The 54,578-nt window shown below is 70.8% G+C and carries 50 protein-coding genes; 23 read left to right on the top strand and 27 right to left on the bottom strand.

Features of this window, described 5'->3' with window-relative positions:
• Nucleotides 1-206, top strand: a 206-nt coding sequence (locus ACTH43_RS07290; protein ID WP_441444260.1) for a hypothetical protein, incomplete at its 5' end; no start/stop codon positions are given.
• Here the strand turns inward: ACTH43_RS07290 and ACTH43_RS07285 are convergent.
• From ACTH43_RS07285 to mgtE, 4 genes are all read right to left on the bottom strand, one after another.
• A complete protein-coding gene (locus ACTH43_RS07285; protein WP_441444259.1) occupies nt 189-1,154 on the bottom strand; it encodes a carbohydrate ABC transporter permease in 966 nt (321 codons plus the stop codon). The genes ACTH43_RS07290 and ACTH43_RS07285 overlap by 18 nt on opposite strands.
• A gap of 60 nt (nt 1,155-1,214) precedes the next feature.
• Nucleotides 1,215-2,522, bottom strand: coding sequence for an ABC transporter substrate-binding protein (locus ACTH43_RS07280; RefSeq protein WP_441444258.1), 1,308 nt, complete (start codon nt 2,520-2,522; stop codon nt 1,215-1,217).
• A 112-nt stretch (nt 2,523-2,634) separates the two neighbouring features.
• Complete coding sequence (locus tag ACTH43_RS07275; RefSeq protein WP_441444257.1) at nt 2,635-3,657, bottom strand: LacI family DNA-binding transcriptional regulator; 1,023 nt, start codon at nt 3,655-3,657, stop codon at nt 2,635-2,637.
• Between the two features lie 191 nt (nt 3,658-3,848).
• Entirely contained in the window at nt 3,849-5,207 is a 1,359-nt protein-coding gene (mgtE, locus tag ACTH43_RS07270; RefSeq protein WP_441444256.1) for a magnesium transporter, read from the bottom strand.
• A 156-nt stretch (nt 5,208-5,363) separates the two neighbouring features.
• Between mgtE and ACTH43_RS07265 the strand changes: the two genes are divergently transcribed.
• Together ACTH43_RS07265 and ACTH43_RS07260 are read left to right on the top strand one after the other, a co-directional pair.
• Nucleotides 5,364-6,014 carry a bifunctional 4-hydroxy-2-oxoglutarate aldolase/2-dehydro-3-deoxy-phosphogluconate aldolase gene (locus ACTH43_RS07265; RefSeq protein WP_441444255.1) on the top strand — a complete coding sequence of 217 codons (651 nt, stop codon included), beginning with the start codon at nt 5,364-5,366 and terminating at the stop codon, nt 6,012-6,014.
• Entirely contained in the window at nt 6,011-7,003 is a 993-nt protein-coding gene (locus ACTH43_RS07260; protein ID WP_441444254.1) for a sugar kinase, read from the top strand. Before ACTH43_RS07265 ends, ACTH43_RS07260 begins: the two co-directional genes overlap by 4 nt.
• Nucleotides 7,004-7,085: 82 nt before the next feature.
• On the opposite strand, the gene ACTH43_RS07255 is transcribed toward ACTH43_RS07260, so the two are convergent.
• The gene (locus ACTH43_RS07255) at nt 7,086-8,168 is read right to left on the bottom strand and encodes an alkene reductase (protein ID WP_441444253.1); all 1,083 of its coding nucleotides are present in this window, start codon (nt 8,166-8,168) and stop codon (nt 7,086-7,088) included.
• 247 nt (nt 8,169-8,415) lie between these two features.
• On the opposite strand from ACTH43_RS07255, the gene ACTH43_RS07250 reads away from it, so the two are divergent.
• Complete coding sequence (locus ACTH43_RS07250; protein WP_441444252.1) at nt 8,416-8,862, top strand: MarR family winged helix-turn-helix transcriptional regulator; 447 nt, start codon at nt 8,416-8,418, stop codon at nt 8,860-8,862.
• A gap of 121 nt (nt 8,863-8,983) precedes the next feature.
• Nucleotides 8,984-10,366 (top strand): MFS transporter, encoded by a 1,383-nt coding sequence (locus ACTH43_RS07245; protein WP_441444251.1) that lies wholly within the window; start codon nt 8,984-8,986, stop codon nt 10,364-10,366.
• A 423-nt stretch (nt 10,367-10,789) separates the two neighbouring features.
• On the opposite strand, the gene manD is transcribed toward ACTH43_RS07245, so the two are convergent.
• Nucleotides 10,790-12,037, bottom strand: a complete 1,248-nt coding sequence (gene manD, locus ACTH43_RS07240) for a D-mannonate dehydratase ManD (RefSeq protein ID WP_441444250.1) — start codon at nt 12,035-12,037, stop codon at nt 10,790-10,792.
• Nucleotides 12,038-12,182: 145 nt separating this feature from the next.
• On the opposite strand from manD, the gene ACTH43_RS07235 reads away from it, so the two are divergent.
• Nucleotides 12,183-12,995, top strand: a complete 813-nt coding sequence (locus tag ACTH43_RS07235; protein WP_441444249.1) for an IclR family transcriptional regulator — start codon at nt 12,183-12,185, stop codon at nt 12,993-12,995.
• 14 nt (nt 12,996-13,009) lie between these two features.
• Here ACTH43_RS07235 and ACTH43_RS07230 read toward each other — a convergent pair whose 3' ends face one another.
• The 10 genes from ACTH43_RS07230 to ACTH43_RS07185 all read right to left on the bottom strand — a co-directional run bounded on the left by ACTH43_RS07230 (nt 13,010) and on the right by ACTH43_RS07185 (nt 24,891).
• Nucleotides 13,010-13,546, bottom strand: coding sequence for a hypothetical protein (locus ACTH43_RS07230; protein ID WP_441444248.1), 537 nt, complete (start codon nt 13,544-13,546; stop codon nt 13,010-13,012).
• Between the two features lie 33 nt (nt 13,547-13,579).
• A complete protein-coding gene (locus ACTH43_RS07225) occupies nt 13,580-14,293 on the bottom strand; it encodes a hypothetical protein (RefSeq protein WP_441444247.1) in 714 nt (237 codons plus the stop codon).
• A 120-nt stretch (nt 14,294-14,413) separates the two neighbouring features.
• Nucleotides 14,414-15,688, bottom strand: coding sequence for an MFS transporter (locus ACTH43_RS07220; RefSeq protein WP_441444246.1), 1,275 nt, complete (start codon nt 15,686-15,688; stop codon nt 14,414-14,416).
• Nucleotides 15,689-15,801: 113 nt separating this feature from the next.
• Complete coding sequence (locus ACTH43_RS07215; RefSeq protein ID WP_441444245.1) at nt 15,802-16,644, bottom strand: LacI family DNA-binding transcriptional regulator; 843 nt, start codon at nt 16,642-16,644, stop codon at nt 15,802-15,804.
• A 20-nt stretch (nt 16,645-16,664) separates the two neighbouring features.
• Nucleotides 16,665-19,295 carry a glycosyl hydrolase 2 galactose-binding domain-containing protein gene (locus ACTH43_RS07210; protein WP_441444244.1) on the bottom strand — a complete coding sequence of 877 codons (2,631 nt, stop codon included), beginning with the start codon at nt 19,293-19,295 and terminating at the stop codon, nt 16,665-16,667.
• Nucleotides 19,292-20,152, bottom strand: coding sequence for an ABC transporter ATP-binding protein (locus tag ACTH43_RS07205; RefSeq protein ID WP_441444243.1), 861 nt, complete (start codon nt 20,150-20,152; stop codon nt 19,292-19,294). Before ACTH43_RS07205 ends, ACTH43_RS07210 begins: the two co-directional genes overlap by 4 nt.
• Nucleotides 20,149-21,183 carry an ABC transporter ATP-binding protein gene (locus ACTH43_RS07200; protein ID WP_441444242.1) on the bottom strand — a complete coding sequence of 345 codons (1,035 nt, stop codon included), beginning with the start codon at nt 21,181-21,183 and terminating at the stop codon, nt 20,149-20,151. The genes ACTH43_RS07205 and ACTH43_RS07200 overlap by 4 nt, the downstream gene beginning before the upstream one ends.
• The gene (locus ACTH43_RS07195) at nt 21,180-22,121 is read right to left on the bottom strand and encodes an ABC transporter permease (protein WP_441444241.1); all 942 of its coding nucleotides are present in this window, start codon (nt 22,119-22,121) and stop codon (nt 21,180-21,182) included. The genes ACTH43_RS07200 and ACTH43_RS07195 overlap by 4 nt, the downstream gene beginning before the upstream one ends.
• A 9-nt stretch (nt 22,122-22,130) precedes the next feature.
• Nucleotides 22,131-23,117: an ABC transporter permease gene (locus tag ACTH43_RS07190; protein ID WP_441444240.1), complete on the bottom strand. Its 987-nt coding sequence runs from the start codon at nt 23,115-23,117 to the stop codon at nt 22,131-22,133.
• Between the two features lie 82 nt (nt 23,118-23,199).
• A complete protein-coding gene (locus ACTH43_RS07185; RefSeq protein ID WP_441444239.1) occupies nt 23,200-24,891 on the bottom strand; it encodes an ABC transporter substrate-binding protein in 1,692 nt (563 codons plus the stop codon).
• Between the two features lie 308 nt (nt 24,892-25,199).
• On the opposite strand from ACTH43_RS07185, the gene ACTH43_RS07180 reads away from it, so the two are divergent.
• Nucleotides 25,200-26,402: an ROK family protein gene (locus tag ACTH43_RS07180; protein WP_441444238.1), complete on the top strand. Its 1,203-nt coding sequence runs from the start codon at nt 25,200-25,202 to the stop codon at nt 26,400-26,402.
• Nucleotides 26,403-26,562: 160 nt separating this feature from the next.
• Here ACTH43_RS07180 and ACTH43_RS07175 read toward each other — a convergent pair whose 3' ends face one another.
• Nucleotides 26,563-27,180 carry a DinB family protein gene (locus tag ACTH43_RS07175; RefSeq protein ID WP_441444237.1) on the bottom strand — a complete coding sequence of 206 codons (618 nt, stop codon included), beginning with the start codon at nt 27,178-27,180 and terminating at the stop codon, nt 26,563-26,565.
• A gap of 68 nt (nt 27,181-27,248) precedes the next feature.
• Nucleotides 27,249-27,824 (bottom strand): mycothiol transferase, encoded by a 576-nt coding sequence (locus ACTH43_RS07170; protein WP_441444236.1) that lies wholly within the window; start codon nt 27,822-27,824, stop codon nt 27,249-27,251.
• A gap of 148 nt (nt 27,825-27,972) precedes the next feature.
• On the opposite strand from ACTH43_RS07170, the gene ACTH43_RS07165 reads away from it, so the two are divergent.
• The 3 genes from ACTH43_RS07165 (at nt 27,973) to ACTH43_RS07155 (ending at nt 31,602) form a co-directional block, all read left to right on the top strand.
• Entirely contained in the window at nt 27,973-29,655 is a 1,683-nt protein-coding gene (locus ACTH43_RS07165) for an ABC1 kinase family protein (RefSeq protein ID WP_441444235.1), read from the top strand.
• Between the two features lie 73 nt (nt 29,656-29,728).
• Nucleotides 29,729-30,715, top strand: coding sequence for a helix-turn-helix transcriptional regulator (locus ACTH43_RS07160; protein ID WP_441444234.1), 987 nt, complete (start codon nt 29,729-29,731; stop codon nt 30,713-30,715).
• 101 nt (nt 30,716-30,816) lie between these two features.
• Complete coding sequence (locus tag ACTH43_RS07155; protein WP_441444233.1) at nt 30,817-31,602, top strand: hypothetical protein; 786 nt, start codon at nt 30,817-30,819, stop codon at nt 31,600-31,602.
• A gap of 22 nt (nt 31,603-31,624) precedes the next feature.
• On the opposite strand, the gene ACTH43_RS07150 is transcribed toward ACTH43_RS07155, so the two are convergent.
• Nucleotides 31,625-32,452: a sulfite exporter TauE/SafE family protein gene (locus tag ACTH43_RS07150; protein WP_345076054.1), complete on the bottom strand. Its 828-nt coding sequence runs from the start codon at nt 32,450-32,452 to the stop codon at nt 31,625-31,627.
• Nucleotides 32,453-32,757: 305 nt separating this feature from the next.
• Between ACTH43_RS07150 and ACTH43_RS07145 the strand changes: the two genes are divergently transcribed.
• Together ACTH43_RS07145 and ACTH43_RS07140 are read left to right on the top strand one after the other, a co-directional pair.
• On the top strand, nt 32,758-33,807 hold the full coding sequence (locus tag ACTH43_RS07145; protein WP_441444232.1) for a Gfo/Idh/MocA family protein: 1,050 nt from the start codon (nt 32,758-32,760) through the stop codon (nt 33,805-33,807).
• 85 nt (nt 33,808-33,892) lie between these two features.
• A complete protein-coding gene (locus ACTH43_RS07140; protein ID WP_441444231.1) occupies nt 33,893-34,906 on the top strand; it encodes a Gfo/Idh/MocA family protein in 1,014 nt (337 codons plus the stop codon).
• A 272-nt stretch (nt 34,907-35,178) separates the two neighbouring features.
• Here ACTH43_RS07140 and dhaL read toward each other — a convergent pair whose 3' ends face one another.
• Nucleotides 35,179-35,871: a dihydroxyacetone kinase subunit DhaL gene (dhaL, locus tag ACTH43_RS07135; protein ID WP_441444230.1), complete on the bottom strand. Its 693-nt coding sequence runs from the start codon at nt 35,869-35,871 to the stop codon at nt 35,179-35,181.
• Between the two features lie 11 nt (nt 35,872-35,882).
• On the bottom strand, nt 35,883-36,881 hold the full coding sequence (locus tag ACTH43_RS07130) for a dihydroxyacetone kinase subunit DhaK (protein WP_441444229.1): 999 nt from the start codon (nt 36,879-36,881) through the stop codon (nt 35,883-35,885).
• Between the two features lie 56 nt (nt 36,882-36,937).
• On the opposite strand from ACTH43_RS07130, the gene ACTH43_RS07125 reads away from it, so the two are divergent.
• The 3 genes from ACTH43_RS07125 (at nt 36,938) to ACTH43_RS07115 (ending at nt 38,924) form a co-directional block, all read left to right on the top strand.
• Nucleotides 36,938-37,540 carry a hypothetical protein gene (locus ACTH43_RS07125; protein ID WP_441444228.1) on the top strand — a complete coding sequence of 201 codons (603 nt, stop codon included), beginning with the start codon at nt 36,938-36,940 and terminating at the stop codon, nt 37,538-37,540.
• A 147-nt stretch (nt 37,541-37,687) separates the two neighbouring features.
• A complete protein-coding gene (locus tag ACTH43_RS07120) occupies nt 37,688-38,362 on the top strand; it encodes a histidine phosphatase family protein (RefSeq protein WP_441444227.1) in 675 nt (224 codons plus the stop codon).
• Nucleotides 38,363-38,453: 91 nt separating this feature from the next.
• On the top strand, nt 38,454-38,924 hold the full coding sequence (locus ACTH43_RS07115; RefSeq protein WP_441444226.1) for a DUF3592 domain-containing protein: 471 nt from the start codon (nt 38,454-38,456) through the stop codon (nt 38,922-38,924).
• 118 nt (nt 38,925-39,042) lie between these two features.
• Here the strand turns inward: ACTH43_RS07115 and ACTH43_RS07110 are convergent, their stop codons facing one another.
• Nucleotides 39,043-39,339, bottom strand: coding sequence for a hypothetical protein (locus ACTH43_RS07110; protein WP_441444225.1), 297 nt, complete (start codon nt 39,337-39,339; stop codon nt 39,043-39,045).
• Between ACTH43_RS07110 and ACTH43_RS07105 the strand changes: the two genes are divergently transcribed.
• Entirely contained in the window at nt 39,334-39,759 is a 426-nt protein-coding gene (locus ACTH43_RS07105) for an FCD domain-containing protein (protein WP_441444224.1), read from the top strand. The two genes, ACTH43_RS07110 and ACTH43_RS07105, sit on opposite strands and share 6 nt — an antisense overlap.
• Here ACTH43_RS07105 and ACTH43_RS07100 read toward each other — a convergent pair.
• Complete coding sequence (locus tag ACTH43_RS07100) at nt 39,741-41,258, bottom strand: MFS transporter (protein WP_441444223.1); 1,518 nt, start codon at nt 41,256-41,258, stop codon at nt 39,741-39,743. The genes ACTH43_RS07105 and ACTH43_RS07100 overlap by 19 nt on opposite strands.
• A 69-nt stretch (nt 41,259-41,327) precedes the next feature.
• Between ACTH43_RS07100 and ACTH43_RS07095 the strand changes: the two genes are divergently transcribed.
• Entirely contained in the window at nt 41,328-42,257 is a 930-nt protein-coding gene (locus ACTH43_RS07095) for a LysR family transcriptional regulator (RefSeq protein ID WP_441444222.1), read from the top strand.
• 10 nt (nt 42,258-42,267) lie between these two features.
• On the opposite strand, the gene ACTH43_RS07090 is transcribed toward ACTH43_RS07095, so the two are convergent.
• Nucleotides 42,268-43,278 carry an aldo/keto reductase gene (locus tag ACTH43_RS07090; RefSeq protein ID WP_441444281.1) on the bottom strand — a complete coding sequence of 337 codons (1,011 nt, stop codon included), beginning with the start codon at nt 43,276-43,278 and terminating at the stop codon, nt 42,268-42,270.
• A gap of 370 nt (nt 43,279-43,648) precedes the next feature.
• Here ACTH43_RS07090 and ACTH43_RS07085 point away from each other — a divergent pair, with 370 nt between their 5' ends.
• The 6 genes from ACTH43_RS07085 to ACTH43_RS07060 all read left to right on the top strand — a co-directional run bounded on the left by ACTH43_RS07085 (nt 43,649) and on the right by ACTH43_RS07060 (nt 51,491).
• Nucleotides 43,649-44,671, top strand: a complete 1,023-nt coding sequence (locus ACTH43_RS07085; protein ID WP_441444221.1) for a LacI family DNA-binding transcriptional regulator — start codon at nt 43,649-43,651, stop codon at nt 44,669-44,671.
• 110 nt (nt 44,672-44,781) lie between these two features.
• Nucleotides 44,782-46,332 carry a sugar ABC transporter ATP-binding protein gene (locus tag ACTH43_RS07080; protein ID WP_441444220.1) on the top strand — a complete coding sequence of 517 codons (1,551 nt, stop codon included), beginning with the start codon at nt 44,782-44,784 and terminating at the stop codon, nt 46,330-46,332.
• 289 nt (nt 46,333-46,621) lie between these two features.
• Nucleotides 46,622-47,638: an ABC transporter substrate-binding protein gene (locus ACTH43_RS07075; protein WP_441444219.1), complete on the top strand. Its 1,017-nt coding sequence runs from the start codon at nt 46,622-46,624 to the stop codon at nt 47,636-47,638.
• A 171-nt stretch (nt 47,639-47,809) separates the two neighbouring features.
• A complete protein-coding gene (locus ACTH43_RS07070) occupies nt 47,810-49,378 on the top strand; it encodes a sugar ABC transporter ATP-binding protein (protein ID WP_441444218.1) in 1,569 nt (522 codons plus the stop codon).
• Complete coding sequence (locus ACTH43_RS07065; protein WP_441444217.1) at nt 49,375-50,451, top strand: ABC transporter permease; 1,077 nt, start codon at nt 49,375-49,377, stop codon at nt 50,449-50,451. The genes ACTH43_RS07070 and ACTH43_RS07065 overlap by 4 nt, the downstream gene beginning before the upstream one ends.
• Entirely contained in the window at nt 50,448-51,491 is a 1,044-nt protein-coding gene (locus tag ACTH43_RS07060) for an ABC transporter permease (RefSeq protein WP_441444216.1), read from the top strand. The genes ACTH43_RS07065 and ACTH43_RS07060 overlap by 4 nt, the downstream gene beginning before the upstream one ends.
• Nucleotides 51,492-51,614: 123 nt before the next feature.
• On the opposite strand, the gene ACTH43_RS07055 is transcribed toward ACTH43_RS07060, so the two are convergent.
• From ACTH43_RS07055 to ACTH43_RS07045, 3 genes are all read right to left on the bottom strand, one after another.
• Complete coding sequence (locus tag ACTH43_RS07055) at nt 51,615-52,769, bottom strand: intradiol ring-cleavage dioxygenase (protein ID WP_441444215.1); 1,155 nt, start codon at nt 52,767-52,769, stop codon at nt 51,615-51,617.
• Between the two features lie 110 nt (nt 52,770-52,879).
• A complete protein-coding gene (locus tag ACTH43_RS07050) occupies nt 52,880-53,590 on the bottom strand; it encodes a sirohydrochlorin chelatase (protein WP_345076034.1) in 711 nt (236 codons plus the stop codon).
• Nucleotides 53,587-54,444 (bottom strand): uroporphyrinogen-III synthase, encoded by an 858-nt coding sequence (locus ACTH43_RS07045; RefSeq protein ID WP_441444214.1) that lies wholly within the window; start codon nt 54,442-54,444, stop codon nt 53,587-53,589. The genes ACTH43_RS07050 and ACTH43_RS07045 overlap by 4 nt, the downstream gene beginning before the upstream one ends.
• Nucleotides 54,445-54,578: the final 134 nt, after the last annotated feature.

Raw genomic sequence — 54,578 nt, 5'->3', positions numbered from 1 at the left:
GGCCCCGCTGGTGGCGGTTGCGCCGACGCCCGACGGACGCGCCACCTGACGAGCCAGGGCCCGTCGGGGTGGAGCTCGACGAGCCGGGACCCGACGGGGTGGAGTCCGACGGTGTGGAGTCCGACGGTGTGGAGTCCGACGGTGTGGAGTCCGACGGGACGGGGCTGCCGGTGATCACTGCGGCCATCTCAGCGGCCCTCCTCTGACTTGCGGGCACTGCGGTTCTGGAGCACCTGGATGCCGCCCGCGACGATGATGATGATGAGCGTCAGCACCGTCGCGATCGCGGCGCCGTAGCCCACCCGCGAAGTGTCGAAGAAGTTCAGGAACGAGTAGTACGAGGGCACCAGCGTGGACCCCTCAGGACCGCCTCGGGTGAGCACGTAGATCGGCGCGAACACCTTCAGGGCGGCGATGGTGCAGGTCAGAACGATCACGAAGGTCTCCGGGGAGATCTGCGGGATGGTGATGGCGCGGAAGCGGGCGAACCAGCCGGCACCGTCGAGCTCGGCCGCCTCGTACAGCTCGGGATCCACCCGCGCCAGGGCGGACATGAAGATCACCGTGGGATAGCCGATCTGGATCCATATCAGCACCAGCATCACGGAGCCGAGGGCGAGGGTGGGACTGCCCAGCCAGTTCGGCGGAGCCTCGATCCCGATCCCCCGCAGCAGCACGTTGACCGCTCCGGTCTGGCTGTTCAGGATCCAGTTCCAGACGATGCCGGCCACCGAGATCGGCAGGATCTGCGGCAGGTAGTAGGTGGCGCGGAGGAACGCGGCGACCCTGCTGTTCCAGTGCTTGGCGACGTAGTCGAACAGCACCGCGGCCAGCAGCAGGCCCAGCAGGGTGGGGACCACCACCATCGCCGCGATCATCGACAGCGAGTTGCGGAACGAGAGCCAGAACGCGTCGTCGGACAGCAGCGCGACGTAGTTGTCCAGACCGATCCAGCGCTTCGGCGACAGCCCGCCCTTCCAGCTGTGCAGGCTGTACCAGATGTTCAGCAGGAACGGCACCAGGATGATGACGCCGAACGAGAGCAGACCGGGGATCAGATAGGGCCAGTACCCGGCGGCGGCGCTGCGAGGGCGCCGTCTCCGCGGGGGTCGCGCGACGGATGTCGACGACGGTGGGGCGACTGTGGTGGACATGCTTCCTCCCTGGGGAGGGCGGGCCGCTTGCTGCAGCCCGCCCGGGTGACTGTGCTGGTCTCACTCACCGGTGAGGTCGGAGCGACCGGTCGCGTAGACCTCTCCGAGCTCGGCCATCGCCTGCTCCGGAGACTTGGAGCCGTTGATGAGGGACTGCATCGCGCTGACGACCTGGTCGTAGAACCCGGCGACGGGCCAGTCCGGGTAGAACGCGAGGCCATCGGACTCGTTGACGGCCGCGAAGTTCTCGGTCATCTCCCGGGTCTTCTCGTCCTCGATCGCCGAGGTGTCCCCCGCGACCGGCAGGCCGCCCTTCGCCCCGAGCAGGTCCTGGACCTCCTGGGACATGGTGATCTCCATGAACTCGTAGGCGAGGTCCTTGTTCGCGGCGTTGGCGGGCACCACCCAGAGGTTCCCCGAGGAGCCGATGGTGAGGTCGGAGCCGGGGAAGAGGAACTGCCCCCACTCGTCGGTCATCTCCGCCACCAGGCGGCCGAACCACCACGAGCCGGAGAACATGATCGGGTAGGTGCCGGAGATGAAGGCGGTGCCCATGTCCTCGGCGGTCAGGCCGGCGGAGTCGCCGGCGAGGTAGCCCTTGGCGACCCAGTCGGCGAAGCGCTGGGCGCCGGCCAGGATCGGATCCGCCGCCCAGTCGACCTCCCCGTCGAAGAGCTGGTAGGCGTCCACGAAGTCACGGTCGGCGTGGGCGAGGGCGAGCTGGTACCAGAGCTGCCCGGCGGGGTACTCCGCGCCGGCGCCGGCCAGCGGGATGATGTCCTTGTCGACGAAGGTCTGCAGGACGTCCTCGAACTCCTCGAGCGTGGTCGGGACGGCGACCCCGGCCTCGTCGAACATCCGCTGGTTGTAGAAGACGTAGACGTACTCGCCGTAGTTGGGCAGGCCGAACCAGTCGCCGGAGCCCATCAGGCCGAACTCGTCGTAGCGGGAGGTGGTCTGCAGGCTCGCGGAGAGCTTCTGATCCCAGCCCTTCTCGGTCGCGATCTCGGTGAACGGCTCGATCAGGCCCTGCGCGGCGAGCTGCCCGGCGGTGGAGTTGCCCTTGTTGAACTCCATCAGATCCGGGACGTCGTCGCCGGTGAGCACGATGGTCGCGTTCTTCTGCAGCTGCTCGAAGGTCTGCTTCTCGACGGTGACGGTGACCTCGGGATGCTTCTCCTCGAAGATCTCCTGGGCCAGCGCCCAGGCCTGACCCATCGCGGAGTCCTCGTTCTCGTAGTGCCAGATGACCAGCGAGGTGCCGTCACCCGAGCCGCCGCCGCTGCCGCCGCAGGCGCTGAGGGCGGGAAGGGCGGCGGCGCCGAGGGCGGAGGCGGTGAGGAGGGTGGTGAAATTCCTGCGCTTCATGAGTTCCTACTTCCTTGTGGGAAGGACCCTCGGGTGGGGCCCTCTGGGAGGTGCGGGGGGCGGGGGGGGTGCGGGTGGTGCGGGGCGGTGCCGGTGCTGAGCGGGTGGCCGCTCAGCCGACGCGCCGGTCCTGGACCGAGCCGCCGTCGAACGGCGCACAGACGACCAGCACCTGCGTGGGCGGGGCGTTCGCGTCGGCGAGCTGGTCGAGCAGGCCGTCGACCGCCCGTCGTCCCATCTCCTCTCCCGGTGCCCGCCAGGAGGCCAGGCTCGGGGTGGTCATCGACGCCGTGCGCTTGGAGGAGACGACGGTGACGATGGAGAGGTCTTCGGGCACGTCCAGTCCCATGGCCTGCAGCTCGTTGACGAAGCCGACGACGGCGAGATCGTTCATCGCCACCACCGCATCCGGGCGCGGGCCGGCGGTGAACACCTCGCGGGCCAGCTCGCGGCCTGCCTGCGGGCTGGGATCCAGGGCGTACTCGCGGTGTGCGAGGCCCCGCTCCTGGGCGAGGCGGGAGAAGTCCTCATGGGAGCGCACGGCGGGGCCGTAGCCGGAGGCCTCCATCTCGCGGGAGCGGCCGATCAGCATCAGGTCCCGGTGCCCGGAATCGGCCAGCGCGTCGAGCGCGTGGGCGATGGTGGTCTCGAAGTCGATGTCGATGTAGTGCAGCTGCTCGCTCTCGCGGCTGCGGCCGACGGAGAAGAAGGGGACGTCTGCGTCCTGCAGGCTCTCGATCCGCGGATCGTCGAGCGCCACCTCGACCAGCAGCACCCCGTCGGCGTGCCCCTGACCCACCAGGTCGGAGAGCTCCTGAGGGGCTCGCTGCGAGGCGATCGGCCACACGGTGAGCAGGTAGCCCCGCTCGGCGGCACGGTCGTACGCCCCGCGGACGATCTCGAAGACGGTCTCGCCGGCGGAGACATCGAACTCCGGCAGGTGCAGGGCGAGGATCCGGGTGCGCCGACTGGCGAGGCTGCGGGCGATCGCGTTGGGGCGGTAGCCGAGCTCCCGCATCGCGAGCTCGATGCGCTCACGGGTGGCGGCTGCGACCGGCTTGTCCCCCGAGAGCATGTAGGAGACGGTGCTCAGCGCGACGCCGGCCTCGCGCGCCACATCACTCATCGTCGCCATCTCCGCACCTCCTCATCAGCTCTTCCACACCATCAGTCGAAGCGCTTCGATCAGATCGAACTCACCGCCCCGTCAGTTCAGGGAGGGGATCACTCAGGTGGAGTCGAAGCGCTTCGACACCTTCGTGCCAGTCAGTATGCGGTGCCGCGCAGGAGGCGTCAAGGGCCCGCTCGGCGAGGGGCCCGTCGGCCTCAGAGACCCAGCACGGCCGTCGCGATCGTGAAGTAGATGATCAGGCCGGTGGCGTCGCAGAAGGTGGAGATGAAGGGGTTGGAGAACACCGCCGGGTCCGCGCCCACCCGCTTCGCGATCAGCGGCATCATCCCGCCCACGATCGCGGCCATGGCGCAGATCGACAGCAGCGTCGTGCCGATCACCGCGCCGATCGCCCACCCGTAGACGAGGCCCGCGACCAGGAAGCCGAGCGCTCCGAGGACCACGCCGAGCACCGTGCCCACCCGCAGCTCCCGCCACACCACCCGGGGCAGGTCGCGCACGCGCACCTCGCCCACGGCGAGCGCGCGGGTCACCGTGGTCGCGGCCTGGTTTCCGGTGTTGCCGCCGGTGCCGGTCAGCAGTGGGATGAACAGCGCCAGGATCACCACCTGGTCCAGCCGATCCTCGAAGACCTCGAGCACCTGGACGGTGAGGATCGCGGAGATCGCGAGCACCAGCAGCCAGACGATGCGACTGCGCACGACGCGCAGGATCGGCGTGGAGAGGTAGGCGCGCGGCAGCGGTTCGGAGCCGCTGGTGCGGGCGGAATCCTCGGCGTTCTCACGCTCGATGATGTCCACGGCGTCATCGACGGTCACGATCCCGACCAGCCGCCCTTCGCCGTCCACAATGGGCATGGCCAGCAGCTTCGCCGCGAAGAAGCGGCGCGCGGCATCCTCTCGGTCATCGGTCGCGGTCGCGCTGACCGGCACGTGGGCGATATCGCCCACGAGCGCATCGCCGTCGGCCACCAGCAGGCGGCGCAGCCCCACCACGCCCAGCAGCAAGCGGGAATCATCCACCACGGGCAGCAGGTAGATCGTCTCGGCCTGCTCGGCCTGCGCGCGCACATGCTCGAGCGCCTCTCTCACGGTGAGCCCGGGGGCCAGGGTGAGCACCTCGGGCGACATGTATCGACCGATCGCGTGGCGCGGATAGCCGAGGACCGCGGTGGTCATCGCGCGCTCGGCGGCATCCAGGCCGTGCATCAGCCGCTCGGCGACCGAGGCCGGCAGCTCATCGAACAGGGAGGCACGGTCGTCAGGGTCGAGCTCGCCGATGATGTGGGCGACCTGCTGGGTGCGCAGCGCGGAGATCAGCTCGGCCTGGTGATGCGCCGGCAGCGCCTCGAACACCGCCAGGGCGGCGGTCTTGCCGAGCACCCGGAACAGCAGCGCAGCCTCGGTCGCGGGGCGGGTCTCCACGAGGTAGACGAGCTCGCCGATCGGCAGCGTCTGCGCCTCCAGGCCGAGCTGCTCGAGCTGGGCCTCATCCTGCTCCTCACCGCGCAGCAGGGTCAGGACGGTATCGATGGTCGCGCTGGCTGGAGTCACAGAGCCATTGTGGCCGACGTGGTCGCGGGAGTCCCCGGATCGATCCGTGCGACGTTGGTAGACTGTCACGTATATCGAAACATCCGTTTCGCATGTCAAAACTTCGCCGGTCGGGCCATTCCGCCATGCACTCCGGCAACGCCAAGGAGACCCGTCATGACCACCACACGCCCGTCCCTTCCCGAGCGCACCGCCGCCGCCCGGCTGATCGTCGTGATCCGCGGCGAGCGCGCCGATCAGTACGCCCCCGTGCTCGAGGCCCTCGCCGGCGCCGGGATCCGCTCCGTCGAGCTGACCCTGTCCACCCCCGGCACCCTGGACGAGCTGCCCGCCCTGAGGGAGCGCTTCGGGGACCAGCTCGATATCGGCGTCGGCACCGTCACCGATCCGGCGGATCTGCGCACCGCCGCCGAACGCGGTGCCCACTACATCGTCACCCCGATCACCCGGGCGGACCTGCTCGCAGCGGCTGCGGAGTCCGGGATTCCGATCGTGTCCGGCGGTCTCACTCCGAGCGAGCTGCACGCCGGCTGGTCCGCGGGCGCGGCGGCGGTCAAGGTGTTCCCGGCCTCTGTGGTGGGCCCCGGCTACCTCAAGGACCTGCGCGGACCGTTCCCCGGCATCCGCGTCATCCCCTCCGGCGGAGTGGACCTCGAGGCGGCGGCGGCCTGGCTGCAGGCCGGGGCCGAGGCGGTCTCCGTGGGCGGGCCGCTGCTGGGCGATGCCCTCCGGGGCGGGAGCCTCGAGGAGCTGGCCGAGCGCGCGGCGAGGTTCGTCGGCGTCACCACCCGCGAGGCCGGCGCATGAGTGTCCCGGCCGAGGGCGGTCGTGCGTCGGCCGGGCCCCGCGTGGTGGCCGTCGGCGAGACCATGGCGCTGATGCGCACCTCCACGATCGGCTCGCTCGCCCATCTGCCCTCAGTGGACATCTCGCTGGGCGGTGCGGAATCGAATCTCGCGATCGGGCTGCGCCGGCTGGGCGTGCCCTCCGCGTGGGTGAGCCGGGTGGGCGATGACCCCCTGGGCACGCACGTGGCCCGAGAGATCCGCGCCGAGGGCGTCGAGGTGCACTGCACGGTCGATCCGGAGCGGCCGACGGGCCTGATGATCAAGTCCCGCCCCAGCGGGACCACCACCCGCGTGGACTACTACCGGGCCGGGTCCGCCGCCTCCGCACTCACCCCGGGCGACATCCCGGCAGGGCTCATCGAGCAGGCCGAGATCCTGCACCTCAGCGGCATCACCCCACTGCTCTCGAAGACCGCGCACGCCACGAACGTCGCTGCCGTGCAGCGCGCGGTAGCGGCAGGAGTGCAGGTCAGCCTGGACGTGAACTACCGGTCGCGGCTGGGAACGCGGGAGCGCCTCGGGGAGCTGCTGGGCGAGATCCTCGAGCACGTCGATGTCGTGTTCGGCGGGCCGGAGGAGCTCTCGATCCTCGCGCCGGCCGTCATGGAGTCCGACCACCGCGCCCTGCTGCACGCACTGGAGGCCGACGGACGCCAGGTGGTCGTGAAGCTCGGGGCCGACGGTGGCGCCGCCCTCGCGGGCGGCACGATCCACGAGGCGCCCGGACACCGGGTCGACGTGGTCGACACCGTCGGCGCCGGGGACGCCTTCGTGGCCGGCTACCTCAGCGCCCAGCTCGACGGGCTCGACGTGCCCGCGCAGCTGGCCCGGGCGAACGCCTGCGGGGCGCTGGCCTGCACCACCCCCGGGGACTGGGAGGGAGCGCCACGGCTGCGCGACCTCGACGCCCTGCTCTCCGGCGGCGCGGCGGACCCTGTGAGCCGCTGACCGTTTCAGCCGCGGGCAGGGTCAGCTGATGGCAGGGTGAGCCGCTGACCGTTTCAGCCGTCGGCGGGGCGAACTGCTGGCGTCAGACCGCGAGCGCCGCCTCGGCCATCGTGGGGTAGTCGATGTAGCCCACGGAGAGCGCCTCGCCCGTATCGGGATAGAAGGTGGCCTTGTGCTGCGGGTTCAGCACGGCGCCGGCCGCGATGCGCTCGGCGAGGTCCGGGGTGGCGATGTAGTCGCGGCCGAAGGCGACCGCGTCGGCCGCGCCGGCCTCGAGGAGCCGCTGACCGTCGGCCGCAGTCATCTCGTCATTGGCGATCACGGGACCACCGAAGAGCCCGCGGATCACGCCCACGAGGCTGTCCTCGTCCTCCACCTCGCGGATGAACAGGAAGGCGAGTTTCCTCCTCCCGAGCTCCTCGGCGACGTGGCCGAAGATCGCGCGAGGATCGCTGTCGCCCATGTCGTGCTCCTCGCCGCGGGGGCGCAGATGCACACCCACCCGGCCGGGGCCCCAGACGTCGAGGACCGCGTCGGTGATCTCCAGCAGGAAGCGCGCCCGGTTCCGCACCGAGCCGCCGTACTCGTCGGCGCGCTGGTTGGTGCTGTCCTGGAGGAACTGGTCGATCAGGTAGCCGTTAGCGCCGTGGATCTCCACGCCGTCGAAGCCGGCCCGCTTCGCGTTCTGGGCACCGTGCCGGAAGTCCTCGACGATGCCGGGGATCTCTTCGACGGCCAGCGCGCGCGGCTGCACGTACGGACGCTTGGGCCGCAGTCGTGCCACGCGCCCGGCGGGGGCGACGGCGCTGGGGGCGACGGGCGCCTCCCCGCCGAGCAGCTCGGGATCGGAGATCCGGCCCACGTGCCACAGCTGCAGGACGATCCGGCCGCCCGCGGCATGCACGGCTTCGGTGACCTTCTGCCACCCTGCCACCTGCGCGTCGTTCCAGATACCGGGAGTGCCGTGGTATCCCACGCCCTGAGGGCTGACGGAAGTGGCCTCGCTGATGATCAGCCCGGCGCCTGCCCGCTGGCTGTAGTACTCGGCGTTGAGCTCCGTGGGGACCCGTTCATCGCCGGTGCGGGCGCGGGTGAGCGGAGCCATCACGATCCGGTTGGGGAGCGTGAGCTCCCCGAGCTCGAGCGGTGTCATCAGGTCGGTCATGCGGGATGCTCCTTCACGGCGCGGTGCACAGAGCGGGTGCACAGCGCGGGGCGGCGGGTCTCGTCGTGCTCGTCGGGTCGTGCTCGTCGGGGCGTGCTCGTCAGTCTCATCGTGCTCGCCTGCGCCAACGAGCCTCTCCCGGCGTCTATTCCTCAAGGCCGCCGCATTCCGGCCGAACGATCTTCTTGTCACGTCGGCCCGGCCGCCCCGTTGCACTGGTTCGCATTGCTAACTATATTGACGTCTCGTGTCGACCACTTCCCCCACCTCGCTTCCCGGCGAGCTCCCCCAGCACCTCGCCCTCGTCTGCAGCCAGTTCTCCCGGCTCGCGGCGCGACGCTCCGAGGTGGGCGTCGGGACCGTCTCCTGGCGAGTGGTCGCCACGATCGACCGGCACGGCCCGCTGCGCCTGAGCGAGATCGCCGACCGCGAGCGGGTCTCCCGCCCCACGGCGACCACCGTCATCAAGCGCCTCGAGGAGGAAGGGCTCGTACGCCGCGAGCCCGACCCGGCAGATTCCCGCTCCTGGCTGGTCAGCACCACGGAGCAGGGCGTCCAGCAGCTCGCCGCCTGGCGGGCCCAGCTCGCCGAGGGCGTGGGTGCGCTCCTGGAGCCGCTGCCCGACGCCGACCTCGCAACCCTCGCACGCGCCGCCGAGATCCTCGCCGGACTCGTCGACGCCCACGACGGCTGACGCCGAGCCCGACCCTGCGAGGGATCCCGAGCCGGACCCCGAGCCGGATCCGTCGCGGATCCGTCGCCCCGCCTCGTCGCCCCCTCGCCGCCGTACTTCCCACCGAAGGAACCCCCAGCGCATGACCGCACATACCCCCGAGCACACCGCCGCTCCCCACGCACCCGCCGTCGCCCCCACTACCGCCCCGGCCACTGCAGCGACTCCCGCCCCGCACGCGGCGCCCACCCAGCCCGCGGTACCAATCCAGACCGCAGTACCCACCCTGCGCGAGGCGTTCCGCCAGCCGAAGTCCGTGTGGGCGATCGCCTTCGCCGCAACCGTGTCGTTCATGGGCATCGGCCTGGTGGACCCGATCCTCCCCGCGATCAGCAGCCAGCTGGACGCGACGCCCTCGCAGGCGATGCTGCTGTTCACCAGCTACCTCTTCATCACCGCGATCGCCATGTTCTTCACCAGCTGGTTCGCCTCGAAGATCGGGGTGAAGCGCACGCTGCTGATCGGACTGGTGCTGGTGGTGCTCTTCGCGGCGCTGGCCGCGGGAGCAGGGAGCGTCTGGGAGATCATCGGCCTGCGTGCCGGCTGGGGCCTCGGGAACGCGCTGTTCATCTCCACGGCGCTGGCCGCGATCGTGGGCGCGACCGCCGGGCCGAGCGCGGGCGCGATCATCCTGTACGAGACGGCGCTCGGCATCGGCATGGCCTTCGGGCCGCTGCTGGGCGGGCTGCTCGGCAACGTCTCCTGGCGCGCCCCCTTCGCGGGCACGGCGGTGCTGATGGGCGTCGGCTTCCTGGCGATCATGGTGCTGCTGCAGAAGGAGGCACGTCCCGCACCGGTCTCGCCGCTGGCCTCCCTCCGGGCACTCTCCCATCCGGCGCTGCGCACCCTCGCGCTCACCGCGATCTTCTACAACTTCGCCTTCTTCACGCTGCTGGCCTACTCCCCGTTCCCGCTCGAGGCGGCGGCCGCCGCGCACGGGATGGAGTTCGGCGCGCTCGGCATCGGCGGGGTGTTCTTCGGCTGGGGGCTGGGCCTGGCGATCACCTCGGTGTTCGTCGCCCCGGTGCTCACCCGGAAGCTGGGACTCATCCCCACGCTGCTGACCACACTCGGCCTGCTCGCGGTGCTGATGCTGGTGATGAGCATCTTCCACACCTCGATGACCGGTCTGATCACGCTGATCGTGATCGGCGGGCTGCTGCTGGGCATCATGAACACGGCGCTCACCGAGACGGTCATGGAGGCCACCGACCTGCCCCGCGGCGTCGCCAGCTCCGCCTACTCGGGCGTGCGCTTCCTCGGCGGTGCGATCGCCCCGGCGATCGCGGGCCCGCTCGCGGCAGCGACCGTGGCCGGCGCCCCCTACCTGCTCGCGGCGGGCGCGCTGGTGATCTCGATGCTCATGCTGGTCCGCGGCCGACGCCACCTGGCCGCAGTCGGCACCCACCACCAGCTCACCGACCTTGAGCAGGCCGAGGCGATCACCGTCGGCGACGAGGGGTGAGACCGAGCCTGCCTCTGTCCCGTGAGGCCGCCCCGACCGTCGATCGACCACTACCGTTGATCCACCCCAGCTGACCGGAACGCCCCAGCTGGCCCGGACACGCCGCGCGTCGACCACCGAGATCACCGTCCCCTGCCAGAAACGACAGCAATCGGTGATCTCGACGCACCCTCACAGCGTGTCGTGGGCGACGGAGCCACGGTTCGAAGCCGACCCCGGACACGCCGTAGCTGACCGGAACACCCCAGCTGATCCTGGACACGCCGCGCGTCGTCCACCGAGATCACCGTTCCCTGCCAGAAACGACAGGAATCGGTGATCTCGACGCATCCTCACAGCGTGTCGTGGGCGACGTAGCCACGGTTCGGACTGGCCAGCGGCCACCGATCACCGTGCACCCCTCACCGGACCGGACCGGACGCCTCACCAGTCGTGGACGGTGCCGTCCCGCAGTCGGTTCACGGGCAGGTAGGCGGGCTGGTAGTCGTGCTTGGCCGCGGCCTCCTCGTCGAGCTCGACGCCGAGGCCCGGGGTGTCGCCCGGGTGGAGCAGGCCATCCTCGAAGCGGTAGCTGGTGCGGAACACCGACAGCGTGCTCTCGGAGTGCGGCATGTACTCCTGGATGCCGAAGTTGTGGATCGCGAGGCCCAGGTGCAGGTTCGCGGCCATCCCCACGGGCGAGACGTCGGTGGGGCCGTGGAAGCCGGAGCGGATGCCGTAGATCGCGGCGAAGCTCATGATCTGGCGCAGTCCGGTGATGCCGCCGGCGTGGGTGGCGGAGGAGCGCACATAGTCGATCAGGCGCTCGGTGATCAGCGTCTGGTAGTCGTAGACGGAGTTGAACACCTCGCCGATCGCGAGCGGGGTCACCGAATGCTGGCGCACCAGGCGCAGCACCGCCTGGTCCTCGCCGGGGGTGCAGTCCTCGAGCCAGAACGGGTCGTAGGGCTCGAGGGACTTCGCGAGCTTCGCCGCCTCGATCGGGGTCATGCGGTGGTGGCCGTCGTGCAGCAGGCGCAGCTCGGGGCCGAACTCGTCGCGCACTCCGGCGAAGACGGTCGGCAGGTGGCGGAGGTAGGCGGCGGTGTCCCAGGACTCCTCCGTCGGCCGCATCGTCGTGCCCCCTGCTCCCGCCGTCGCCCGCCCAGCCGGTTCGTATTCATACTTCCCACCGGGAGCAGCGTCGTGCACGCCGTAGATCTGGTCCAGCCCCGGCACGCCCGCCTGGATCCGCACCGCTCGGAAGCCGTCCTCGACGTAGCCGTGGATCGCCTCGTTGAGCTTCTCGATGGTGGTGCCGGAGGCGTGGGCGTAGGTGAGCAGGCCGCTGCGGGAGGCACCGCCGAGCAGCTTGTACAGCGGCTCCCCCGCCTTCTTCGCGGCGATGTCCCACAGGGCCATGTCGATCGCGGAGACTGCGCTCATCGTCACCGGTCCGCGGCGCCAGTAGGGGCTGCGGTAGAGGTACTGCCAGATCGATTCGATCTGGGATTCGTCGCGGCCGATGAGGGTGGGGGCGACGTGGTCGCGCAGGTAGGAGACCACCGAGAGCTCGCGCCCGTTCAGGGTGCCGTCACCGAGGCCCATGATGCCGTCGCTGGTGGTGACCTTGACGGTCACGAAGTTCCGGCCAGGGCTGGTGACGTTGACGTCGATGCGATCGATGGCCATGCGGGGCTCCTCCGGGGCGAGGTGGCGACCTGCGAGACCTCGATGCTGTTTTATATGATGGAACGCTTATTCTGTAGTTCGTGACGAGTCTAGGTGTGCCATGCGCACCGAGCAACATCTGCTCAGCCACGGAGAGAGGCACGAGATGACCACTTCTGCATCCGGCGCGGAGCCGACCGAGCCCCACGCTGCCTCCCCCGTCGGCAGCGTGGACAAGGCACTGATCCTGTTGGAGATCCTGGCCGCAGCCGGCCCCGAGGGTATGTCCCTGCGCGATATCGCCGAGGCCGGAGGGTTGAACAAGGCTTCGGTGCACCGCCTGCTGCGGGCACTCATGCACCGTGGCTTCGCGGAGCAGTCAGCGAGCGACCAGCGCTACCGGCTGGGCACCACCCCGCTCGAGCTCGCCCATGCCTACGGTGCCGGCGAGAACCTGCCGACCCTGTTCGCGCCGGCGCTCGCGAGCATCTCCCAGCACTCCCAGGAGCTGGTGCACCTGGGGCAGATGGACGGCACCCGCGTGCTCTACCTCGACAAGGTCGAGCCCGAGCGCACGCTCCGGGTGTGGTCGCGGGTGGGCAGCCGAGCGCCGGCGGCTCGCACCGCGATGGGCCGGGCGATGCTCGCGGCCGACGGGGTCCGAGGGGACGCTCTTGCCGCGTACGCCCAGGCCACTGAGGTGGGGGCGGGCGAGACTGGGGCCGTGATCAGCCTGCAGCACCTCACCGAGGTGGTGGATCAGGCCGCGGCGCGCGGCTGGTCCACCGAGATCGAGGAGAATGAGACAGGCATCGCCTGCGTGGGCATGGCGTTGACCCGCACCGGCGGACGCTCGGTCGCCGTGAGCGTCACTGGGCCGCTCGAGCGGATGGGGGCGGCGCGGCGCAAGGAGGTCGGTGCACTGCTGCACGAGGAGCTCAGCCGCCTCGCACCGGCAGGGTTCGAACTCGCGCGCTGAGTGACGGACGCTCGTCAGTCGCCGAGCGCGGCGTAGGCCTCACCGAGGCTCATGTACTCGCTGTCCCAGACGTCCATGCCAGGGATCGTTCCCCCGGTGACCGCGCCGAGGAGTCGGTCGAGGTACCACTCCCAGCCGGGCCCCACGTACTGGAGCATCTCGAGCGGGACGTCGTGGTGACGCAGCGCGAGTCGGGTCATGCCGCTGCCAGCCCCGTCGGCGTCGTCGGCGCCCGGGCCAACCCCAGTGTCCGCGTCGGCGAGCTCAAGGGACAGCCGCCAGGTGCCCTCCTCCATGGAGGAGCTGACCGTCAGCAGTCGGCCCGGTTCGCAGGCGTGGATCGTGTACTCGGAGGCGGACGCCTCCCCCGGATCGGCGGTCATGGCGACCATGACGGAGCCGCTCGCAGGGTCACCGGTGAAGGTCCCGAACCAGGTGCCGAGCAGCTCGGAGCGGTTCAGGTGCTCCCAGATCCGGGCTGCGGGGGCGGCGACGGTGCGGGTGAGCACGAGGTCGGGGCCTGCGGTATCGAGGGTTCCGGTGATGGGCATCTGCACTACTCGGGTCAGGCGAGCTGCTGGCGGTCAGGCGATCTCTTCGGGAACCGCCACTCTCGGCCGACGAGCCTTCGTCATCTCGAGCACGCCACCGACCACGCTGCCGATCACGAGCGCGACCAGCACGGTGATCAGGGTGGCCAGCAGCGGCAGCTGCGGCAGATCGACCCCCGCAAGCTCATACAGCAGCATCCCAAACATCCCGAACACGCTGATCAGCGCGCCGATGATCGCGGCCGCCGCCACCCCGATCTGCAGCGCCCGCACCCTGCCCGCGACGGCGACCAGGAAGCCGACGATCGCCACCAGGGCGACCGCTCCGATCACCACCGAGGAGAGCACCACCAGGGTCGAGGAGCTGATGCCGAGCATCGCGACCACGGTCTCGCCGGGCTCGCCGAGGCCGATCAGCACGCAGGCGACGATCCCGAGGACGATGGCGAGGGTGTTGCCATCCTCATGCACGATGACCAGCACCGCAGCGGCGATCGCGCACAGCAGCCCCAGCGTCAGCCCGATGCCGCTGAGCGTCTGCAACGGCCCCGGCCCGATGAAGAACGCCGCGATGGCGAGCAGCACGCCCAGCAGCAGGCTGACCCCCATCGCGAGCCCCGCCCCGCTCCAGGCCCGACGCGGACCGGCGATGATCCCGGCGGCCAGCGGGAACGCGATCGGGACGGACAGCAGCACGGCCATCAGCGCGGCGGCGACGAGCTCGAGAGGATCCAGGTCGAAGGACATGACCCCATCGTCCCCCTTCAGCGCCGCAATGGAGAAGGAATGCGCGAAACGGGCTCTCAGAGGGAGCCTCAGAGCGAGGCGTCAGCGGGGCGACTCAGCGCGGCGGCCCAGTGCGGCGCCTCAGAGCGGAGCTGCAGCGCGCATGGGTCGGCGTCGACTCTCCGCGAGATGCCAGGCCCACAGGAGCGACCCGACCACCACGTAGCCGAGCGCGACCACTGCCACCACGGTGAGGCTGCCGGTGATCAGCGGGGCGATCACCCCGGAGAGCAGGGCGTTCATGACCAGGGTGAAGAAGGTGCCCAGCGATGCTGCGGCCCCGCGCTGATGCGGGAACAGATCCAGGATCTCCAGCTGGATGGGGGCGAAGAACAGCGAGGCGGTGAAGGACATCAGCATCGGGCCCACCAGCACCGGCAGCAGGCTCACATCGAGCTGCCCGGAAGGATCCGGGAAAACCATCACCAGCACCAGGTTCAGCACGCTGGTCACCACCGTGCCGAGGTAGCCGAGCGTGATCAGCCGGGTGCGCTCCATCGCGTCGGCCGCCCGCCCCACCAGGTAGGACCCGGCCATCATGCCGATGATCAGCGGGCCGAAGAGCACCCAGAAGTCCTGCTCGCCGAGCCCCAGCAGCCGCACCACGATGATCGGGGCGGCGGCGACGAACACGAAGTGCGCCGCGAACCCGAAAGCGGTCGCGAGCGCAATCCGCACCATCGTCGGGGAGCGTCCCACCTCCCACAGGGCTCCGACCACGGAGCCCACCCGCAGCGGGATCCGGGCCGCCTTCGGCAGGGATTCGGGCATCAGCGCGGTCGCCACCATCACGGCCACCCCGTACAGGCCGACGCCCACGAACACCCAGCGCCAGTCGCCCAGCAGCAGCAGCCAGCCGCCGAGCATCGGGGCGATCACCGGGGAGAGCGCGAAGATCATCATCACCTGCGCCATCAGCCGCTGCGCCTCGGCGCCCGCGAAGAGATCCCGGATCACCACTCGCGAGACGATGGTGGCGGCGCCGGCGCTCATGCCCTGCAGCACCCGCAGCGCGATCAGCATGCCCATCCCCGAGGCGAAGACCGCGCCGAACATCGCCAGGATGTAGATCGCAAGCCCCACGAGCATCACCTTCTTGCGGCCCAGCGCGTCCGAGAGCGGGCCGTGGAACACGCTCATCACTGCGAAGGAGGCGAGGTAGACGCTGATCAGCTGCTGCAGCACCACGTCGGAGGCACCGAACTCCTCCCCGATCTGTGTGAACGCGGGGAAGACGGTGTTGATCGTGAACGGGCCCAGCATCCCCAGGGCGGCGAGGGTGAGGGTGATGCGGGCGCCGGCCGTGCGGCGGCGGGGAGGGATGGTCGCGGGGTCGGCCGCCTCGGGGGTGGTCACGCCGGCGAGTCTATGACCAGGCGCTTTCGCCCCGTTTTCCTGTCCGCACCGGGCCGGAGGCACGCTCCTCGCCGGGGTGCGGCGCTCGCCTCAGGCGACCGACGGGCGGGCGCTCAGGGCGCCAGGGTGTCCAGCGTGCTCAGGGTGCCCCGGGGGATCAGCCGCGGCACCTCATGAGCCACGCGCACCGGGGTGCCCGGAGCCGCGAGCAGGGTCTGCGCAGTGCGGGCGAGGTCCACGCCGAGCTGGTGGGGATGGTGCTCGAGCACCGCCAGCGGCGGCTCATGGGTCTGACAGGCTGGCGAGTCGTCCCAGGCCACGATCGAGAGGTCCTCGGGCACCCGCAGCCCGGCCGCGGCCGCCCAGTGGGCGCCGGCGATCGCCATCGCGTCGTTGTCGTAGACGATCACGGTGGGGCGCTGCGGGTCAGCCAGCAGGGCCTGGGTCGCGGCGGTGCCGCTGTCGGCCCCGTAGTCGCCTTCGGCGAAGAGCGTGGGCAGGCCGCGGGCGTGCACGAACTCCCGATATGCCTCGCACCGCCAGCGGCTGTGCAGCAGGTGGGAGGGGCCGCCGACGTGGCCGATGGCCCGGTGGCCCCGCCCGTGCAGGTCCTCCAGGACACGTTGCATGGTGCTGGCGTTGTCGACGGTCACGGCGGAGAACTCGCCCTGGCGCTGATCGCCGATCACCACGAAGGGAAGGTCGAGCGTATGAGCCTGCTGGAGGCGGTCATCATCGTCCAGGAGGTCCTTGAGGATCAGCAGGTCGACCATGTCGCGCTCGGCCCAGCGCCGTACCGTCTCGATCTCCTCCCCGGGGCTGCCGGCGACGTGACTGAGCACGGTGTGGCCCTGGGAGACCGCGGTGTCCTCGAGGCCATGCAGGACCTGGGTGTAGAACCGTTCCGAGCGTGCGGACCAGACGGTCTCGGGGATCGTGATCCCGATGGTGGCCATGGATACCCTTCCCCGCTTCCTCAGGTGTCGCGGGCACGGGCCCGTGCCACCAGGTCGTTGGCGCTCAGAAGCACATCATCGGCCAGGAAGGCCCTCGGGTCCACCGTGGCGGAGGTGCGCACATGGAAGCGGGTACTCTCCCCGGCCAGCAGGGTCACCAGCTGGCGGTCCACCGTGGCGGCGGGGTCGACCTTGTCCGCCAGCACGCACAGGTCGCGCACGGTCGAAGCGGCCTCCACGAGGATCTCGACCCCGTCCGAGACCGGCTGTGCAGTGGCGGTGACCGCGTCACCGACCAGGGCGGAGTCCCGGTCCTCTGCGAAGGGGTGCACCGTGCGCACGACTTCGCCGTCCCCGTCGGTCCCCGCCAGCTCGACCAGCAGCACCTCGTCGGCAGCGTCCGTGGCGGTCGCGAGCTCTGCAGGCACGGGCAGCGTGGCCGCTGAGCGAGCGGGAACCTGCGCGTCGAGCGTGGCCTCGGCGAGGACAGTGCCGTCGTGGCGCTGTCGGCGCAGGTGCAAGGTTCCGCTCAGGGGCTCGTCGGTGTCGTTGCCGAGGCTGATCGCGGGGCTGGCCTCACGGGGCTGGATGCTCAGCAGCACCGGCTCGTACACCTCGCGCAGCGCGTACCAGAGCAGCTTGCGGCGTCGGTCGCCATCCACCGCGGCCCAGGAGGTCACCGGCCAGCAGTCGTTCAGCTGCCACACGATGGTGCCGGCGCATACCGGCCAGTGGGAGCGGTAGTGGCCGATCCCGCTGATCAGCGCGCGGGCCTGGTTGAGCTGGGTCGCGAAGTGGAAGTCGTCGAAGCCCTCGACCGGTGGCAGGTGCGGGGCCATGCCGCGGCGCAGCTTGTCCTGTCCGCCCACGGCCTTCTGGTGGGAGAGCATCGTCTCGGAATCCTCGTCCAGGGGCCGCTCTGTGATCGCGCGGGCGATCGTCGCGTAGTTCGCCGGGCCCTGGTAGCCGAACTCGGCGGAGAACCGCGGGATGGTGTCCCGGTAGCGGGTGTAGTCGTTGTCCTCCTCGGAGGCCCAGGCCACCCAGTTGTGCACGGTGCCGTGGTCGGGGTTGCGGGGATCTTCGGGCAGTGGCCGCGAATAGGGGCTGGTGGGGGTGTAGCTGCGTGTGGGGTCGAGCTCAGCCAGCAGCGAGGGGAACAGCTCGGTGTAGTAGCCGAGCCCCCAGCCGGCGCCCTCGGGGATGTGCTCCTGCCAGCCCCAGTGGTAGTAGCCCTCGACGTTCTCGTTGCTGCCGTTCCAGTGGACCAGCGCCGGATGCCACGCCAGGCGCACGATGTGCTCGCGGGCTTCGGCCTCGAACTCGCTGCGCAGCGGCTCGAGCTCGGAGTAGGCGGCGCAGGCGGTGGTGAAGTCCTGCCACACCATGATCCCCAGTTCGTCACACAGCTCGTAGAGCAGCTCCGATTCGTAGAGCCCGCCGCCCCAGATCCGCAGGGTGTTCATCCCTGCCTCGAGCGCGTCGGTGACGCTCGCGCGGTAGTCCTGCGCGGTCAGGCGCACCGGGAAGCAGTCGTCGGGGATCCAGTTCGCACCCTTGGCGAGGATCGGGCGGTCGTTGACCACGATCGTGAAGGAGGTGCCGATCTCGTCGGGCTCCTCGAGGACGCCGGCGGTACGGAAGCCGATCCGGTGCTCGCGCGCATCGCGCACCCGGTGCTCGGCGTCCCGCAGCTCGATCGCCACGGTGTACAGGGGCTGGTCGCCGTAACCGCGCGGCCACCACAGCTGCGGGTCCGCGGCCGACAGCCGCAGGTCGAGCTCATCCTGCGCATCGGAGCGAGAGAGCTCATCGATCTGCTTCCCGGCAGGGTCCAGCAGTCTCGCCGAGACGGTCACCGCGGACTCGTCCAGCAGATCCGCACGCTCGATCAGGACCGTGAGGTCGACGAGCCCGCGCGCGCCAGCACCAGGCTCGACGGTGATCTGCGGGCGCACCTCGGCCAGGCGCGCCCCGGACCATTCCTCGAGGCCGATCGGGCCGGCGATCCCGCTGGTGACCAGCACCGGTCCCCAGTCCCAGCCGAAGTTGCAGGCCATCTTGCGGATCGCGTTGTAGGGCAGGTCGTTGCCGGTCACCGGCATCTTCCCGAGCACCCGCTCGTTCTCGCGGGCGGTGCGCAGCGGGGAGGCGAACCGGATCTCGAGCTGGTTCTCGCCCTCGATCAGCGCGTCGGTGACGTCGAAGCGCCAGGAGCGGTGCTGGTTCTGCGCCTCGGCGATGCGCGTGCCGTTCAGGACGACCGTGGCGGCGGTGTCGAGGGAGGCGGCGACCAGGTCCACCCGCTCGGCGCCGGTGGGTGCCCAGTCGAAGCGGGTCGCGTAGGTGACATCGCATTCGCCGGTCCACTGCAGGTCGTGCTCGTGGCGGTCCAGGTACGGATCCTCGATCAGCCCGGCGGCGTGGAGGTCGGTGATCAGGGTGCCGGGCACGGTCGCCGGGACCTGCTGCACGGTGAATGGCGCCGGTCCGTCGGTGATCGTGAGGTTCCAGCCCTCGTGGAGAGGCCGACGACGGGCGGTGCGGGTCTCCCCCAGGCGGGTCTCACCGGTGCGGGTCTCCCCCGGGCTGGTCTCGCCCAGGCGGGTCTCCCCCAAGCTGGTCCCACCGGGGGCAGCAGTGCTGGTCACGGGGTCTCCTTCGCGAGGGCCAGATGGTCGGGCATGGGGACGCCGCGGCGCTGGGCCTCGGCGAGGAAGCGCGGGTTGTTCCCCGGTTCAGGGGCGGCGAGCAGCAGCTGCCGGGTGAACTCCGCTTGAGGGTTCAGGATGACATCGTCGGCCGGGCCGCGCTCGACGACCTCGCCGCGGTACATCACCAGGATCTCGTCGGAGAAGTGCCGGGCGGTGGCCAGGTCATGGGTGATGTAGAGCATCGCGAGGTTCTCCTCGCGCTGCAGCCGCGCCAGCAGGTTCAGCACTCCGAGGCGGATGGACACGTCGAGCATCGAGACCGGCTCGTCGGCGATCAGCACCGTCGGCTCCGGGGCGAGCGCGCGGGCGATCGCCACCCGCTGGCGCTGCCCGCCGGAGAGCTCGTGGGGGCTGCGGTCGATGAAGCTCTCGGCGGGGCTGAGGTTGACCCGCTCGAGCAGCTCGCACACCTTCTGCCGCACGTTCGCGCGGGTGGCCTTGCCGTGCAGCAGCAGGGGTCGCTCGATGTGGTGGCCGATGGTGTGGAAGGGGTTCAGCGAGGCGAAGGGATCCTGGAACACCATCTGCACGTGGTCGCGGTAGTGGGCCAGGCCCTTGCCGCGGGTGCCGATCGGCTGCCCGTCCAGGGTGATGGTGCCCGAGGTGGGCTTCTCGAGCTGGACGAGGATCTTCGCGATGGTGGACTTGCCGGAGCCGGACTGGCCCACCAGCGCCACGGTGCGGCCGGGCTGCAGCTCGAGGTCCACCCCCTTGACGGCCTGGAGGGTGGTGAAGCGGGCCCCGCTGCGCAGCCGGTAGGACTTGTGCAGGTCGGTGACGGTCAGCGTGGTCATGCGGTGGCCTCCTGGTCGGCGTGCTGCTCTCCGCCGAAGCCGGCGCGCACGAAGTCCCCGGCCTCGCCGGTCAGGGAGGGGAAGGAGCCCAGCAGGCGCCGGGTGTAGGGATCCCTGGGCTCGAAGTAGAGGTTCTCGGCGGTGTCGATCTCGACGATCCGTCCCGCCTTCATCACCGCGATCCGGTCGGAGATCTCCAGCAGCATCGGCAGGTCGTGGGTGATGAACACGACCGCGAAGCCGAGCTCCTTGCGCAGCCGCAGCACCTCCTGGAGGATCTCGCGCTGGACCACCACATCCAGTGCGGTGGTGGGCTCGTCCATGATCATCAGCTGCGGGTCCAGCGCGAGCGCCATCGCGATCATCACGCGCTGGCGCATGCCGCCGGAGAGCTCGTGGGGGTAGGCGTCGATGCGGCCGCGGTCCACCCCCACCAGCTCCAGCAGCTCCTCGCTGCGGTGGCGGCGCTCGGCCCGTTCCATCTGGGGCCGGTGCGTGGTGAGCACATCGGCGAGCTGGGTGCGGATGCTGAGCACGGGGTTCAGGGAGTTCATCGCCCCCTGGAACACCATCGCGACCTTCGACCAGCGGAAGGCGCGCAGCGCGGGCCCCTTCAAGGCCAGCACGTCCACGTCGGAGCCGTTCACGCGGTCATGGAAGGTGACCGAGCCGCTGGTGATGCGGGCGGGCGGGCGATGGAGCTGGTTCAGTCCGTAGGCGAGGGTGGTCTTGCCGCAGCCGGACTCCCCCGCCAGGCCCAGGATCTCTCCGCGGCGCAGGATGAATGAGGCGTCCTTGACAGCATGGACCCCCTCGCCGACCTCGTAGACGATGTTGAGGTCGCGCACGCTCAGCACGGGCTCCTCGAGCACCGGGGAGACGTCGCCGCCGGTGCGCCCCTCCTCGAGCGAGCTGTCCAGGACGGGGTCGCCGATCTCGCCGCGCGCGATCGCGGAGGCGGTCTCGACATTCGGATCCGGTTCGTGGGCGGGGTGGTCCGGGGGGACGGGCCCGGTCATCGGGGTGCTCATACGAGGACCTCCTTCGTCGTGGCCTCGGAGTCGTCGGCGTTCTCGGCCTTGCGGACGCTGCGCGCGGCCTTGGGGGCGGTGCGCAGGCGCGGGTTGATGATGCCGTCGATGGAGAAGTTGATCAGGGACAGCCCGCAGCCCAGCAGCGCGATCATCAGACCCGGCGGGACGAACCACCACCAGCCGCCCAGGGTGAGGGCCTGGCCGTTCTGGGCGTAGAACAGCATCGAGCCCCAGGTCTGGGTGCCCACCACGCCGAGACCGATGAAGCTCAGGCCCGCTTCGCCGAGGATCGCGGTGATCAGGGCGAACACGAAGCCGCTGGACATCACCGGCAGCAGGTTCGGCAGGATCTCCACGGCGATGATGCGGAGGGGCTTCTCCCCGGCGATCTTCGCGGCCTGCACATAGTCACGGGTGCGGATCGAGAGGGTCTGCGAGCGCAGCACTCGGGCCGCGGCGGCCCAGGAGGTGATCGCGAGGATCACGGCGATCAGCAGCAGGCCTCGCTGCTGGACGTAGGAGCCGATCACGATCATCAGCGGCAGGCCCGGCAGGATCAGCACGACATTGGTGAACAGGGAGAACCCCTCGTCGATCCAGCCGCCGAGATAGCCGCCGAGGATCCCGAAGAAGGCGGAGAGGAACAGCGCCAGGACCGCGACGATGATGCCCACCAGCAGGGAGCCGCGGGTGGCCCAGGCGAGCTGTGCCAGCACGTCCTGCCCGGTCTGGGTGGTGCCCAGCAGGTGCTCGGCCGACGGCGGAGACATGCCCACGCTGGAGATGGCCAGCGGATCGGCGACGACGAGCGGGGCGATCAGCCCGAACAGGGTGATCGCGACGACCAGTCCTGCCCCGATCACGAGTGAGGGGGTGGCGTTGCGGCGCAGGGAGGCGCGGAAGCGGGCGCCACGGGAAGCGGGGGTGTCGATCATGGGAGCTCCTCAGCCTCGCGCTCGGGTGCGGGGGTCGATGACGCCGTACAGCAGGTCCACCACGAGGTTCGCCGCGAGCACGGCCACCGTGATGATCAGGAACATTCCCTGCATGAGCGCGTAGTCGTTGTTCTGCACGGCCTGCAGCATGGTGAAGCCGACCCCTGGATAGGAGAAGACGGTCTCGACCACGATCGAGCCGGAGACCACGAAGCCCAGCGAGATCGCGAAGCCGGAGACGCTGGGGAGCATCGCGTTGCGGGCGGCGTACATGAGCATCACGCGGCGCGGAGAGAGTCCCTTCGCCTCGGCGGTGAGGATGTAGTCCTCGCTGAGGGTGGAGACCATCATGTTGCGCATCCCCAGCAGCCAGCCGCCCAGCGAGGACAGCACGATCGTCAGCGCCGGCAGGAACCCGTAGTAGAGGGCGTTGGAGATGAAGGGGTAGTCGAAGGCCGGGCGCACCAGGGTGTAGTCGTAGCCGCCGGAGATCGGGAACATCCCCAGGTTCACCGACAGCACGTAGATGAACAGCAGCGCGAGCCAGAAGTAGGGCACGGCCTGCAGGATCGTGGTGGCGGGGATCAGTGAGTCGAGCCAGGTCCCGCGCTTCCATCCCGCCAGGGTGCCCAGCGCCATCCCCAGGATGAAGGTGAAGGTGGTCGCCAGGCCCACCAGCACCAGGGTCCACGGCAGGGACTGGCCCACCACCTGGGAGACGGGGGTCGGGAAGTAGGTCACCGAGACCCCGAGATCTCCGGAGAGCAGACCGCCGAGGTAGGCGAAGTACTCCTCGAACAGCGATCGGTCCGTATCCGCTCCGAGCATCACCTCGATCGCTCTGCGGGTCTCAGGGGATACCGGTCCGCGCAGCGCGAGCTTCGCGAGGACGGCGTCCACCGGGCTCCCCGGCAGGGCGCGGGGGATGAAGAAGTTGAGGGTCACTGCGGCCCAGAGAGCCACCAGGTAGAACCCGATCTTGCGCAGGAGGTGCACTGCCTCGAGATCCTTTCGTCGCCCGGGCCGCGCCGCCTGGACCGCCGGTGTCCGGGCGGGGTGGGCGGCGCGGGCCGGTGGGTCAGCTGGCGGGGGTGATGGTCTTGAGGACCATGGAGTTGTCCGGCGCCGCCCAGGCCATCGGGTAGGCGAAGAGGTTCTCCTGGGTGGGCCAGCCGGTGACCTTCGCGGAGTTGTACTCCGTCAGGCTCGAGCCGATCATCACCGGGATCGCCGGCATCACTTCGGCCAGCCGCTGCTGGATCAGGAAGTAGTGCCCCTTCTTGACCTCGGGATCGTCGGTCGCCGCAGCGGCATCGAGTGCGGCGTCGACCTCGGGATCCGAGAAGCGGGTGACGTTGTGGTACGGGTTGCCGTTCTCGCCGACGGGGACCGTGTTGTCGGTGGAGAAGTGGTTGCGGTACGGGTAGTACGGGTCCGGGGCGGGACCCTGGCCGACGGAGTCGATGACCAGCTGATAGGTGCCGCGCGCCTTGGCGTCGTTCCACTCGTTGACCGAGACCTGCTGGGGGATCAGCTCGATGCCGATCTCCTTGTACTGCGCGGCGAGCGTGTCCAGCGCGGTGACGAAGTCGGACCAGCCGGTGGGGCAGGAGACCGTCATCGAGACCCGAACGTCGCCCTTGGCGTACACCCCGTCGGAGCCGAGCGCGTAGCCGGCGTCCTCGAGGATCTTCTTAGCCTCGTCGGGCTGGGCGTTCCAGGGAGCGTTCTCGATCGAGGGATCGATGAAGTCGGCGTCGCGCTCAGGCAGGCCGAAGGAGGGCGAGATGTCCGCGCCGAGGTCGAAGAAGGCCAGCTTGGAGAGCTGTTCGCGGTCCATTCCGTAGTAGAGGGCCTTGCGCACGGCGACGTCGGTCTGAGGTCCCTCGCAGCCCAGCTCCGGGTTGGAGGCGGCCATGAGCGCCATCTGGGAGATGCCGGTGTTGGTGAACGAGAGGTCGGGGTTGGCGGCCACGTGCTCTTCGAGGTTCGGGATCGCGGAGGACATGTAGTCGATCTCGCCGGCCAGCCACATGTCGGTCGCGGACTGGTTGCCCGAGATGGCGATCGCGCGGATCCCGCCGATGGCGGGCTTGCCCTCGTCCCAGTGCTTGTCGTTGGCCAGCAGCAGGTAGGACTCGGGGGTGAAGTCATCCAGAGCGAAGGGGCCGGTGCCCACCGGTTCCGGGTTCGCGTAGGTCGCCAGATCATCGACGTCCGCGAAGAGGTGCTCGGGGATGATCCAGGTGCGGGCCAGGGCGTTGGGACCCTCGGTGAAGGACGGCTCGGCGTATGTGATCTCGACAGTGGTGTCGTCGATCGCCTCGGCCGACGGGGCGGTGCCCGCGGCGTTGAGCGCTTCAGTGTCGAGGATCTTGGTGAAGGTGAAGGCGACATCCTTCGCGGTGAAGGGGGTGTCGTCGGCCCAGACCGCGCCGGCGCGGGTGGTCACGGTCAGGACGGTGCCGTCCTCGTTCCAGGCGTAGCTCTCGCCCAGCAGCGGGACGGGCTCCTGATCGATGGGCTCGAGGGGGTTGAAGTAGAACAGCGTCTCGTAGATCAGGCCCTGGATCAGGGAGATCACCGAGGGTGAATGCGGGTTGAAGTTCTCGGCCAGGCCGGTGTTGGCGGTGGTGGTGATGATCGGTCGCTCCTCCGCCCCACCGCCTCCGCCGTTCTCGAGGTTGGAGCTCGTGCTGCACGCCGCGAGTGCGACGGGGGCCGCGCCGAGCGCGGTGAGCTTGTACAGGTCTCGACGACTGAGGTGCATCGTTGCTCTCCTTGTCACGCATCAGTGCGTGCCGGGTCGATCGCTCCGAGGAGATTTCTTCATTACGTTAATGAAGTATCGGTATTGTGGAGACCTCGGTCACGATCCGTCAAGTGGCGGGGGCATCCGGAGCAGGCAACGGAATGATCACGATGCGGTGCGACCCGCCGTCGCCGCCCGGGTGCGAGACTGACGCGAGATTGACGCAAGACCATCTCGAGACCATCTCGAGAACAGCTCGAGAGCAGCACAGGACGAGCTCGGGAGCAGCTCGAGACCATCCCAGGACCGGAAGACAGGAGGCGGTGATGAGCGTGATCGGAGAGCGCAGAGCCTCCACCACCGACGCCGCGATCCTCGAGCTGGTGCGCCGCCGCTCGGAGACCAGCCGGGTGGAGATCTCACGGGAGCTCGGGGTGACCCCGGCGACCGTCACCTATGCCGTCAAGCGTCTGCTCGCGGCGGAGCTGCTGGTGGAGAGCGGTTTCGCTCGGTCCAACGGCGGCAAGCGCGCTTCCCTGCTGCGGCTGAACGACCAGGCGCGATGGGCGATCGGCTGCACCATCGATGCCGACCGCCTCTCCCTGGCGGGGGTGGATCTCGCCGGTGGGCTGCGCGCCCGGATCGCGGTTCCGCTGGGCTCCGCCTCCGATGCGGAGGAGGTGGGCACTGCGCTGCGCCGGGCGCTGTCCATGATCCGGCCCGAGGCCGAGGCGCACTCCGCCACCGGGATCGGTTTCGCGATCCCCTATGGGCTCGACGGGCGTGGTCCGGCCCTGGTGCGCACGATCTCGGAGGGCCTGGACATCCCTTCGATCAGTGCGAACGCACCGACCTGCGCCGCGCTCGGCAGCTTCTGGAGCGGAGAGCAGCCCGAGAGCGGGCTGTGCGCGACGGTGCACATGGATGCGGGGCTGGGGCTGTCGATCCTGCTGGATGGCCGGCCGCTGCAGCCCGGCTCGGGCAGCTCCGCCACCCTCGATCATGTGGGCATCGATCCCGACGGGGCGCCCTGCGAGTGCGGCGGCCGCGGCTGCCTCCATCAGTACGCCTCGGCCCGCGCGATCATCGAGTGCGCCGTGCGCACCGGCAGCCTGGCGCAGGACCTCGAGCTGCGGCTGACTCCGGCCTCCCTGAGCAGCGACGTGGTGCTGATCGCCCTGGCCGCCGCTCGCGGGGAGCCTCGAGCGCGTGAGGTGTTCGTGGCAGCGATCTCCGCGCTCGCCCAGGCGGTCTGGTCCGCGACCAGCGCCCTGGGGATCCGCGCGGTGGTGCTCTCCGGACCAGGGGTGCAGGTCGCCCCGGTGCTGGTCGAAGAGGTGATGGACGAGCTGCTCACTGCCCGGGCCCGCAACCTCGGCGGGGAGATGACCGTGGCGGTCTCCCAGGTCCAGCCCCATCCCTGCGCTGTCGGCGCAGCGGTGCTCGCACTGCAGACGTTCATGACCCCGGGACGGGCCTCCCGCAGCGGCCCGGCCCGCGAGCTCTCCCACGCCGGGCCGGGCGCCTGAGCGCACCGCTCCTGCCCGCACCGCTCCTGCCCGCTCGGCGAAAGAGAGCTCGACGCCTGCGCTCCTGTGGGGTGGCGCCGGCGCTCCTGCGGGGTGGCGCCTGCGCTACTGCGGGGTGGCGCCTGCGCTACTGCGGGGTGGCGCCTGCGCTCCTGCGGGGTCACCCCCGATGCGCCCACAGGTCGCGCAGCAGGGCGATCTCGGCGAGGTGGTGGATGAGCTCTCGGCTGATGTGGGCGACGAGGGTGGCGCGGGAGTATTCGGCCCACGGCCCCTCCGCCTCGCCCACGGCGACCTGGAGGTCCTCCGCGTCCCAGGCCCGCACGCCGGCGATCCAGCGCTCGTACTCCGCGTCGAACTGGGCCAGAGCCTCCGTCGCTGTCGCGGCATAGTCCCAGCTCATGTAGTCCGCGGACGGGCCACCGTGGTGGTCGTGGCTGCGCATCGCGAGCAGGGCGACGATGATGTGCCCCAGCCGCCAGGCGATCGTGGTCAACGGCGCGGGGTCAGGCTCTGGGAACTCGAAGTCGATGACCATCGCCCCGGAGCCGCCCTGCATCGAGGTGGGCGGGAGCTCTCCGTCGGCTGCGCGCGGGTGCACGGTCCAGGCCCGGCCGGCGCCGGAGGGGTCGTAGAAGTACTCCTCGTCCGAGAGGCCCTCGAGGCGAGGACGCAGGTGCTCGCGGGCGTGGAGCTCGATCTGGTCGAGCAGGACGGTGGGCAGGTCGCCGCCGATGCCGCGGGGCTGGTCGGTCTGAGTGATGTCGGGGCTGGTCATGAGGGTTCTCCTGTGAGGGTTGGAGCAGGGAGGCGGCGCCGGCGGGCGACGCGAGGGAGCGGGAGGGGTCACCAGCCGGCGGGCGGCCAGCCCTCCCCTGCGGCGAGCGCGTTGAGCTCGTAGGCGGTCTTGCCGTCGATGCTCTCCCGCAGGATGTCCGCATGGCCGGCGTGGCGGGCGTTCTCCTCGATCAGGTGCAGGGCGTACCACCGCAGGCTCCACGTCGTGCGCCCCTCGAACCAGGGTTGGTCGGGGACGGGACCCCTGGTCTCCAGATCGACCTCACGGATCGCGGCGGCGAGCCCCGCACCGGCCTGTTGGAGCTGCTCGATCAGCGAGTCGGCGGTGTCCTTCTCGCGCAGCGCCTCGGAGGAGATGGTGCCCTCGGCCATGAGCTGATCCAGGGTGCTGGCGGGCGCCGGGGGCGCGTCCGGCGCGGCGTGGAAGGACTCTGCCGCACGCTCGGAGATCAGCAGCACGTGCCGTGCCAGGGCGCCCAAGCTCATCTCGGAGGCGCTGGGGATCTGGGCGAGCTGTTCCCGGTCGAGCCTGTGGAGGGCCGTGGCGATCTGGTCGATCTGCTGCTGGGCGAAGGTGGCGAGGCTGTCGCGCTCGTCGGTGGTCTCTGCGGTGAGGAAAGGCATCGTGCTCTCATCTCTCGTCTGCTTGGGGCCGGGACACGGTGTTCTGCGACCCTCCGGTGGTTCGAGACCCACTCTTCGCCCCCGTGCGGACAAGTGCTGTCCGCGAAGTCACCCGGCTGCCTCGATAGCACCCACTAGGATGCTGGTCATGGCCTCCGTCACAGCACGCTACCGACAGATCGTCGAGGTGCTGGCGCGCAACGGCCTCTCTGCCCTCGCTGCCCAGATCGGTCTGCGCGATCACCTTCCGCAGGCGCTGCGCCACCATCACGCGGAGGAGCGTCTGCCCATGGGGCCGGAGCGCCTGCGCACCGCTCTGGAAGAGCTCGGCCCCACCTTCGTCAAGCTCGGCCAGATGCTGTCGACCCGCAGCGATCTGCTGCCAGCGGACTACATCGCCGAGCTGACCAAGCTCCAGGACTCCGCCACCCCGGTTCCCTACGAGGCCATCGCTGCCTCGATCCGTCGCGAGCTGGGCGCCGACCCGCATGAGCTGTACCCGAGCTTCGAGGAGACACCCCTGGCCACCGCCTCCATCGGCCAGGCCCACCGGGCCCGCCTGCATGACGGCACCGAGGTGATCGTCAAGGTGCGCAAGCCCGGGGTCACCGCCGAGGTCAGGGCAGATCTGGACGTCATGAAGCAGCTGGCCTCCCTGGCCGCCCGCGAATGGGAACTGGCGCGCGATGTGGACATCGAGGCCCTGGTCGAGGCCTTCGACCGGATGATGCTCGGGGAGCTCGATTACCGCACCGAGTCCGCGAACGCCGAGCAGTTCCGCCAGAACCTGGCCGACAACCCCGCCGTACGGATCCCACTCGTGGTCGAGGAGCTGACGACCTCCGAGGTGCTCACCGAGGAACTCGTGACCGGTCGGAACATCACCGATTCCGCGGGACTGGAGGCCGCCGGAGTGGACCGTCGGGCGCTCGCGCACACCGCCACCGACGCCCTGATCCGGATGGTGCTCGTCGACGGGTTCTTCCACGCTGACCCGCACCCGGGCAACCTCTTCGTCGCCGCGGACTCCACGATCTGGCTCATCGACTTCGGGATGGTCGGCCGGCTCAACCCCGCGGCCCGTGAGGATCTGCTGTGGCTGCTGCTGGCGATGTCTCGTCATGATGAGGAGGCCATAGTCGCCTCGCTGCTGAGGCTGGCGCCCCCGCGCCGAGGGATCGACCGTCGGCGCCTCACCCGGGACGTGGGGGCCCTGGTCGAGTCGATCTCCGGGCATCCGCTGGCCGAGGTGTCGGTCTCACGGGTCGTCGAACAGATCTATGCGCTGTTGCGCCACCACCGATTGCAGCTGCCCGCCGAGGTGTCCTCCATGCTGCGGATGCTGGTGCTCACCGAGTCCACCGCCGTGGTGCTGGACCCCGACTTCCACCTGGGAACGGTGCTCCAGAGCGTGATGCCGGTGGCGCTCGTCGAGCTGCTCAGCCCGGAGGCGCTCCTGCGACGGGCCAGCTCCGCCGGGATGCAGGCGCTCCGCGTCGGGCACGAGCTGCCGGGCCGCGCGGCACGGCTGCTGGACGACTACGAGGCCCACGGCATCGACATCGGCATCCATGCCGAGGACCTCGACCGGGCCATCTCCCGCCTGGAGGGCACCGCCGACAGGCTGATCGTGGGAATGACCCTCAGCGCCCTGCTGGTGGGCATCGGCAGCTTCATCTCCGCCGCCCCTGGACGACCCTCGCAGCTGCGCGGCCCCGCGCTGCTCGGCGTCGGCGGAGCAGCCGCACTGCTGGGCACGTACCTCGCCGCGAGCGGCGGCCCCGCGCGACGGGCTGGCCGCTTCGTGCACCGCACCTTCACCCGGCGCTGAGCGGGTCAGGCGGCGGCCACTTTTCGCACACCTGCGGACAGGTCCTGTCCGCGAAGCCGGGCAGACTGTCCCCATGAGCAACGTGACGACTCGAGCGCTGCGGCTGCTCGCCCTGCTGCAGTCGCGCACGGTGTGGACCGGGCCGGAGCTCGCCGCGGAGATGGCCGTGACCACGCGGACGGTGCGGCGCGATGTGGATCGGCTGCGGGAGCTGGGCTATCCGGTGCTCACCTCGGCCGGGCACGGCGGCGGCTACCAGCTCGGCGCGGGCCGAGCGCTGCCGCCCCTGCTGCTGAGCTCGAGCGAAGCGGTCGCGGTGGCGGTGGGACTGCGACTGGCGGCGTCCTCCGGGGTGGACGGCCTGGACGAGGAAGCACTCCGGGCCCTCGCCGCCCTGGACCGGATCCTCCCGGCGCCGGTGCGGGCGGAGGTGGGCGCGATCAGCGAGGCGATGGGGGTGATCACCCGGCCAGCCGCCGGTATCCGCTCCGAGGTGCTGATGACCCTGGCCACCGCGGTGCGGGACGGGGTGCGGGTGCGGGTGGACTACGAGCGGGCCGACGGCGAGCGCGCCGAGCGCCGGCTCGAACCGCACCGGGTGCTGTCCATGGAAGGGCGGTGGTACCTCTTCGCCTGGGACCTGGACCGCGAGGACTGGCGCACCTTCCGGCTGGACCGCATGCACGCGGTGCACACCTCGACCTTCGCCATCACCCCGCGAGCGACCCCGGATATCGAGGCGGTGGTGCGGGAGTCGATCACCGTGGGCGGGTATCCGAGGTCGACGACGGTGCGGATCCTGGCCCCGTACGAGCAGGTCGCTCCGCACGTCCCGGCGAGGTCCGGAACGGTCACGGCCGACGGGCCGGATGCCTGCATCCTCCGCGCGGGCGCCGATGAGCTGCACTGGGTGGCGATGTACCTGGCGTGGATCGGCGCCCCGATCGAGGTGATCGACCCGCCCGAGCTGCTCGAGGTGATCGCCTCCCTGCGCGACTGGACGGGCACGGTCCGGAAGGCGCCAGAGGAGGGGCGGGGCGTGTCGGATCCGGGGCGATGAGCCGTTCCCTCCGGGGGACCGTCGGCCTATGCTGAGCGGCAGAGCTCCGGGGCGGGCGGAATGGGCCGTCGTCCCCCTGCTGGAACGGACACTCACTCTCCATGGCTGCTCACCGCCGACCACTCGCCCTGCTCAGCGCGCTCCTGCTCGCCCTGGTGCTGGCGGCGTGCAGCGGCGCCGCTCCCCCGCCGGAGCCCGAACCTCCCGAGCCCCCGAGCGCCGGCAGCGACCTCCCGGGTCACCAGGTGCCCTCGGTCGATGCCGATGCCCCGGTCCCCTCCGAGGGCGAGCCCGGGGCGCACGTCGATGGCAGCGGGGAGGGGGCGCCGCTCACGGCCACCACGATCACCGGGGTCTGGCCTGATCAGAGCTGGCAGATCGAGGAGCTCGAGGGTGATGCGTGCGCCGGCCGGGCACCGCAGATCTCCCGCTGGGTGCTGGGCAAGAACTATTTCGGCTGCGGCGCGGAGGAGGATCTGCTGATCGCCTGCAAGCAGGTGCAGGGCGACGAGGCGCTCTGCGTGCGTGACCCGCTGGAGAAGACGGCCGTGCGCATCCACTCCCCCGCGATCGACGGGTTCACGGCACCGTCCCCCGAGGCGCCGCTGCCGCTGATGGTGATCCTGGCAGACGGCACCACCTGCACCCCCGTCGCCCGCGACGGCATCGATCATCATGCCGGGCGACAGAGCTGGCTGTACTGCGGCGAGAACGCCGCCCTGCTGCTGGACATCTCGACCGCGAGCTACTACTTCGACCCCAGTGGCAAGGTGTGGACGGCCGACCTCGGAGTGGGCGGCGCCGAGCCGACCACGGTCGAGGTCCGGGAGATCATCTACGCCGGCACGCCCGAGGACGTCGAGGCACAGGGCTTCCAGGCCGGCTGAGCCTTTCGGCGGCGGGCCACCGTCAGACCAGCAGCAGGCCCAGCGCGGCGACGACGGTGAGCACCAGGATCAGGTTCTCGAACACCTTCTGGGGGATCCGACGGGCCACCTTCGCGCCGGCGTAGGCGCCGATCAGCACCACGGGGATCAGCATCGCGTCCATCACGAGGGTGTCCCGGCTGATCAGGCCCAGCCCCGCGGAGAACGGCACCTTGAAGAGGTTCACGATCGCGAAGTACCAGGCAGAGGTGCCGAGGAAGGTCAGCACCGGCATCCGCATCGCGTAGAAGTACAGGGACATCACGGGCCCAGCGGCGTTGGCGACCATGGTGGTGAAGCCGCCGAGCAGGCCGTAGCCGATGCCCTGCACGGCCGCGGCGGTACCGGGCTGTGACCCGGCCGCGGCGGCGCGGGTGGGCGGCAGCTCCTTGCCCGCGGCGGTACCGGCGGCCTCGCGGCGCTGAGCGAGCACGCGACGGCTCACGGTGACGATCATCAGCACCAGCAGGATGATGCCGATGGTCAGGCGCACCCCGTCCCCGTCGACCCGGGCGAAGTAGAACGCACCGATCACCACTCCGACCATGGCGCTGGGCAGCAGCCTGATCAGGGTGCGCCAGTCCGGTTCGCGCCGGTACACCCACAGCGCGGTCATATCGCCGACGATCAGCAGGAGGAGCAGCGCAGCGGTGGATTCCTTGGCGGGCATGGCGAAGGCGAACAGGCCCACCGCGAGGGTGCCGGCACCGGGCAGTGCGGTCTTGGAGAAGCCGACGATCAGGGCGCCGAGTGCCACCAGCGCCCAGGCAGCAGGACTCATGGTGGGGATCAGGGCAGCGAGGTCAGGCACGGTGAGTGAACTTATCAGCGTGCTGCCCCGGGAGGAGAGGCGGTCCGTGTCGCTGCTGCTGCGTCGGCCCCGTCCGGGGGTGCCGCATCAGCCCTGTCCGGATTCTGCGTCGGGCCCTGCCAGGGGTGCCGCGTCGGCCCCAGCTGGCTGGCCGCGTCGGCCCCGTCCGGGCCGCTCCATCCGTCTCGCCGTGGGGAGGTGAGTAACCTACGTCACGAACAGTGCAGGGATCCCGCTCTGACCCTCCCGCGCGAGGGTGCGATCTGCGGGCATGCCGCATCTCCACCGACGAATCTGTGAGGACCATGTCTGCACCCCGTCCCTCCGCTCCCCGTTCTTCCGCCCCGCCTCCGTCTGCTTCCCGCCCGTCTGCTCCCCTGCCGTCCGCGGCCCCGCCTTTCCGCCCTCTGCGGATCGCCGCCCTCTCGGCCTGGCACGTCCATGCCGAGGAGTACGCCCGGGAGGCGCAGCAGCATCCCGATACCGAGCTGATCGCCGTCTGGGACGAGGACGCCGAGCGCGGCCGGGCCCTGGCCGAGACGCTCGGGGTCGAGTTCACCCCGGACCTCGAGGCGCTGCTGGCCCGGGAGGATCTCGACGGCGTCACCGTCACCACCGCCACCAGTGCGCACCGCGACGTCATCGGCCGGGCGCTCGCGGCGGGCAAGCACGTGTTCACCGAGAAGCTGCTGGCCCCCACCGTCGCCGAGGGCGAGGAGCTGATCGCCGCGGCCCGTGAGGCGGGTCTGCGGCTGACCGTCTCCCTGCCCCGCCTGGCCCACGGCTACGCGCTCGCGCTGCGCCGAGTGCTCGAGGAGGGGCGGCTCGGGCGCCTGACCTACTCGCGGGTGCGGCTGGCTCATGACGGGTCCACCGGCGACTGGCTGCCGGCGCGCTTCTACGATCCGGCCACCGCGATCGGCGGGGCGTTCAGCGACCTCGCCGCGCATCCCGTCTACCTCACCCAGATGATCCTGGGCAGCGAGGTGCAGGTGAGCTCGGCGACCTTCACCGACATGACCGGCCGCGGCGTGGAGGACAACGCCGTGGTCACCGTGACCGGCCCCGACGGCGCGATCGGAGTGATCGAGACCGGATTCGTCACTCCCACGAGCCCCTTCTCGATCGAGGTGCAGGGCACCGAGGGCTCGTTCCAGCACGGGCTCGGGAAGGGCGGCGGCACCAGCGTCGACACCGGCCAGGGCCCCGTCCCGATCGACGTCCCCGGCGATGCCGAGAACCCCTTCGCGCAGTGGGCCCGGGCGATCCGCTCGGGCCAGGACACGGCCGAGAACCTCGGCCGGGCCCAGGCTCTCACCGCCCTCGTGGTCGCCGCGAACGCCGCGGCCGCCTGAGGCGCCCCATCACGACCCCGAAGACCGACAGGACGAGCACGTCCAGCACGACCCCCACGACCCCCACGACTTCTCAGGAGCTCCCATGACCACGACCGTCCCCTCCCCCATCCGCATCGGCATCCTGGGCGGCGGCGGCATCGCCACCGCCCACCTGAACGCCTACGCGACCGTCTCCGACCGCGCGCAGGTCACCGCCATCGCCGACGTCGACCCCGAGGCGCTCGCCCGCCGCGAGGCCGAGACCGGTGCGAAGGGCTACACCGACTTCCTGGAGCTGGTGAAGGACGAGAACGTCGACGCGATCGACATCTGCCTCCCCCACCACCTGCACACCCCGGCGATCCTCGCGGCCGCCGCAGCGGGCAAGCACATCCTGTGCGAGAAGCCGCTGTGCCTCACTCCGGAGGAGGCGAAGCAGGTCAGCGACGCGGTGCAGAAGGCGGGCGTGACGCTCATGTGCGCCCACAACCAGCTGTTCATGCCCGCGGTCGCGAAGGCCAAGGAGATCCTCGACGCCGGCACCCTGGGCCAGGTGTACGAGGTGCGCACCACCGACTCGTTCTTCAACGACTTCGACCCCGACTCGATGGGCTGGCGTGCGAACGCCGCAACCTCCGGCGGCGGCGAGCTGATCGACACCGGCTACCACCCCACCTACCTGATGCTGCACCTGGCCGGCGCGGTGCCGACCAGCGCCTTCGCGATGCTCTCGACGCACCGTCTGAAGTTCATGGAGGGTGAGGACTCGGCGCAGGTGCTGGTCCGCTTCGAGAACGGCGCGGTGGGCCAGATGGTGACCTCCTGGGCGTACCAGGCGGCGCCGGGCACGGACCGCTTCTCGGTGGTGGGCGAGAAGGGCTCGCTCAGCTCAGACGGCTCGACCCTGCGGGTGCAGGTGCGCGGCGAGGAGGAGCAGGTCTTCGAGCACGAGGAGGTGGAGACCTTCTCCGCAGAGATCGCGCACTTCGTGGACTGCCTGCTCACCGGGGAGCGTCCGCTCAACACCGAGGTCGAGGGCGTCAGCGTGCTCGGCGTGATCCTCGCGGCCTACGAGTCCTCCCGCACCGGGAAGATGGCTGACGTCATTCGCCTCTGACGCCGCCTCTCCGGCCCCTCCGCCCCTGATGCCGCCCGGCCACCACCGCCCAGCCACCGCAGCTGCGAGCCCCGCTCCCGTCAGCTGCCACCCGCTGAGCCGCGCAGACGACTCACCGATTCTGCGCTCAGGACCGATGATCATGCCCGCCATCGGTCCTGAGCGCAGAATCGGCGACGCGCGGAGCGGTGGCGCGCGCGGAGCGGCGCGGGGAGCGCGCTGAGCGGCACCGGCCGCCGGGCACTCGTCGCGGGCCGCGGCTCAGCTGCCAGTCAGGCGATCCAGCCGATGTTGGCGACGCCGGAGCCGTCGGCCCCGGCGCGGGCGGAGCTGATCACCAGGGCCATGGCTGCGGCGCCGGGGTCGATGACGCCCTGGGCGGCGTCGCCGACGTAGCTGGCACGGCCTCGACGCGCGATGGTCTGCGCCGTGGCGGTGGCCCCGGCGACCGCGGCATCCTCCGCCGCGAACAAGGCCTCGACGGCGGTCGTCTCCGCATCGGCCTCAAGGGCCGTGCGCAGGGCGGTGACGGCCGGGTCGAGCGAGTCGATCATCGTCTTGTCGCCCACCTTCGCCTCGCCGTAGCGCTGCACGGTGGCCTGGCCGGCGGCGAGCGCGTGGGCGAACTGGGCGATGGTGGGCACGGCGGCGTCCGCCTCCTCTCCCGCCTTGGCGAGGTCGCGGAAGAACATGCCGAAGAGGGGCCCGCTGGTGCCGCCCACGCCGAGCCATGCCATGTACAGGGCGGTCAACCATTCGCGGTAGCTGCTGGGTTCGTCGGCCTCGAGGTTCCGGTCGAGGTGCTTCATGGCGGTGCGGACGTTGGTGCCGAAGTCGCCGTCGCCGGCGCGGCGGTCGAGGTCGCCGAGCTCGTCCGCGGAGCCCACGAGGGCCTCGCGCAGGGTGAGGACGAAGGCGCGCCCGAAGCTGTCGGGGAGGGTCCTGTGGGGGGTCTGATCGTTCATGGGGTAGTTCCTTACCAGGTCAGGGCGGGGGTGCGCACGGGAGCATCCCACAGTCGGCTCTGCTCGTCGTCCAACGGCATCAGAGTGATCGAGATGCCGTGCATGCCCAGGCTGGTCACGTAGGAGCCGACCAGGGAACGTTCGATCGACACCCCCGCATCGGCCAGCTGGTGGTGCAGCGAGCGGGCTGCGAGCTGCAGCTCGAGCGGGTAGGTGCCGCCGAGGCCGTTGACGATCGCGAGCACCTCCTCGCCGCGGTGGAGGTCCAGCTCCTCGCGCAGCGGCTGGACCAGCAGCTCGACCAGTCCGTCGGCGTCACGGAAGGGGACCCGGCCACGGCCGCGTTCGCCGTGGATGCCCACGCCGAGTTCGACCTCGTCATCGTCGAGGGTGAACTGCGGCTCGGCGTCCCCGGGATGGGTGCCGGCGGAGAGGGCGAGGCTCATGGTGCGGGCGCGGGAGGCGGCGCGGCGACCGATCGCGGCGACCTCGGCGAGGTCTGCCCCGGCTTCGGCGGCGGCGCCGCACAGCTTCTCGACGATCACGGTCGCGGCGGTGCCGCGGCGGCCGGGGCCGTCTTCGTCACCGGTGTCGGTGGCGAGGTCGTCGTCGACCAGCACCATCTCGGTCTCTACTGCGTCGTCGCCGCTGATCTCGCCCGCAATGCGGAAGTTCAGCACGTCCCCGGTGTAGTTCTTGACGATCTGGACCACGCCGCGGCCTGCGTCGGCCGCCTTGGTGGCTTCGAGGACCTGCAGGGCGGTGGGGCTGGCGAAGATGGCGCCGGCGACCGCGACGTCGAGCATCCCGGTGCCCACGAAGCCGGCGTGCAGGGGCTCATGACCGGAGCCGCCGCCGGAGACCAGGCCCACCTTGTCGGTGGCGGGCTGGCGGCGGGTGACGAAGCGGTGCTCCGCGTCGAGGGCGAGCATGAGGGGGTGGCTGAGCACGAGACCTTCGAGGGCCTCGGGGACCAGGTCCTCGGGATCGTTGACGATGCTGCGGCGCATGGTGCGCTCCTTCCACAAAGCAGGTGCCGGCGACAGCTCGACACTATCCTGGCGTGATGCACACCACCGCAACTCGTCGCAGCTCGCGGCTGCTCGTGATGCTCGCCGGCCTGCTGATGCTGGTCCTGGTGGGCGCACCCTCGGCGTATGCCTGCGACTGCATGGAGCTGACCTTCGAGGAAGCCGCGGCGAATGCCGATCTGATCGCGGACATCACGATCGAGAGCGAGATCGAGGACGTCGAGGGCGAGGTCACCTACTTCGCGGTGGTCGACACGGTGTGGAAGGGCGAGGAGTCCCGCACCATCGAGTTCACCACCCATGAGTGGGTCGCTTCCTGCGGACTGGGCAGGATCGAGGCGGGCACGAGCCTGCTGGTCTGGGCTTCCGGGAAGGACGGCTCGTACAGCAGCACCTGGTGCGCTCTACCGGCGGACGGCGGCCCCGATGACCCGGAGCGGCTCACCGAGCTGCTGGGCGATCCCGCGGACCTCACCGATCAGCCCGTCCCCCAGCCCGGTGAGCCGGGCGGGCCCCCAGAGCAGTCCATGCCGGCATGGGCGCTCCTCGGCCTGGGCACGGCCGGACTGGCGGTCGGGGTGCTGCTGGTGCGGGTGGTCGCGCTCACGATCGCGCTGTTCCTGATCCGGCGCCGTTGACAGCCTGAGGGAACCGACGGGGCCGACGGGGCCGACGGGGCCGACGATCGCCACCCGTGTGGGATCGCTCCCACGGCTGTGACCTGCGCACCGGTTGTTCACCTGGCGTCCATGGAACCCGTCGGGTGATCGCGTACGGTGCCAGGCATGCGACTTCTCCTGATCCGTCATGGCCAGACTCCGAGCAATGTCGAGGGGATCCTCGATGCGGGCTATCCCGGGCCCGGGCTGACTGCCCTGGGCCGCGCACAGGCGCAGGCTGTGCCCGATGCCCTGCAGCACGAGACGATCCAGGGTCTGCACGTCTCCCGCCTGCTGCGCACCCATGAGACCGCTGCGCCGCTCGCCGCCGCCCTGGACATGAGCCCGCGGCTCACCGAGGGGCTCGAGGAGATCGTCGCGGGCGACTTCGAGATGCGGCGCGACGAGCAGGCCGTCGACGCCTACCAGGACAACCAGGCGCGATGGAGCGGGGGCGAGCTCGACGGCTCCCTCCCCGGTGGGGAGACGGGACACGCCTTCCTGGACCGCTTCACCCGCGCGCTGCGCCACATCGCCGGGCTCTACGCCGAGGATGCGACCGTCGCGCTGGTCAGCCATGGTGCGGCGATCCGGGTGTTCGCCTCACTGGCCGGGCAGCTCGGCGCCTCCACCCGCCACGACCGCCCGCTGTACAACACCGGCATGGTCACCCTCACCGGCCATCCCGACGAGGGCTGGGTGCTCAACGACTGGGTCAGCACCCCGATCGGCGGCACCCACCTGCTGGGCGATACCGAGCATGACGTCACCGCAGACCAGCACGCCGAGGCGGCTGTCTGAGCGACCCGGTATTCGGCGGCGGCACACACTGCCCGGGCCGCACCTTATGGTGAGCGTTTGACCACCTGCTCACCGGCGGAGAGGGGACCCCATGGGACTCGAGCACATCGGACTCATGTTCGTGATCGTCCCGGCGGTGATCGGCATCATCGCCCTGCTGATGATGCTCAGCGCCGTGCGGGATCTGCTGCGCAATGCCCGATTGACCACTCGGGGGCAGCAGGCCCGCGGCATGGTCATCTCGTCGCAGGTCCACGTCTCCGGTGACCGCGACAATCGGAGCTCGACCATGGTGGAGACGATCGAGTTCACCACCGATCGCGGCCAGCAGATCCGCACGAACCCGGTGCGTGGCGACGTCGGCATGCTGGATCGCACCGGCCAGGAGGTCGTGGTGTTCTACGACCGCGAGCGGCCCGAGCGGATGATCGCGCCGAAGAACGGTCGGAGCCTGTCCTGGTGGCAGCCCGTCACGAGGATCGGTTTCTCGCTGGTGATGCTGGTGTTCCTCAGCGGGTTCGTCGTCTTCACCCGGGGGATATTCCACGGCTTCCCGTTCTGAGCCGACGGGAGCCCGGCCGCGCAACGAGCACGACCGGGCTCCGGTGCGAGCTGCCGCCCGGGCGCACGACCCGAGGAACATCGCTCGGGAGTCAGCTGCCAGATGCCAGCTGCGTGGATCAGTCCTCGAAGAGGATCACCTGTCGCACGGCCTTGCCGTCGGCGAGCTTGTCGAGGGACTCGTTGATGTCCGCGAGCTTGATGCGGTCCGAGATCAGCTCCTCGATGGGCAGCTTCCCCTGTCGCCAGAGGTCGAGGTAGACGGGGATGTCGCGGGAGGGGACCGCCGAGCCGAGGTAGGAGCCGACGATGGTGCGAGCCTCGGCGGTGAGCCCCAGCGGGGCGATCGTCGAGCGGGCATCGGGTGAGGGCAGCCCGATGGTGACCGTGGTCCCGCCGACGCCTTCCTGGTGCACGCGGACGTCTCCGGGGAGCTCGCCTCCCGCGCGGTCGCGATCATCACCGATGAGCAGGTCAGAGCGCTGAGCAGCCTGCACTACGAGATGATGGCCGCGTCCCTGCGCGATGATCTGACCACGCTCGAGTCGCTCAACAACTCCTTCCACCGTTCGCTGAACCTGGTGGTGGATGCGCCGCTGCTGGACCGGATCGTCGGCCTGTGCTCGAAGTACGTGCCCCGCGGCTTCTATGACGGGATCGAGGGCTGGCCGGAGGCCACCCGTTCCGAGCACGATGCGATCATCGAGGCGCTCCAGGCCCGTGACGCGGAGGCCGCCCGCGCGGCGGTGCGCTCGCACATCCTGCATTCGGGCGAGCTGCTGGCCGAGCATCTGCGTGCGGCGCTCGAGGCCCAGCTTCAGGAGGAGACGGGCTGACGCTCCGCGGAGTGGTTCTGCGGGGTGTGGCCAGCCTGCGCTGAGGCTGCATGCGCTGACGCTGTCTGTGCGGAGGCCGCCAGCGCAAGAGCTCCCTGGTCTCCGTCGGCCCGCACGCCCTCCATTTCCGCGCGGAGGAATTCCGGGCGAGGCACCTTGGTGGTCAGCGCGCTGATCCCGGCCAGCAGGATGATCAGCAGCATCACGCCGATCAGCACCGCCCAGCCGGAGAGGTCGTAGGCGATGGCGACCAGGCCGCCGACCACGCCGCTGCCCAGGTAGAAGAACAGCGTGTACAGCGCGCTGGCCTGGCTGCGCGCCTGGGGCGAGCTGGTCGCGCCCACGGTCGTGACCGCCGCGGAGTGCGCCATGAAGAATCCGGCGGTGAAGATCACGACCCCGGCGACGACCGCCGCCAGGTGCGGGACCAGGGTGAGGGCGAGGCCCAGGGCGGTCAGGGCGAGGGCCACCAGGTCGGTGCGCACGAAGCCGAACCGGGGCAGCCACGTGCCGGCCAGGCGGGAGCTGAACGTTCCTGCGAAGTAGGCGAGGAACACGAACGCGGTCCAGGTGGGCGAGAGGTGGAACGGCTCGGCGGCGAGCCGGAACCCGATGAGGCTGTAGAAGCTCACCATCACTCCGGTGAGCAGGAGCCCCTGCAGGTTCAGCCGGCGCAGGTGCGGCTGGGCGAGCGCGGCCCGGATCCGGGACCACTGGCTGGCGCGTGCAGCGGGACTGCTGGTGCGCGCCGATGAGCTGGCCGCGGATGGCCTGGCAGCGGGGACCAGGGCCGAGCCGGCGGCGGGCACCGGGGCGAGCAGGGCGAACAGGATCGCGCACAGCAGGCTCAGGCCGCTGATCACCATCAGCGCGCTCTCCCAGCCCAGCCATTCCCCGAGCGGCCCGGCCAGGAGCCGGCCGCCGGCGCCGCCGATGGTGGTGCCGGAGATGTAGGTGGCCAGGGCCACGGCGGCGCGGCGGCCGCTGAGCAGGTCGTACACATAGGGCACTGCGAGCACTGGGACGCCGCCCAGGAAGATTCCTGCGAGGAGGCGGCCGGCCAGCATCACCTCGAGCGTCGGCGCGAGGGTGGCCAGGAGCATGAGGAGCACGCCCGCGATGGTGGCGATGCGCAGCGCCTGCAGGCGGCCGATGCGGCCCGCCGCCCACGCCCACGGGAACACGCCGAGGGCCACGCCGATCGTGCCGGCGGAGACGACCCACGCGGAGTCTGCGGCGCTGATACCGAAGTCGGCGGAGAGGCTGGGGAGCAGCCCCTGGACGGCGTAGAGCTCCGCGAAGCTGGCGAAGCCCGCGAGCAGCAGCACCAGGGCGAGCCGACGGGTGGAGACCTCGGGCCGTGCCGAGCCGCGCGGCGCCACCGATGCGGAGGGAAGCGGGGCTCCACCGACCTGCGAGGCGCCCTGCGCGGCGCCTCGCGCCGTGCCCTGCGTGGCGGTAGCGCCGGATGCGGGGCTCGGCGCGGGCGAGGAAGACATCTCGCCATGGTATGCAAACCCCGGGCGCATGACTAATACTGATTCGCCGACGTCACATACACTGCGAGTATGAATCAGTCGGATGCGCGTCGTCTCCTGCCCGACCTCCCCGTCCTGGTCGAGCTCGCTCGCACCGGAACGATCTCCGAGGCCGCTCTCGTGCTGGGGATGCAGCAGCCCTCTGCCAGCCGGGCCGTGGCCCGGTTGGCAGAGCACGCCGGCGTGCGGCTGACCGCGCGACAAGGGCGGTCCGTCGTCCTCACCGACGCCGGGCGCCATCTCGCGGAGGCAGGCACCGAGGCGCTCGCACTGCTCGAGAACGGACTCATCGCCGCGCGCCGCCAGGCAGGGACGGAGAACGCCCTGATCAGTATCAGCTATCAGGCGGCGTTGGGCGAGAGCTACCTTCCCCGCGCGATCGCGCACTTCCGCACCTTCCGGCGCACCACCCGGTTCCAGCTGAGCCATGGGTCGCGGCGCGGGACCCTCGATGCGGTGCGGGACGGCTCCGCGGATCTCGCCCTGGTCGCGGAGCCGGAGAACGTCCCCGGTGGCCAGGTGGCGGTGCTCTTCGATGAGCCGTTGGTGGCTCTGGCCTCCACCCAGCATCCGATCGCGAGGCTCCAGCGCCCGCTCCTGCCCGAGGACCTCCGCGCCCACGAGCTGGTGATCCTCAGCGCCGGGTATGGGCTGCACGATTCGATCGTCCGCCTGCTCGCCGACGTCGGCGGCCTGCCCGAGAGCGTCTTCGAGGTCGACGACTACCGGGTCGCCCAGGGCCTCGCCGCCGCAGGGGTGGGTGTGACCGTCCTGCCGCCGAGCGCCGTCACGCACGCCGCGGATGTCGTCGAGCTCCCGATCGCCCACCCCGAGGCCCGGCGCACCATCGGTGTGGTGACCGGGCCCGATCCCTCACCGATCGTCGAGGACTTCGTGGACGTGCTGCACATCGCGACCCGCGGCCACCGACGAGCGCCGGGGACCGCGACGACGGCATGACCCGCCGTGCTCACCAGCGCGGGTGGATGCTCTCGCGCAGCAGCTGGTCGTAGGTCTCGCGCACGGCGGCGTCGAAGCGGCCGAGCACCTCGGCCTGCTCGGCGGTGGGGGCGCTGCCGGCGGCGGCGTTGCGGCGGGCCTGCTCGCCGCTGCTGGCGCCGGGGATCGCGGCGGTGACGCCAGGCTGCGCGAGGATCCAGCGCAGGCTGGCCTCGGCGAGCGGCATCGCGCCGTCGAGGGCCTGCTCGAGGCGGGCCACGGTGGTGAGGCCGGTCTCGTAGTCCACGCCGGAGAAGGTCTCGCCCTGATCGAAGGCTTCGCCGTGGCGGTTGAAGCTGCGGTGGTCGTTCGCGGCGAAGCTGCTGCTGGGCGAGAACTTGCCGGTCAGCAGGCCGGAGGCGAGGGGGACGCGGGCGATGATCGCCACGCCCTTCTGGCCCGCGAGCGGGACCACCTCGTCCAGGGGCTTCAGGCGGAAGGGGTTCAGGATGATCTGGATCGAGGCGAGGTGCTCGCGCTCGAGGCTGATCAGCGCCTCCTCACAGGTCTCCACGCTCACGCCCCAGGCGGCGATCTTCTTCTCCGCCGCAAGCGCGTCGAGCACGTCGAACACGCGGTCCTCGCGGTAGATCGCCGGCGGCGGGCAGTGCAGCTGCACCAGGTCCAGGGTGTCCATGGCGAGGTTCTGCCGCGAGCGCTCGACCCAGGCGCGCAGGTTCTCCTCGGTGAAGGTCTCCGGGGCGAAGGGGTCGGCGCGGCGGGAGGCCTTGGTGGCGACGAACGGAGCCTCCGCTCCCCCGTCGACGGCGGCGGCGCGCATCGCGCCCACCAGCTGCTCGCTGCGGCCGTCGCCGTAGACGTCGGCGGTGTCGAAGAAGGTCACGCCCGCATCGAGCGCGGCGCCGAGCACGGCCTGGGCGGAGTCGTCGGTGACGTCTCCCCAGTCGGCGCCGATCTGCCAGCAGCCCTGACCGATCACGGAGAGCGGGCGGCCCAGACGGGCGGGGGTGCGGTACTGCATGGACATCGTCGACCTCGCATATGTTCGGCAAGCCGCCGGGGGCGGCACTCGACAAGCAGTGTCCCAGGCCATGGAGCTTCTGCGGGAATATGGTTCACCGAAGGCGGCTCCGAGCGCCAACGCTCAGCGTTTCGGCTCCCCCGGATCCTTCGCCTCCCAGGCATGAACGTGGCAGGACGGGGCCGATCCGGCATGATGAACCGTGCGGGTCCGCCCGATCTCGGTGCGAGCCGACATCTCCCGGTCCGCGAGCGCCGCTCCCGGGGAACGATTCCCGCACAATCGACGCGCGCTCCGCACGACGCGTTACGCACCACGCAGCACGCAGCACGCACCACGACAGCGATTCCATGAAAGAGACGGAGGCCCGGTGACCACACGATCCGCCTCCGAACGCCCCAGCATCCGCCAGGTCGCGGAGAACGCCGGGGTCTCCCACATGACGGTCTCCCGGGTGCTCAACGGCCACACGAGCATCAAGGAGAGCACCCGCGAGAAGGTGCTCGCCGCTGTGGAGGAGCTGGGGTACCGCCCCAACATCGCCGCCCGGGCCCTGGCCACCCAGAAGACGCTGCGGATCGGCGCGATCGTGGAGACGGAGGCGGAGTTCGGCCCGGCGAGCGCCCTGCGGGCGATCCATCGCGCGGCTCGGCAGCGCGGCTATTCGGTGAGCTCGATCGCGCTGGACGAGGATGATTCGGCCGACGCCGCCCAGGCATTGCGGCAGCTGACCGGTCTCGGCATCGATGCGCTGTGCCTGGTCACCCCGCGCTCCTCCTCGCTCGCCGCCCTGCGCGCGCTGGCCGCGGAGATCCCGGTGCTGGTGGTCAAGCCCGAACGCGAGGAGGAGCTGCTGCGGGTGTGCGTGGACCAGCAGCTGGGGGTCACGATGGCGGTGGATCACCTCGCGGCGCTGGGCCACCGCGACATCCTGCACGTCTCCGGCCCGATGGACTGGCTCGACGCCCGCGCCCGGGAGCGGGCCTTCCGGGCACGCACCCGCTCCTGGGGGATGCCGGAGCGGCCCATCGTGGCCGGGGACTGGTCCGCAGATTTCGGCTACGACTTCGCCGTCGGCCTGCAGCGCCGCCCGGACTACACGGCGATCTTCGCGGCGAACGACCAGGTGGCACTCGGGATCGTGCACGGTCTGCACGACCGTGGGATCAGCGTCCCGGGGGAGCTCAGCATCGTCGGCTTCGACGATGCCCCTTTCTCCCGCCATTCCATCCCGCCCCTGACCACGGTGCGCCAGCCCTTCGAGATGCTCGGCGCCGCGGTGGTGGACGTGCTGCTGGCAGCGATCGAGGGCCGCCCCCTCCCGCAGCGCACGAAGATCCCGCCCGAGCTGATCGTGCGCCTGTCCACCGCGAAGGCACGGGAGACGCCGTGAGCACGGAACGGGCGTCGGAGCGGGCGGCGAAACCCGGAGCCGGATGGGCAGCGAAAACAGCAGCGGGGCGGTCAGCAAGACCGACAGCGGGACGGGCGGCGGATGCTGCTGTGGCGGTCGAGATGCGGGGCATCACCGTGGACTTCGGCCCGGTGCGCACGCTCCACGGGGTGGATCTGGTGCTCCGCCCCGGCGAGATCCATGCACTGATGGGCGAGAACGGCGCCGGGAAGTCGACCCTGATCAACGTGCTGGCCGGGGTGGTCCATCCCAGCTCGGGCAGCATCCGCCTCGGGGGCCAGGAGGTGCGCTTCTCCTCAGCGGCCGACGCCCAGGCCGCCGGCATCGCCGCAGTGCTGCAGGACGTGCCGCTGTCCCAGCACCTCAGCATCGGCGAGAACGTGATGCTCGGCCATGAGCCCTACGGCCGCCTCGGCATCCGCTGGGCAGAGCTGCATGACCGCGCCCATCAGATGCTCAGCGAGCTGGGCCTGGCAGAGCTGGACACCCGCCAGCCGCTGCGGTCGCTGTCCCCCGCGCTGCGGCAGCTGGTCTCGATCGCGCGTGCCATGGCGACCGGTCCCCGGGTGCTGCTGCTGGACGAGCCGACCTCGAGCCTGGACTCGGCGGAGGTCCAGCAGCTGTTCATCGTGCTGCGCCGGCTGCGGGACCAGGGGGTCGCGATGGTGTTCGCCTCCCACTTCCTCGAACAGGTCCTCGCCCTCAGCGACCAGCTGACGGTCCTGCGCGCGGGCACCCGGATCGCACAGTTCCCCGCCCATCAGGTCGAGCGGGCGGAGCTGATCGCACTGATGATCGGGCGGGATCTGCAGGAGCTGCGCCGGATCGGCTCGCTGCGCCAGGAGCATCGCACGCATCCCGAGGGCCGGCCGTTCTACAGCGTGCGGGGCCTGGGCCAGCAGGACGTCCTGTCCCCCACGGATCTGGACCTCCACCGGGGCGAGGTGGTGGGGATCGCGGGGCTGCGCGGCTCCGGGCGTACGGAGCTCGCGCGGCTGCTGGCCGGGGGTGAGCGACCGGACTCCGGCCGCGCGGAGGTGGACGGGGCCGAGGTCTCCTTCGCCTCCCCCGCCGCGGCGCTGCGCCACCACATCGCGATGGCCAGCGAGGACCGGCTCGGCGAGGGGGTGATCGCGGGGCTGAGCATCCGCGAGAACATCACGCTCGCGCTGCAGTCGATGCGCGGCTGGGCGCGGCCGATGTCCCGCGCCGAACGGGATGAGCTGGTGGCAGCCTATATCGACGAGCTCGGGATCACTCCGGCCGATCCAGCCACCCCGGTCGAGCTGCTCTCCGGCGGGAACCAGCAGAAGGTGCTGCTGGCCCGCTGGCTGGCCACCCGGCCCCGGATCGTGGTGCTGGACGAGCCCACCAAGGGGATCGACATCCGTTCCCGGGTGGAGATCCAGTCCCTGATCGCGCGCCTGGCCGCGAGCCACGTGGGGGTCGTCATCATCTCCTCGGACCTCGATGAGCTGATCCGGCTCAGCGACCGGATCGTGGTGATGAAGGACCGGGTGAAGATCGGCGAGGTCAGCAACGGCCCGGGGCTGAGCGTGGACACGATCGTGGAGATGATCGCGGCCCCCGCCGAGGAGGACGACGACCTTCCGCCGATCGGCGAGGTCGCGCCCGGCTGAGCCGTGCCCGCGCTGCCGCTCCGCCCGACCGCCGGCCGTCCACACGGCCGCTCCGCACGTCCCGCAGCTGTTCGCGGCGTCGCTCCCCCGCCCCGCGACCGTGTCCGTTTCGTCCGTCCCGCGGCCGTGTCCGTTTCGTGATGTGACCTACCTTGCACTCCGCCATGTTCCCGGTAACATTTGTGGAACATGGCGCGGCAGTCCGCCGTCCCCCTCTCGCCCCCGCCCCCGCGCCCGGTCTCGATACCGGGCAGGCGCCCACGGCGCCCTCGATCTCAAGGAGGAGATCATGACTACCACTCGTCGTACCCTTCTCGGCCTCGGTGCCGCCGGCCTCGTCGGCACCGTCCTGGCCGCCTGCTCCTCTGATGACTCCGGCAGCGCCGGCGGCGGCTCCGGGGGCGGCTCCGGCGGCGACTCCGGTGAGCTGATCACGATCGGCTTCGTCGCCGTGGGCCCCGAGGGCGCCTGGCGCCAGGCCAACGAGGAGAACGTCCAGGACACGTTCACCCAGGAGGCGGGCTTCGAGCTGAAGTACGCCCCCGCCACCAACCTCGACCAGAAGTCCCAGATCGACGCCTTCACCTCCTTCGTGGATGAGGGGGTGGACGTGATCCTGCTGTCCGCCACCGAGGGCTCCGGCTGGGAGGAGTCCCTCAGCCGCGCGCAGGAGGCGGAGATCCCGGTGCTGCTGATCGACCGCGGCATCGAGCCCGACGACGCCTCCCTGTACGTCACCCGCCTGGCACCGGACAACATCGCCGTGTCCACCTCGGTCGCCGAGTGGGCGCTGGAGACCTTCCCGGACGGCGCGAAGTACTTCGTGCTCGAGGGCCCGGCCGGCGTCTCCGTGGTCAACGAGCGCAATGAGGGCTGGAACGCGGTGATGGAGGGCGAGTCCTCCTTCACGAACCTCGGTGCGCAGACGGCGAACTGGTCCACCGAGGAGGCCAAGAGCGTCTTCGAGACGGTGCTGAAGTCCAACAGCAACGACGTCCAGCTGGTCTTCGCACAGAACGACGAGATGGGCCTCGGCGCCGCGCAGGCGGTCGAGGAGGCCGGACTGGTCCCGGGCGAGGACGTCAAGATCGCGACCATCGACGGCACCAAGGCAGCGCTCGAGGCGCTCGCCGCCGGCACCTTGAGCTTCGTGGCGGAGTACAACCCGCTGTTCGGCGACCAGGCGCTGGAGGCGGTCAACACCGTGCTGGACGGCGGCGAGGTCGAGTCCTACATCCAGGTCGAGTCGACCACCTTCGACTCGCCCGAGGCCGCTGAGGAAGCACTCCCGGACCGCAAGTTCTGAGCAGCAGGCGGCCCCGTCCTTCGACCCGAAGGGTCGAAGGTCGGGGGCTCCCCCCCCGCACCGGGATGGGCCAGACCAGGACGTCTGTCCAGCCCGGCGCACACCAGAGCGCCGCGCAGAACCCCACCGCACCTGATCGCCGCTGCCCGCAGCACCCACGGAGAGGCACCGATGCCCGCACCACCGATCGTCGAGATGCAGGACATCTCGATCTCCTTCCCCGGGGTCAAGGCCCTCGACGGGGTCGACTTCCGGCTCTTCCCCGGCGAGGTCCACGCCCTGATGGGCGAGAACGGCGCGGGGAAATCCACCCTGATCAAGGCGCTCACCGGGGTGTACAGCATCGACGCGGGCACGGTCCTGGTCGCCGGGACCCCCCAGCGCCTGCACGGCACGGCCGACGCCCAGGCCGCCGGGATCTCGACCGTGTACCAGGAGGTGAACCTCTGCACGAACCTGTCGATCGGCGAGAACGTGATGCTCGGCTATGAGCTGCGCGGGCCACTGGGCATCCGCTGGGGTGCCACCCATCGACGGGCCTCCGAGGTGCTGGCGAAGGTGGGGCTCGGCGGGCTGGACCCGCGCCAGCCGCTCTCCTCCCTGTCGATCGCGCTGCAGCAGCTGGTCGCGATCAGCCGCGCCACGGTCACCGACTCCACGGTGCTGATCCTGGACGAGCCCACCTCGAGCCTGGATTCGGCGGAGGTCGCGCAGCTGTTCGCGGTGATCCGCTCGCTGCGGGATGAGGGGGTCGCGATCCTGTTCGTCTCCCACTTCCTGGACCAGGTGTACGAGATCAGCGACCGCCTCACCGTGCTGCGCAACGGCGTGTTCCAGGGCGAGTTCATGACCGAGGAGATCAGCCAGGGCGCGCTCATCTCCACCATGGTGGGCAAGGAGATCGGCGCACTGGATTCGCTCGAGCGCGCCAGCGCCCGCCGCGAGGTGGACCGCACCGGCACCCCCGTCTACAGCGCCGAGGGCCTCAGCCGCACCGGCTCGCCCGAGCCGACGGACGTCACCTTCCACGCCGGGGAGGTCCTCGGCATCGCCGGCCTGCTGGGCAGCGGCCGCACCGAGCTCGCCCGCCTCGTCTACGGGGCGGACAAACCCGAATCCGGCACCGTGCAGCTGCGCGGCGCGACCACCTCGATCTCCTCCCCCTCCCAGGCACTCGCCGCCCGCATCGCCTACGCGAGCGAGAACCGGCGCGATGAGGGCATCATCCGCGACCTCACCGTGCGCGAGAACCTCATCCTCGCCGTCCAGGCGGAGCGCGGCTGGGCCCGGCCGCTGCCCGCGCACGAGAAGGACGCCCTGGTCGAGAAGTACATGACTGCGCTGAACGTGCGGCCCGCCGATCCGGACCGGCCGATCAGCAACCTCTCCGGCGGGAACCAGCAGAAAGTGCTGCTGGGACGGTGGCTGGCGACCCAGCCGGAGGTGCTGATCCTGGATGAGCCCACCCGCGGCATCGACGTGGGCGCGAAGACCGAGATCATGGAGCAGGTGATCGCCCTGGCCGATGACGGCGTGGCGATCGTGTTCATCTCCTCCGAGCTCGAGGAGGTGGTGCGGCTCAGCGACCGCATCATCGTGCTGAAGGACCGCCATAAGCTGGCGGACCTCACCGTGGACGAGTCCGTCACCACCGACTCGCTGATCGCCACCATCGCCGGGGACCCCGCACCGGGCCAGCCCGGGAGCCCCCACCCCGCAGGAACAGGAGTCGGCTCATGAGCCTCGACGGCACACCCCGGCATTCAGCGGTGCTCGACCTGATCCGCCGCCCCTACTTCTGGGGGATCATCGCGATCGCCCTGCTGCTGCTGATCAACACGCTCAAGGACCCCGGATACCTGGCGGTCAGCTACAACGAGACCACCGGCTCGCTGGTCGGCAACGTCATCGACATCCTGCGCGCCGCCGCCCCGATCGCGATGATCTCGGTGGGCATGTGTCTGGTGATCGCGACGGCCGGGATCGACCTCTCGGTGGGCTCGCTGATGGCGGTCTCCGGTGCGATCGCGATGGAGTTCCTCTCCTCCGCCGGCAGCTCTCTCGGCGCCGCCGCCGGCGCGCTCGCGCTCGCGCTGCTGCTGGGAGGGGCGCTCGGTGCCGTGAACGCCGTGCTGGTCTCGGTGGTGGGGCTGCAGCCGTTCATCTCCACCCTGGTGATGATGCTCGCCGGGCGAGGTCTGGCGAAGGTGATCACCGGCGGGCAGAACACCGCGGCGAGCAACGAGTCCTTCCGCTGGCTCGCCAATGGCTATGTGCTCGGCGTCCCGGTGGTGTTCGTGCTCGCCGTGCTGATCGTGATCGCGGTGGGCCTGCTGGTGCGCCGCAGCGCACTGGGCCTGATGATCGAGGCGATCGGCATGGATCCCCGGGCCGCACGCCTGGCCGGGGTGAACCGGCGCGGGCTGCTGTTCGCGGTGTACATCGCCTCCGGGCTCCTCGCCGCGGTGGGCGGCGTATTCGCGACCGCGAGCGTGATGACGGTGGACGTCTCCAACACCGGTTACCAGCTGGAGATGGATGCGATCCTCGCCGTCGTGATCGGCGGGACCTCCCTGGCGGGCGGGAAGTTCAACATCACCGGCGCCGTGATCGGGGCGCTGCTGATCGCGACCCTCGACAAGACGGTGGTGTTCCTGGGCATCTCCTCCTCCGCCACCCCGGCGTTCAAGGCGATCGTGATCATCGCGCTGTGCCTGCTGCAGTCCCAGCGGGTACGGGACCTGTTCCGTGCCCGCCGCTCCCAGCCCGTCGGCCCCCGCAGCGAGACCCCGAAGGAGGCGGTCTCCGCATGAGCACCGCGACCACCACCCCGTCGGCGACCAGCACCCCGCCGCGCCCCTCGCTCCTGCACCGGCTGAAGAGCTTCTTCCGCGCCGACTCGCTGCCCACCCTGGCCGCGCTGGTCATCTTCGTGCTGATGCTGATCTACGGGGAGACGGCCTACGGTCGGATCTTCCAGCTCAGCACCCTCTCGAACCTCTTCATCAACAACGCCCACCTGATCATCCTGGCCGTGGGGCTCACCTTCGTGATCATCAGCGGCGGGATCGATCTCTCCGTCGGGGCGATCATCGCGCTGTCCTCCGTGTGCGGGGTGATGCTCGCCGGCACCGGGATGAATGCGGTGCTGGTCATCGTGGTCATGATCGGGATCGGCTCCGCGATCGGGCTCGCCTCCGGAATCCTCATCCAATACTTCAACGTCCAACCCTTCATCGCGACGCTCGCGATGATGTTCCTGGGGCGGGGCCTGGCCTCGATGCTCTCCACCGTGCCGGTGCGGCTCGAGGAGGGCTCCGGGATCCTGCTGCTGGGCACGAAGCTCAAGATCATCGACGGTCCGAAGGTCAACGACCTGGTCATCACCCCGGGCGTGCTGATCGCTCTGCTGGTGGTCATCGCCGCGTTCCTGGTGCTGCACCGCACCCGCACCGGCCGCACCGTCTACGCCATCGGCGGCTCCGAGCAGTCCGCCTCCCTGATGGGCCTGCCGGTGCTGCGCACCAAACTGCTGATCTACGTGATCAGCGGGACCCTCGCCGGGATCGCCGCCGTGGTCTACACCGCGCGCCTCGGCTCCGCCCAGAACATCACCGGCATCGGCTGGGAGCTCGACGCGATCGCCGCCGCGGTCATCGGCGGCACCCTGCTCACCGGCGGCTTCGGCTACGTGCTCGGCTCCGTGGTAGGCGCGCTCGTGCTGGGCCTGATGAACGTGCTGATCACCCGCGACGGCAGCATCCCCCCAGAGGCCACCACCATCATCACCGGCGGGATCCTGCTGATCTTCGTGCTGCTGCAGCGCGCGGTGATGGCGCGGCAGCGGGAGTAGCGGAGCGGGCAGAGCAGCAGCGGGGGCGGCCCGACGGGGACAGTGCGGCCGGGCGGGCAGAGCCCGGCCGCGCTGCAGCGGGTTCCCTGCGCCCCCGTCACTCCCGGCCGTCCCTCCCGGCCGTCACTCCCCGCCGTCGCTGGGCGCCTCGGACCCCTCGCCGTCCGCCGGAGGCTCGCCCCCGGGGCCCCCGCCCTGCGGTGCGTCCTCGGGCGGGGTGCCGCCGCCACCCGGGCCTCCCTCGCCACCCGCGGGGGGTTCCCCGCCAGAGCCACCCTCACCGCCGCCCCCACCGGGCATCCCGCCGGCCTCAGGCTCGGTGGTCGTGTCGATCGGGACGTCGATGCTGAAGGAGTAGCCGCCCTCGAGGTCACCGCTGAAGGCGACCAGCTGCTGCTCGTAGCCGTCGGAGAAGATCCCGTCGCTCTCGAGGGTCAGCTGATCGAGGTTCGCGGTGGAGCCGGCATAGCCCTCGAGCGCGTAGACCTCGCGGCACTCCACCTCGGGCAGGGCGATCTGGGAGGTGAGGATCGCGTTGCCGGCGTCGACGATCGAGTCGGCGTCCGGGAACACCTCGAAGTGGAGGTGGGGCCAGCGGCCAGCGTAGCAGCCGGGGAGAATGCTGGTGAAGGTGACGGCGCCCGCGGAGTCGGTGATCTGCACACCGCGCAGGTAGGTCTCGTTCTCCAGCCCCTGGGAGTACATCGAGTAGCGGCCCTCGGCGTCGCAGTGCCACAGGTACACCGCCGCGCCCTCCATCGGCACGTCGCCGCTGGCCATGTCGATGATGTTCATGGTGAGCTCGAGCGGCACGCCCTCGGCGGTGGTGTCGGAGTCGATGCTGGAGCGGAGGTCGCTGCGCTCGACGCCACTGGTCTCGAGCACGTCCGCGCCGTTGGAGCCGTCCCCCGGGTAGGGGCCGGCGGTCTCGCCGGGCATCTCCTCGAGGGCTGAGGCGGAGGTGCCGCCGCCGTCACTCGCCCCACCGCCGCTCACCCCTCCCCCGTTGCCGGCGCCGTCGGACGTCTCGGCGCTTCCGCCGGTGCAGGCGGCGAGGACCGCGGCGACGCTGCCGGCGCCGAGCACTCCGAGCACTCCGCGGCGGGAGACGAGCGTACCGACGTCGAAGGCGAGGCCCTGGTCCTCGACGTCCTCCTCGGGGTGGTGCAGGGGGCGGCCCTCGAAGCGGGTCGGAGGGTCCGTCGCCGGCGCGGCAGGGTCGTGCTCGCGGGCCTCGGGATAAGCGCGGCCGACGGGGCGGTGCGGGACATTGTCCATGGCGGTCCTCTCGGTGTCCTGTGCTGGAGCGAGAAACGTAGAACCGCTGGCTGTGGGCGTGCTGTGACCTTTCCGTGACCTTTTTGGGGTTCGGTGGGGAGTTCCCTGGATCAGCTCACGGGCTGAGCGAGGACGGCCAGCGCCTCCCGGAACCGCGCGGCGGCCACGCCGATCACCTCCGGATGCGCCCCCAGCGGGGCGCTGACGAGGTCGGCCCCGGCGCCGCCGACGAGGTTCGCGAAATGGCCCGGGGCCAGCACATAGCTCGCCGCGATCACCCTCCGGGCGCCGGCCGCACGCGCCGCGTCGACGGCCTCCGGGAGGGAGGGCGCGCAGCCCGCCCCGTATCCGATGCTCACGGGGCACGGCAGGTGGGCGGCGACCAGATCACGCATGTGCTCCACGGCACGGGCGGCGGCCGGGTCGGAGGAGCCGGCTGCGGCGAGCACCACATGATCGCCGGGGCGATGCCCGGCATCTCCCTCGCTGACGGCGGCGAGTCGGTCCCGCAGCGCCCGCACCAGAGCCGGGTGCGGGCCGAGGGCGGGGGCGGCGACGGCGCGGGGATGGGGCTCGACGGCCGCGGCGATGTCCACGGAGGTGTGGAAACCGGTCGAGAGCAGCAGCGGCACCACCACCACGGGGCCCTCCGCGGCGGCGCGCGTGACGACGCCCGCGACCTCAGGCTGCTCCACGTCGACGTAGGCCTCGCGCACCTCGGCGTCCGGGACGGCGCGGGCGAGCTGCTCCCGGATCCGGGCGATCACGGCGCGGCCCGCGGCGGAGCGGGTGCCGTGGGAGCAGGCGATCAGCGCGGTCATGAGTCCTCCTGCGCCGTCGGGGCGGTGGGATCGAAGTGCTGTATGACGGCGCGCGCCAGCGCGCCCATCCGGCTGCGGGCGGGCAGCAGTGCGGGCATCCCGCGCGCTTCCAGGGGTGCGGCGGTGAGGGGGCCGACGGCCGCCATGACCAGCTCACCGGCGCGGGTGCGGGCGGCGATCGCCGGCAGGGCGCCGGCCTGTTCGGCGGCGACCAGCCAGTTCTCGGTGCCGGGTGCGGCGGTGAACAGGACCGCGTCCACTGCTCCGGCGGCGGCATCACACACGGAGCGGTGCACAGCGGCGGGGTCGCGCGGTGGTCCCCAGCGGTAGACGGTCAGGGCCACCACCTCGGCGCCGGCGTCCTGGAGCGCCTCGTCGAGGCCGTCGGCCCCGGAGCCGTGGTGCTGCACGGCGGCGCGGGTCCCGGTGAGGTCCTGGCCGGCGAGGTGGGCGATCACCTCGGCGGAGGTTCCCTCCTGGGCGACCCAGTCCACGGTGAGCCCTGCCTGCTGGGCGGCGCCGCGGGCCTTGGGGCCGCGGGCGAGGACCCGGGTGCCGGCGAGCGCGGCGCGCAGCGAGGGGGCGAGACCGGCGGCGTCGGCGGCCTCGAACCAGCCGCGCACCCCCACCCCGGTGGTCGCGATGAGCAGGGTCGGCGGGAGGGCGATGAGCTCGGCGGTGCGGGCCAGCAGCTGCGGGTCGTCCACGTGCGGGATCATGCTCATTGCGGGGGCGTGCTGGATCTCGGCACCGTGGCGGATCAGTGCGGCGGCGAGCTCCTCGGCCCGGCGGTCCAGGGCGAGCACGAGCCGCCTGCCCTCGAGCGCGCTGGAGAGCTGGGGCGGGGTGCTCACGCCGCGTGCTCCGGCGTCTGCCCGCCGAGTGCGGCCATCTCGGCGAGGTCCGGCGCCGCTGACCGGTTCGGCTCCGCGAGGGCGAGCGCGGCCGATGGGCTCAGCTCAGCGGGGGCGAGCGCTGCCGACGTTTC

It is taken from the genome of Brachybacterium sp. (assembly GCF_052095815.1).
Lineage (GTDB): Bacteria > Actinomycetota > Actinomycetes > Actinomycetales > Dermabacteraceae > Brachybacterium.
Note: the sequence above shows the minus strand (reverse complement) of the source record. Positions and strands in the feature narration are given on the sequence as shown.

What these genes read in the sequence shown, in the direction of transcription:
- ACTH43_RS07265 (WP_441444255.1), top strand. Translation starts at nt 5,364, where the DNA reads ATGACCACCACACGCCCGTCCCTTCCCGAGCGCACCGCCGCCGCCCGG.
- ACTH43_RS07075 (WP_441444219.1), top strand. Translation starts at nt 46,622, where the DNA reads ATGACTACCACTCGTCGTACCCTTCTCGGCCTCGGTGCCGCCGGCCTC.
- ACTH43_RS07285 (WP_441444259.1), bottom strand. Translation starts at nt 1,154, where the DNA reads ATGTCCACCACAGTCGCCCCACCGTCGTCGACATCCGTCGCGCGACCC.
- ACTH43_RS07165 (WP_441444235.1), top strand. Translation starts at nt 27,973, where the DNA reads ATGGCCTCCGTCACAGCACGCTACCGACAGATCGTCGAGGTGCTGGCG.
- ACTH43_RS07215 (WP_441444245.1), bottom strand. Translation starts at nt 16,644, where the DNA reads ATGGCCACCATCGGGATCACGATCCCCGAGACCGTCTGGTCCGCACGC.
- ACTH43_RS07065 (WP_441444217.1), top strand. Translation starts at nt 49,375, where the DNA reads ATGAGCCTCGACGGCACACCCCGGCATTCAGCGGTGCTCGACCTGATC.
- ACTH43_RS07175 (WP_441444237.1), bottom strand. Translation starts at nt 27,180, where the DNA reads ATGACCAGCCCCGACATCACTCAGACCGACCAGCCCCGCGGCATCGGC.
- ACTH43_RS07185 (WP_441444239.1), bottom strand. Translation starts at nt 24,891, where the DNA reads ATGCACCTCAGTCGTCGAGACCTGTACAAGCTCACCGCGCTCGGCGCG.
- ACTH43_RS07125 (WP_441444228.1), top strand. Translation starts at nt 36,938, where the DNA reads ATGCACACCACCGCAACTCGTCGCAGCTCGCGGCTGCTCGTGATGCTC.
- ACTH43_RS07280 (WP_441444258.1), bottom strand. Translation starts at nt 2,522, where the DNA reads ATGAAGCGCAGGAATTTCACCACCCTCCTCACCGCCTCCGCCCTCGGC.
- ACTH43_RS07235 (WP_441444249.1), top strand. Translation starts at nt 12,183, where the DNA reads ATGACCACTTCTGCATCCGGCGCGGAGCCGACCGAGCCCCACGCTGCC.
- ACTH43_RS07100 (WP_441444223.1), bottom strand. Translation starts at nt 41,258, where the DNA reads ATGTCTTCCTCGCCCGCGCCGAGCCCCGCATCCGGCGCTACCGCCACG.
- ACTH43_RS07275 (WP_441444257.1), bottom strand. Translation starts at nt 3,657, where the DNA reads ATGGCGACGATGAGTGATGTGGCGCGCGAGGCCGGCGTCGCGCTGAGC.
- manD (WP_441444250.1), bottom strand. Translation starts at nt 12,037, where the DNA reads ATGGCCATCGATCGCATCGACGTCAACGTCACCAGCCCTGGCCGGAAC.
- ACTH43_RS07255 (WP_441444253.1), bottom strand. Translation starts at nt 8,168, where the DNA reads ATGACCGACCTGATGACACCGCTCGAGCTCGGGGAGCTCACGCTCCCC.
- ACTH43_RS07090 (WP_441444281.1), bottom strand. Translation starts at nt 43,278, where the DNA reads ATGCAGTACCGCACCCCCGCCCGTCTGGGCCGCCCGCTCTCCGTGATC.
- ACTH43_RS07260 (WP_441444254.1), top strand. Translation starts at nt 6,011, where the DNA reads ATGAGTGTCCCGGCCGAGGGCGGTCGTGCGTCGGCCGGGCCCCGCGTG.
- ACTH43_RS07130 (WP_441444229.1), bottom strand. Translation starts at nt 36,881, where the DNA reads ATGCGCCGCAGCATCGTCAACGATCCCGAGGACCTGGTCCCCGAGGCC.
- ACTH43_RS07095 (WP_441444222.1), top strand. Translation starts at nt 41,328, where the DNA reads ATGAATCAGTCGGATGCGCGTCGTCTCCTGCCCGACCTCCCCGTCCTG.
- ACTH43_RS07170 (WP_441444236.1), bottom strand. Translation starts at nt 27,824, where the DNA reads ATGCCTTTCCTCACCGCAGAGACCACCGACGAGCGCGACAGCCTCGCC.
- ACTH43_RS07060 (WP_441444216.1), top strand. Translation starts at nt 50,448, where the DNA reads ATGAGCACCGCGACCACCACCCCGTCGGCGACCAGCACCCCGCCGCGC.
- ACTH43_RS07140 (WP_441444231.1), top strand. Translation starts at nt 33,893, where the DNA reads ATGACCACGACCGTCCCCTCCCCCATCCGCATCGGCATCCTGGGCGGC.
- ACTH43_RS07120 (WP_441444227.1), top strand. Translation starts at nt 37,688, where the DNA reads ATGCGACTTCTCCTGATCCGTCATGGCCAGACTCCGAGCAATGTCGAG.
- ACTH43_RS07115 (WP_441444226.1), top strand. Translation starts at nt 38,454, where the DNA reads ATGGGACTCGAGCACATCGGACTCATGTTCGTGATCGTCCCGGCGGTG.
- ACTH43_RS07205 (WP_441444243.1), bottom strand. Translation starts at nt 20,152, where the DNA reads ATGACCACGCTGACCGTCACCGACCTGCACAAGTCCTACCGGCTGCGC.
- ACTH43_RS07145 (WP_441444232.1), top strand. Translation starts at nt 32,758, where the DNA reads ATGTCTGCACCCCGTCCCTCCGCTCCCCGTTCTTCCGCCCCGCCTCCG.
- ACTH43_RS07050 (WP_345076034.1), bottom strand. Translation starts at nt 53,590, where the DNA reads ATGACCGCGCTGATCGCCTGCTCCCACGGCACCCGCTCCGCCGCGGGC.
- ACTH43_RS07155 (WP_441444233.1), top strand. Translation starts at nt 30,817, where the DNA reads ATGGCTGCTCACCGCCGACCACTCGCCCTGCTCAGCGCGCTCCTGCTC.
- ACTH43_RS07245 (WP_441444251.1), top strand. Translation starts at nt 8,984, where the DNA reads ATGACCGCACATACCCCCGAGCACACCGCCGCTCCCCACGCACCCGCC.
- ACTH43_RS07200 (WP_441444242.1), bottom strand. Translation starts at nt 21,183, where the DNA reads ATGAGCACCCCGATGACCGGGCCCGTCCCCCCGGACCACCCCGCCCAC.
- dhaL (WP_441444230.1), bottom strand. Translation starts at nt 35,871, where the DNA reads ATGAACGATCAGACCCCCCACAGGACCCTCCCCGACAGCTTCGGGCGC.
- ACTH43_RS07055 (WP_441444215.1), bottom strand. Translation starts at nt 52,769, where the DNA reads ATGGACAATGTCCCGCACCGCCCCGTCGGCCGCGCTTATCCCGAGGCC.
- ACTH43_RS07180 (WP_441444238.1), top strand. Translation starts at nt 25,200, where the DNA reads ATGAGCGTGATCGGAGAGCGCAGAGCCTCCACCACCGACGCCGCGATC.
- ACTH43_RS07160 (WP_441444234.1), top strand. Translation starts at nt 29,729, where the DNA reads ATGAGCAACGTGACGACTCGAGCGCTGCGGCTGCTCGCCCTGCTGCAG.
- ACTH43_RS07225 (WP_441444247.1), bottom strand. Translation starts at nt 14,293, where the DNA reads ATGTCCTTCGACCTGGATCCTCTCGAGCTCGTCGCCGCCGCGCTGATG.
- ACTH43_RS07230 (WP_441444248.1), bottom strand. Translation starts at nt 13,546, where the DNA reads ATGCCCATCACCGGAACCCTCGATACCGCAGGCCCCGACCTCGTGCTC.
- ACTH43_RS07195 (WP_441444241.1), bottom strand. Translation starts at nt 22,121, where the DNA reads ATGATCGACACCCCCGCTTCCCGTGGCGCCCGCTTCCGCGCCTCCCTG.
- ACTH43_RS07070 (WP_441444218.1), top strand. Translation starts at nt 47,810, where the DNA reads ATGCCCGCACCACCGATCGTCGAGATGCAGGACATCTCGATCTCCTTC.